At 73.1% G+C, this 53,693-nt stretch carries 61 protein-coding genes and 1 tRNA gene (1 of these 62 only partly in view); 29 read left to right on the top strand and 33 right to left on the bottom strand.

The features are described from left to right. From EIY87_RS33125 to EIY87_RS33090, 7 genes are all read left to right on the top strand, one after another. On the top strand, positions 1-212 hold the end of the coding sequence (locus EIY87_RS33125; RefSeq protein WP_125313847.1) for a response regulator transcription factor. 481 nt of this gene lie to the left of the window's left edge; the window shows 212 of its 693 coding nt (coding positions 482-693); its start codon lies off the left edge, out of view; its stop codon occupies positions 210-212. After that, positions 209-1,588: a HAMP domain-containing sensor histidine kinase gene (locus tag EIY87_RS33120; RefSeq protein ID WP_125313846.1), complete on the top strand. Its 1,380-nt coding sequence runs from the start codon at positions 209-211 to the stop codon at positions 1,586-1,588. The genes EIY87_RS33125 and EIY87_RS33120 overlap by 4 nt, the downstream gene beginning before the upstream one ends. A 43-nt stretch (positions 1,589-1,631) precedes the next feature. Continuing rightward, a complete protein-coding gene (locus tag EIY87_RS33115) occupies positions 1,632-3,014 on the top strand; it encodes a ferredoxin reductase family protein (protein ID WP_125313845.1) in 1,383 nt (460 codons plus the stop codon). A gap of 15 nt (positions 3,015-3,029) precedes the next feature. Beyond that, a complete protein-coding gene (locus tag EIY87_RS33110) occupies positions 3,030-3,488 on the top strand; it encodes an FMN-binding protein (RefSeq protein ID WP_125313844.1) in 459 nt (152 codons plus the stop codon). Continuing rightward, positions 3,485-4,222: an FAD:protein FMN transferase gene (locus EIY87_RS33105; RefSeq protein WP_225440180.1), complete on the top strand. Its 738-nt coding sequence runs from the start codon at positions 3,485-3,487 to the stop codon at positions 4,220-4,222. Before EIY87_RS33110 ends, EIY87_RS33105 begins: the two co-directional genes overlap by 4 nt. A gap of 43 nt (positions 4,223-4,265) precedes the next feature. Next, positions 4,266-4,772 (top strand): DUF2231 domain-containing protein, encoded by a 507-nt coding sequence (locus EIY87_RS33100; RefSeq protein ID WP_125313843.1) that lies wholly within the window; start codon positions 4,266-4,268, stop codon positions 4,770-4,772. A gap of 283 nt (positions 4,773-5,055) precedes the next feature. Continuing rightward, positions 5,056-5,325 carry a hypothetical protein gene (locus EIY87_RS33090; protein ID WP_125313842.1) on the top strand — a complete coding sequence of 90 codons (270 nt, stop codon included), beginning with the start codon at positions 5,056-5,058 and terminating at the stop codon, positions 5,323-5,325. On the opposite strand, the gene EIY87_RS33085 is transcribed toward EIY87_RS33090, so the two are convergent. Continuing rightward, positions 5,290-5,373 (bottom strand) — tRNA-Leu (locus tag EIY87_RS33085). The two genes, EIY87_RS33090 and EIY87_RS33085, sit on opposite strands and share 36 nt — an antisense overlap. Before the next feature lie 685 nt (positions 5,374-6,058). Continuing rightward, positions 6,059-6,538 carry an NmrA family NAD(P)-binding protein gene (locus EIY87_RS33080; protein WP_263855645.1) on the bottom strand — a complete coding sequence of 160 codons (480 nt, stop codon included), beginning with the start codon at positions 6,536-6,538 and terminating at the stop codon, positions 6,059-6,061. A 380-nt stretch (positions 6,539-6,918) separates the two neighbouring features. On the opposite strand from EIY87_RS33080, the gene EIY87_RS33075 reads away from it, so the two are divergent. Continuing rightward, entirely contained in the window at positions 6,919-7,680 is a 762-nt protein-coding gene (locus tag EIY87_RS33075; protein WP_125313841.1) for a cellulose-binding domain-containing protein, read from the top strand. On the opposite strand, the gene EIY87_RS33070 is transcribed toward EIY87_RS33075, so the two are convergent. From EIY87_RS33070 to EIY87_RS33065, 3 genes are all read right to left on the bottom strand, one after another. After that, the gene (locus EIY87_RS33070) at positions 7,652-8,704 is read right to left on the bottom strand and encodes a cytochrome P450 (protein ID WP_125313840.1); all 1,053 of its coding nucleotides are present in this window, start codon (positions 8,702-8,704) and stop codon (positions 7,652-7,654) included. The genes EIY87_RS33075 and EIY87_RS33070 overlap by 29 nt on opposite strands. A 58-nt stretch (positions 8,705-8,762) precedes the next feature. Further along, positions 8,763-8,840: a tryptorubin family RiPP precursor gene (locus EIY87_RS49340; protein WP_225440239.1), complete on the bottom strand. Its 78-nt coding sequence runs from the start codon at positions 8,838-8,840 to the stop codon at positions 8,763-8,765. Between the two features lie 133 nt (positions 8,841-8,973). After that, positions 8,974-9,864 (bottom strand): LysR family transcriptional regulator, encoded by an 891-nt coding sequence (locus EIY87_RS33065; protein ID WP_125313839.1) that lies wholly within the window; start codon positions 9,862-9,864, stop codon positions 8,974-8,976. 98 nt (positions 9,865-9,962) lie between these two features. Between EIY87_RS33065 and mdlC the strand changes: the two genes are divergently transcribed. Genes mdlC through EIY87_RS47830 form a run of 4 tightly spaced genes read left to right on the top strand, consistent with a single transcriptional unit; the run spans position 9,963 to position 14,381 of the window. Beyond that, a complete protein-coding gene (gene mdlC / locus EIY87_RS33060) occupies positions 9,963-11,537 on the top strand; it encodes a benzoylformate decarboxylase (RefSeq protein WP_125313838.1) in 1,575 nt (524 codons plus the stop codon). Positions 11,538-11,539: 2 nt separating this feature from the next. Next, positions 11,540-12,967: a benzaldehyde dehydrogenase gene (locus tag EIY87_RS33055; RefSeq protein ID WP_125313837.1), complete on the top strand. Its 1,428-nt coding sequence runs from the start codon at positions 11,540-11,542 to the stop codon at positions 12,965-12,967. 13 nt (positions 12,968-12,980) lie between these two features. Continuing rightward, positions 12,981-14,204 carry an MFS transporter gene (locus tag EIY87_RS33050; RefSeq protein WP_125313836.1) on the top strand — a complete coding sequence of 408 codons (1,224 nt, stop codon included), beginning with the start codon at positions 12,981-12,983 and terminating at the stop codon, positions 14,202-14,204. Between the two features lie 9 nt (positions 14,205-14,213). Further along, positions 14,214-14,381: a hypothetical protein gene (locus EIY87_RS47830; RefSeq protein WP_158641399.1), complete on the top strand. Its 168-nt coding sequence runs from the start codon at positions 14,214-14,216 to the stop codon at positions 14,379-14,381. Here the strand turns inward: EIY87_RS47830 and EIY87_RS48130 are convergent. The 3 genes from EIY87_RS48130 to EIY87_RS33040 all read right to left on the bottom strand — a co-directional run bounded on the left by EIY87_RS48130 (position 14,378) and on the right by EIY87_RS33040 (position 15,526). Beyond that, positions 14,378-14,548, bottom strand: a complete 171-nt coding sequence (locus tag EIY87_RS48130; RefSeq protein ID WP_191984361.1) for a hypothetical protein — start codon at positions 14,546-14,548, stop codon at positions 14,378-14,380. The genes EIY87_RS47830 and EIY87_RS48130 overlap by 4 nt on opposite strands. Before the next feature lie 29 nt (positions 14,549-14,577). Then, positions 14,578-14,814 (bottom strand): DUF6480 family protein, encoded by a 237-nt coding sequence (locus EIY87_RS33045; protein WP_125313835.1) that lies wholly within the window; start codon positions 14,812-14,814, stop codon positions 14,578-14,580. Between the two features lie 103 nt (positions 14,815-14,917). Continuing rightward, a complete protein-coding gene (locus EIY87_RS33040; protein WP_125313834.1) occupies positions 14,918-15,526 on the bottom strand; it encodes an HSP18 transcriptional regulator in 609 nt (202 codons plus the stop codon). Between the two features lie 96 nt (positions 15,527-15,622). Here EIY87_RS33040 and EIY87_RS33035 point away from each other — a divergent pair, with 96 nt between their 5' ends. Then, positions 15,623-16,402, top strand: coding sequence for a GAF and ANTAR domain-containing protein (locus EIY87_RS33035; RefSeq protein ID WP_191984360.1), 780 nt, complete (start codon positions 15,623-15,625; stop codon positions 16,400-16,402). Here the strand turns inward: EIY87_RS33035 and EIY87_RS33030 are convergent. The 3 genes from EIY87_RS33030 to EIY87_RS33025 all read right to left on the bottom strand — a co-directional run bounded on the left by EIY87_RS33030 (position 16,399) and on the right by EIY87_RS33025 (position 17,661). After that, on the bottom strand, positions 16,399-16,845 hold the full coding sequence (locus EIY87_RS33030; RefSeq protein WP_225440178.1) for a nitroreductase family deazaflavin-dependent oxidoreductase: 447 nt from the start codon (positions 16,843-16,845) through the stop codon (positions 16,399-16,401). The two genes, EIY87_RS33035 and EIY87_RS33030, sit on opposite strands and share 4 nt — an antisense overlap. Before the next feature lie 46 nt (positions 16,846-16,891). Then, the gene (locus tag EIY87_RS47825; RefSeq protein ID WP_158641398.1) at positions 16,892-17,044 is read right to left on the bottom strand and encodes a hypothetical protein; all 153 of its coding nucleotides are present in this window, start codon (positions 17,042-17,044) and stop codon (positions 16,892-16,894) included. A gap of 260 nt (positions 17,045-17,304) precedes the next feature. Then, a complete protein-coding gene (locus EIY87_RS33025) occupies positions 17,305-17,661 on the bottom strand; it encodes an ArsR/SmtB family transcription factor (protein ID WP_125313833.1) in 357 nt (118 codons plus the stop codon). Positions 17,662-17,715: 54 nt separating this feature from the next. On the opposite strand from EIY87_RS33025, the gene EIY87_RS33020 reads away from it, so the two are divergent. Further along, a complete protein-coding gene (locus EIY87_RS33020; RefSeq protein ID WP_125313832.1) occupies positions 17,716-18,690 on the top strand; it encodes a cation diffusion facilitator family transporter in 975 nt (324 codons plus the stop codon). On the opposite strand, the gene EIY87_RS33015 is transcribed toward EIY87_RS33020, so the two are convergent. Further along, positions 18,687-19,880, bottom strand: coding sequence for an MFS transporter (locus EIY87_RS33015; protein ID WP_125313831.1), 1,194 nt, complete (start codon positions 19,878-19,880; stop codon positions 18,687-18,689). The genes EIY87_RS33020 and EIY87_RS33015 overlap by 4 nt on opposite strands. Next, positions 19,877-20,659, bottom strand: coding sequence for a DeoR/GlpR family DNA-binding transcription regulator (locus tag EIY87_RS33010; RefSeq protein ID WP_191984359.1), 783 nt, complete (start codon positions 20,657-20,659; stop codon positions 19,877-19,879). The genes EIY87_RS33015 and EIY87_RS33010 overlap by 4 nt, the downstream gene beginning before the upstream one ends. 123 nt (positions 20,660-20,782) lie before the next feature. Between EIY87_RS33010 and EIY87_RS33005 the strand changes: the two genes are divergently transcribed. Continuing rightward, the gene (locus EIY87_RS33005) at positions 20,783-21,370 is read left to right on the top strand and encodes a TetR/AcrR family transcriptional regulator (protein WP_125313830.1); all 588 of its coding nucleotides are present in this window, start codon (positions 20,783-20,785) and stop codon (positions 21,368-21,370) included. Positions 21,371-21,555: 185 nt separating this feature from the next. On the opposite strand, the gene EIY87_RS33000 is transcribed toward EIY87_RS33005, so the two are convergent. Together EIY87_RS33000 and EIY87_RS32995 are read right to left on the bottom strand one after the other, a co-directional pair. After that, positions 21,556-22,656 carry a Gfo/Idh/MocA family protein gene (locus EIY87_RS33000; RefSeq protein ID WP_125313829.1) on the bottom strand — a complete coding sequence of 367 codons (1,101 nt, stop codon included), beginning with the start codon at positions 22,654-22,656 and terminating at the stop codon, positions 21,556-21,558. Further along, a complete protein-coding gene (locus EIY87_RS32995; protein ID WP_125313828.1) occupies positions 22,653-23,387 on the bottom strand; it encodes a sugar phosphate isomerase/epimerase family protein in 735 nt (244 codons plus the stop codon). Before EIY87_RS32995 ends, EIY87_RS33000 begins: the two co-directional genes overlap by 4 nt. Positions 23,388-23,585: 198 nt before the next feature. Here EIY87_RS32995 and EIY87_RS32990 point away from each other — a divergent pair, with 198 nt between their 5' ends. Both EIY87_RS32990 and EIY87_RS32985 read left to right on the top strand, forming a co-directional pair. Beyond that, complete coding sequence (locus EIY87_RS32990) at positions 23,586-23,780, top strand: hypothetical protein (RefSeq protein ID WP_125313827.1); 195 nt, start codon at positions 23,586-23,588, stop codon at positions 23,778-23,780. A 77-nt stretch (positions 23,781-23,857) separates the two neighbouring features. Then, positions 23,858-24,703 (top strand): SAM-dependent methyltransferase, encoded by an 846-nt coding sequence (locus EIY87_RS32985; protein WP_125313826.1) that lies wholly within the window; start codon positions 23,858-23,860, stop codon positions 24,701-24,703. A 392-nt stretch (positions 24,704-25,095) separates the two neighbouring features. Here the strand turns inward: EIY87_RS32985 and EIY87_RS32980 are convergent, their stop codons facing one another. The 3 genes from EIY87_RS32980 to EIY87_RS32970 form a co-directional block, all read right to left on the bottom strand. After that, positions 25,096-26,058 (bottom strand): ABC transporter permease, encoded by a 963-nt coding sequence (locus EIY87_RS32980; RefSeq protein ID WP_125313825.1) that lies wholly within the window; start codon positions 26,056-26,058, stop codon positions 25,096-25,098. Then, positions 26,046-26,900 carry an ABC transporter ATP-binding protein gene (locus tag EIY87_RS32975; RefSeq protein ID WP_125313824.1) on the bottom strand — a complete coding sequence of 285 codons (855 nt, stop codon included), beginning with the start codon at positions 26,898-26,900 and terminating at the stop codon, positions 26,046-26,048. Before EIY87_RS32975 ends, EIY87_RS32980 begins: the two co-directional genes overlap by 13 nt. A gap of 148 nt (positions 26,901-27,048) precedes the next feature. Then, positions 27,049-27,438 carry a GntR family transcriptional regulator gene (locus EIY87_RS32970; RefSeq protein ID WP_125313823.1) on the bottom strand — a complete coding sequence of 130 codons (390 nt, stop codon included), beginning with the start codon at positions 27,436-27,438 and terminating at the stop codon, positions 27,049-27,051. Between the two features lie 117 nt (positions 27,439-27,555). On the opposite strand from EIY87_RS32970, the gene EIY87_RS32965 reads away from it, so the two are divergent. The 3 genes from EIY87_RS32965 to EIY87_RS32955 all read left to right on the top strand — a co-directional run bounded on the left by EIY87_RS32965 (position 27,556) and on the right by EIY87_RS32955 (position 31,026). Continuing rightward, a complete protein-coding gene (locus tag EIY87_RS32965) occupies positions 27,556-28,329 on the top strand; it encodes a cyclase family protein (protein ID WP_125313822.1) in 774 nt (257 codons plus the stop codon). Continuing rightward, the gene (locus tag EIY87_RS32960) at positions 28,326-29,945 is read left to right on the top strand and encodes a thiamine pyrophosphate-binding protein (RefSeq protein ID WP_125313821.1); all 1,620 of its coding nucleotides are present in this window, start codon (positions 28,326-28,328) and stop codon (positions 29,943-29,945) included. Before EIY87_RS32965 ends, EIY87_RS32960 begins: the two co-directional genes overlap by 4 nt. Positions 29,946-30,036: 91 nt before the next feature. Then, complete coding sequence (locus EIY87_RS32955; protein WP_125313820.1) at positions 30,037-31,026, top strand: hypothetical protein; 990 nt, start codon at positions 30,037-30,039, stop codon at positions 31,024-31,026. Between the two features lie 34 nt (positions 31,027-31,060). Here the strand turns inward: EIY87_RS32955 and EIY87_RS32950 are convergent, their stop codons facing one another. Further along, entirely contained in the window at positions 31,061-31,807 is a 747-nt protein-coding gene (locus EIY87_RS32950) for a GNAT family protein (protein WP_125313819.1), read from the bottom strand. Between the two features lies 1 nt (position 31,808). Next, positions 31,809-32,255 carry an Lrp/AsnC family transcriptional regulator gene (locus EIY87_RS32945; protein WP_125313818.1) on the bottom strand — a complete coding sequence of 149 codons (447 nt, stop codon included), beginning with the start codon at positions 32,253-32,255 and terminating at the stop codon, positions 31,809-31,811. 151 nt (positions 32,256-32,406) lie between these two features. Here EIY87_RS32945 and EIY87_RS32940 point away from each other — a divergent pair, with 151 nt between their 5' ends. Beyond that, positions 32,407-35,799 carry an indolepyruvate ferredoxin oxidoreductase family protein gene (locus tag EIY87_RS32940; RefSeq protein WP_263855644.1) on the top strand — a complete coding sequence of 1,131 codons (3,393 nt, stop codon included), beginning with the start codon at positions 32,407-32,409 and terminating at the stop codon, positions 35,797-35,799. Here the strand turns inward: EIY87_RS32940 and EIY87_RS32935 are convergent. From EIY87_RS32935 to EIY87_RS32920, 4 genes are all read right to left on the bottom strand, one after another. Continuing rightward, positions 35,780-36,400 carry a response regulator gene (locus tag EIY87_RS32935; protein WP_125313816.1) on the bottom strand — a complete coding sequence of 207 codons (621 nt, stop codon included), beginning with the start codon at positions 36,398-36,400 and terminating at the stop codon, positions 35,780-35,782. The two genes, EIY87_RS32940 and EIY87_RS32935, sit on opposite strands and share 20 nt — an antisense overlap. A 57-nt stretch (positions 36,401-36,457) precedes the next feature. Then, positions 36,458-37,423 (bottom strand): GlxA family transcriptional regulator, encoded by a 966-nt coding sequence (locus EIY87_RS32930; protein ID WP_125313815.1) that lies wholly within the window; start codon positions 37,421-37,423, stop codon positions 36,458-36,460. Between the two features lies 1 nt (position 37,424). Then, complete coding sequence (locus EIY87_RS32925) at positions 37,425-37,931, bottom strand: ATP-binding protein (protein ID WP_125313814.1); 507 nt, start codon at positions 37,929-37,931, stop codon at positions 37,425-37,427. Between the two features lie 205 nt (positions 37,932-38,136). After that, positions 38,137-38,778: an FMN-dependent NADH-azoreductase gene (locus EIY87_RS32920; RefSeq protein ID WP_125314293.1), complete on the bottom strand. Its 642-nt coding sequence runs from the start codon at positions 38,776-38,778 to the stop codon at positions 38,137-38,139. Between the two features lie 82 nt (positions 38,779-38,860). Here EIY87_RS32920 and EIY87_RS32915 point away from each other — a divergent pair, with 82 nt between their 5' ends. Next, positions 38,861-39,334 carry a MarR family winged helix-turn-helix transcriptional regulator gene (locus tag EIY87_RS32915; RefSeq protein WP_125313813.1) on the top strand — a complete coding sequence of 158 codons (474 nt, stop codon included), beginning with the start codon at positions 38,861-38,863 and terminating at the stop codon, positions 39,332-39,334. A 3-nt stretch (positions 39,335-39,337) separates the two neighbouring features. On the opposite strand, the gene EIY87_RS32910 is transcribed toward EIY87_RS32915, so the two are convergent. The 5 genes from EIY87_RS32910 to EIY87_RS32890 form a co-directional block, all read right to left on the bottom strand. Continuing rightward, the gene (locus EIY87_RS32910) at positions 39,338-39,949 is read right to left on the bottom strand and encodes a SecDF P1 head subdomain-containing protein (RefSeq protein WP_225440177.1); all 612 of its coding nucleotides are present in this window, start codon (positions 39,947-39,949) and stop codon (positions 39,338-39,340) included. A 14-nt stretch (positions 39,950-39,963) separates the two neighbouring features. Then, the gene (locus EIY87_RS32905) at positions 39,964-41,745 is read right to left on the bottom strand and encodes a glycoside hydrolase family 76 protein (protein ID WP_125313811.1); all 1,782 of its coding nucleotides are present in this window, start codon (positions 41,743-41,745) and stop codon (positions 39,964-39,966) included. A 93-nt stretch (positions 41,746-41,838) separates the two neighbouring features. Continuing rightward, positions 41,839-42,417, bottom strand: a complete 579-nt coding sequence (locus tag EIY87_RS32900) for a CPBP family intramembrane glutamic endopeptidase (RefSeq protein WP_191984358.1) — start codon at positions 42,415-42,417, stop codon at positions 41,839-41,841. Further along, complete coding sequence (locus EIY87_RS32895) at positions 42,414-43,310, bottom strand: NAD(P)H-binding protein (RefSeq protein WP_125313810.1); 897 nt, start codon at positions 43,308-43,310, stop codon at positions 42,414-42,416. Before EIY87_RS32895 ends, EIY87_RS32900 begins: the two co-directional genes overlap by 4 nt. Before the next feature lie 10 nt (positions 43,311-43,320). Beyond that, positions 43,321-44,250 (bottom strand): DMT family transporter, encoded by a 930-nt coding sequence (locus tag EIY87_RS32890; protein ID WP_225440176.1) that lies wholly within the window; start codon positions 44,248-44,250, stop codon positions 43,321-43,323. 73 nt (positions 44,251-44,323) lie between these two features. Here EIY87_RS32890 and EIY87_RS32885 point away from each other — a divergent pair, with 73 nt between their 5' ends. Continuing rightward, positions 44,324-45,235 carry a LysR family transcriptional regulator gene (locus tag EIY87_RS32885; protein WP_125313808.1) on the top strand — a complete coding sequence of 304 codons (912 nt, stop codon included), beginning with the start codon at positions 44,324-44,326 and terminating at the stop codon, positions 45,233-45,235. 177 nt (positions 45,236-45,412) lie between these two features. Here the strand turns inward: EIY87_RS32885 and EIY87_RS32880 are convergent, their stop codons facing one another. Beyond that, entirely contained in the window at positions 45,413-46,348 is a 936-nt protein-coding gene (locus EIY87_RS32880) for a LysR family transcriptional regulator (protein WP_125313807.1), read from the bottom strand. An 85-nt stretch (positions 46,349-46,433) separates the two neighbouring features. Between EIY87_RS32880 and EIY87_RS32875 the strand changes: the two genes are divergently transcribed. Further along, on the top strand, positions 46,434-47,378 hold the full coding sequence (locus EIY87_RS32875; protein WP_125313806.1) for a threonine/serine dehydratase: 945 nt from the start codon (positions 46,434-46,436) through the stop codon (positions 47,376-47,378). On the opposite strand, the gene EIY87_RS32870 is transcribed toward EIY87_RS32875, so the two are convergent. Both EIY87_RS32870 and EIY87_RS32865 read right to left on the bottom strand, forming a co-directional pair. Further along, the gene (locus tag EIY87_RS32870; RefSeq protein WP_125313805.1) at positions 47,332-48,150 is read right to left on the bottom strand and encodes an LLM class flavin-dependent oxidoreductase; all 819 of its coding nucleotides are present in this window, start codon (positions 48,148-48,150) and stop codon (positions 47,332-47,334) included. The genes EIY87_RS32875 and EIY87_RS32870 overlap by 47 nt on opposite strands. Before the next feature lie 79 nt (positions 48,151-48,229). After that, the gene (locus tag EIY87_RS32865; protein WP_125313804.1) at positions 48,230-49,060 is read right to left on the bottom strand and encodes a peptidoglycan-binding domain-containing protein; all 831 of its coding nucleotides are present in this window, start codon (positions 49,058-49,060) and stop codon (positions 48,230-48,232) included. 417 nt (positions 49,061-49,477) lie between these two features. Between EIY87_RS32865 and EIY87_RS32860 the strand changes: the two genes are divergently transcribed. From EIY87_RS32860 to EIY87_RS32845, 4 genes are all read left to right on the top strand, one after another. Beyond that, complete coding sequence (locus EIY87_RS32860; protein ID WP_125313803.1) at positions 49,478-50,530, top strand: C40 family peptidase; 1,053 nt, start codon at positions 49,478-49,480, stop codon at positions 50,528-50,530. 67 nt (positions 50,531-50,597) lie between these two features. Next, positions 50,598-51,020, top strand: a complete 423-nt coding sequence (locus EIY87_RS32855) for a hypothetical protein (protein WP_125313802.1) — start codon at positions 50,598-50,600, stop codon at positions 51,018-51,020. Positions 51,021-51,088: 68 nt separating this feature from the next. After that, positions 51,089-51,289: a DUF3072 domain-containing protein gene (locus EIY87_RS32850; protein WP_125313801.1), complete on the top strand. Its 201-nt coding sequence runs from the start codon at positions 51,089-51,091 to the stop codon at positions 51,287-51,289. A gap of 90 nt (positions 51,290-51,379) precedes the next feature. Continuing rightward, on the top strand, positions 51,380-51,658 hold the full coding sequence (locus tag EIY87_RS32845; protein ID WP_125313800.1) for a hypothetical protein: 279 nt from the start codon (positions 51,380-51,382) through the stop codon (positions 51,656-51,658). 60 nt (positions 51,659-51,718) lie between these two features. On the opposite strand, the gene rho is transcribed toward EIY87_RS32845, so the two are convergent. Continuing rightward, on the bottom strand, positions 51,719-52,780 hold the full coding sequence (gene rho, locus EIY87_RS32840) for a transcription termination factor Rho (RefSeq protein WP_225440175.1): 1,062 nt from the start codon (positions 52,778-52,780) through the stop codon (positions 51,719-51,721). Between the two features lie 212 nt (positions 52,781-52,992). On the opposite strand from rho, the gene EIY87_RS32835 reads away from it, so the two are divergent. Continuing rightward, positions 52,993-53,508, top strand: coding sequence for an ATP-binding protein (locus EIY87_RS32835; protein ID WP_225440174.1), 516 nt, complete (start codon positions 52,993-52,995; stop codon positions 53,506-53,508). The last annotated feature ends 185 nt before the right edge of the window (positions 53,509-53,693 follow it).

The following is a 53,693-nucleotide window of genomic DNA, read 5'->3' as shown; positions in this document are numbered from 1 at the left end:
AGTTCGACCTGCTCGAACTGCTCGTGCGCAACGCGGGGATCGTGCTCGACCGCGCCACGATCTACCAGCGGATCTGGGGCTACGAATTCGGCGCGGACTCGAAGAACCTGGCCGTCTACATCGGCTACCTGCGCCGCAAGCTCGAGCAGGCCGGCGCGGCGGACCTGATCCACACCGTGCGCGGGGTCGGCTACTCGGTGCGGCCGGCATGAACCTGCGCAGCAAGCTCGCCATCGCCTTCGCCGGGGTCGGCGCGGCGGCCGCGATCCTCGTCGGGGTGCTGAGCTACCAGGCCGCTTCGGAACGGATCAACGCCGAACTCGACCGGTCGCTGCTCACGACGTCGGCGGAGGTCGCCGCCGGAGCGACGCAGATCCTCGCCCCGAGCCCGGTCACCCGCGGCCCGGACGACGACGACCACGACGAAGCCCAGCCGATGGTGGCGCAGGCGATCGCCCCGGACGGCACCGCCCGGCCCCTCGGCGGGCGGCCGGTACGCCTCGACGTCGGCGACGACGACCAGGCGCTCGCCGCCACGGGTTCCCTCGGCGACCACCGCTACACGAACTTCACCGCGGGCCGCGACGACTACCGGGTGATCACCGTGGCCCTCGGGCCCGGCCGCGGGGCGATCCAGCTCGGCATCGACGTCGACGAGTCCCGGCACGTGCTGAAGGGCCTGGCCGCCCGCATCACCGGGGTCAGCGCCCTCGTGCTGGCCGTCGCGGCGCTGGCCGGCTGGCTGCTCGCCCGGCAGATCACTCGCCGGCTGGTCCGGCTCACCGACGTCACCGAGCAGGTCAGCGACGGCCGGCTCGACGACGTCGCCGTCCCGACGGGCGGCCGCGACGAGGTCGGCAGGCTCGCGACGTCGTTCGACCGGATGCTCGGCCGGCTCGCCGACGCCCGCGCCGACCAGGAACGGCTCGTCCAGGACGCCGCCCACGAACTGCGCACCCCGCTGACCAGCCTCCGCACCAACGCCAGCGTCCTGCGCCGGTTCGCCGAGCTCACCCCGGACTCCCGCGCCCGCCTGCTCGACGACGTCGACGGCGAGACCCGCGAGCTGACCCACCTGGTCGACGAGCTCGTCGACCTGGCCACCCGCCGCTACGAGGCCGAGGAACCGGTGCCGGTCGAGCTGGGCGAGATCGCCGGCCGCGCCGCCGAACGCGTCCGCCGGCGGTCCGGACGCGCCATCACCGTCGAGGCAGACGCGTCCGCGCTGACCGGCCAGGCGAAGGCCCTGGAACGCGCGATCGCGAACCTGCTGGAAAACGCCGTGAAGTTCGCGCCCGAGGGCCCGATCGAGGCCGTGGTGCGCGACGGTCGCGTCGAGGTGCTCGACCGCGGCCCGGGCATCGGCGACGACGACGTGGCCCGCGTGTTCGACCGCTTCCACCGCGCCGACGGCGCCCGCGGCCTGCCCGGCTCCGGCCTCGGGCTGGCCATCGTGCGGGACATCGCGCTCGCCCACGGCGGGACCGTCTTCGCCGGGCCGCGGTCCGGTGGCGGCGCCGTGGTCGGGTTCACCGTCGGCGCGGATCTTCTCTTACCGAACTCTCACCCTCGTCACGCCGACGGCTAACCGGGCTTCGGAAGGGTGGATGGCGATCACCCCGAGGAGCCCGATGTCGACCACGCTGTCCGCCCGCCGCGTCGCGCGGCCCAGTGTCCGCGCCTGGTGGCGCGACGCCGCCGGGCTGACGGCCTGGTCGAGCGTGCTGTTCGTGGTCGCGCTCTGGGTGTCGGGCCGCGGCGTGCAGGACCTCGTCTCGGACTTCTTCACCTCGGCCGGGCGGCTCACGGGGTTGCTGTCGGCGGACCTCCTTCTGCTGCAGCTGCTGCTCATGGCGCGGATCCCGTGGGTCGAACGCAGCTACGGCCAAGACGAGCTGGCCCGGCGGCACCGGATCGCCGGCTTCACGTCCATCACGCTGCTGGCGGCGCACCTGGTGCTCATCACCCTCGGCTACGCCGCCACCGACCGCTCCGGAGTACTCGGCGAAGCCTGGACGCTGGTGACGACCTACCCGGGCATGCTCCTGGCCGCTGCCGGGACCGCGGCCCTGGGCATGGTCGCCGTGACGTCGGTGCGCGCGGCCCGGCGGCGGCTGCGCTACGAGTCCTGGCACCTGCTGCACCTCTACGCCTACCTCGGCGCCGGGCTCGCCCTGCCGCACCAGTTGTGGACCGGCGCCGACTTCACCGCTTCCCCGGTCGCGACGGCGTTCTGGTGGACCGCCTACGCCGCGGCGGCCGGCGCCGTGCTCGTCTTCCGCGTCGGGCGGCCGATCTGGCTCAACGCGCGGCACCGGCTCGTCGTCGAGCAGGTCGTGCCCGAAGGTCGCGGGGTCGTCTCGGTGTACCTGCGCGGCCGCGACCTCGACCGGCTGCCCGTCGCGGCGGGCCAGTTCTTCGTCTGGCGCTTCGCCGACGGACCCGGCTGGACGCGCGGCAAGCCGTTCTCGCTCTCGGCCGCCCCGGACGGGAGCCGGCTGCGGATCTCGGCGAAGGACCTGGGCCCGGGCAGCCGCCGCCTGGCCACCCTCCGCCCGGGCACGCGGGCGTTCTTCGAAGGCCCGTACGGCCGGCTGACCGCCACTGTCCGAAAAGGACGGAAGATCGCCCTGTTCGCGTCCGGGATCGGGATCACGCCGTTGCGCGCACTGCTGGAGGAGCTCCCCTACCGCCCTGGGGAAGCGGTGCTGTTCCAGCGCGCCGGCCACCAGGCGGACCTGTTGTTCCGGCGGGAGCTCGAAGACCTCGCCGCCCGCCGCGGTGTCCGCGTCCACTACCTGCTCGGCCGGCGTTCGCGGGACCGCACCTCGTGGCTGCCCGCCGGGTACGCCCCGGTGCCCGACGAGCAGGTGCTGCGCCACCTCGTACCGGACCTCGCCGCCCACGACGTCTACGTCTGCGGCCCCGACGCCTGGACCGGCGCCGTGCTCGGCAGCGCGCGCCGCGCCGGCGTCCCCGCCGACCGGATCCACTGCGAACGGTTCGCCTGGTAGGAAAGGAAACTCCCGATGCGCCGGATCGCCATCGCCGCCGCGGCGACCGTGTCCGTGGTCGTGCTGCTGTTCAGCTACCGCACGAGCACGGACGCCACGCCGGTCGCCGCGGGCCGAACGGCCGGCGGGACCCAGCCGTTCCGCACGGCGAGCCCGCTCACCACCAGTCCGCCGACGCCCAGCCGTTCGGCCGGCGGCGACGGGACGTTCACCGGTGACCCCGCCGACACCCGGTACGGTCCGGTCCAGGTCCGGATCACCGTCGTCGGCGGCCGGATCACCGCGGCGGACGCGATAGACTACCCGCAGGAGAGCGGCCGCGACGTCCGGATCAACTCCGCGGCCGTGCCGGCACTGAACCAGGAAGCCCTGCAGGCCCAGAGCGCGCAGATCGACACGGTCAGCGGCGCCACCTACACCTCCGAGGGCTACCAGCAATCCCTGCAGTCGGCGATCGACCAGGCCCACCGGTGACGACCGCACCCCGGCGGTCCTGGACGCGGCCCGTCATGGGCACCCAGGCCAGCCTGCACCTGCGCGGCCGGCGCATCGACTCCCATCCCGCCGTCGAACCGGCCGTGGCGGCGGTGTTCGGGCACCTGCGGTCGGTCGACGAGCTGTTCAGCACCTACCGGCCGGACAGCCAGGTCAGCGCCCTCCGCCGCGGCGAGCTCGCCCGCGGCGACCGGCACCCGTGGCTCAGCGAAGTCCTGGCGCTGTGCGACGAGGCACGAGAACGCACTGACGGCTACTTCGACGCTTGGCTGCCCGGCGGTTTCGACCCGTCCGGGCTCGTCAAGGGCTGGGCCACCGAGACGGCCACCGCGCACCTCGCCGGACTGTGCGGGTTCGACCACCATCTCAACGTCGGCGGCGACATCGCCGCCCGGGTCGGCGTGACGGCCGCGCCACCGTGGCGGGTCGCGATCGAAGACCCCGCGGAACCGGCGGCGTTTCTGACCATCCTCGACGTTCGCACCGGCGGCGTCGCCACGTCCGGAACAGCCGCCCGCGGCCGCCACATCGTCGACCCGCACACCGGCACCCACCCCGGTGGGTTGCTCGCGGTCACGGTCACCGGGCCGACGCTCCTGTGGGCCGACGTGTTCGCCACCGCCGCCTTCGCCCGCGGCGGCCAGGACGTCGAGCAATGGGTGGCCACCCGTGCCCCCGGTTACGAGGTCGCGGCACTCGCCCGGGCGCCATGAGGAAGTCCGCGCCCCGGCCCCACATCCCTCCACAAAGGACATCATGACCACCGTCAACGGCCTGCCCGCCCACATCCTGCTCGTGCACGCGATCGTCGTGCTGCTCCCGCTGTCCGCTCTGCTCCTGGTCCTCAGCGCGCTGTGGCCGGCCGCGCGAGCCAAGCTCGCCGGCCCGAACGCGATCCTGTCGGTTCTCGTCGTGGTCCTGGTCCCGATCACCACCGACGCCGGCGAATGGCTCGAACGGCGCGTCGCGCGGACCCCGCTGGTGCACACCCACACCGAGCTCGGCGACACGGCGATCTGGGTGGCGCTCCCGGTGGCGGTGCTGGCCCTGCTGGTGTGGTGGCGCCGCCGGGAGACCGGGCGCCCGGGCCGCACGTTCCTGGCCCCGGCTTCGACGGCGGTCACGGTGGTGGTCGCGGTGTTGTCCATCGCGGCCGCCGGCGCGGCGGTCTTCGACATCTACCGCATCGGCGACTCCGGCGCCCAGGCCACCTGGCAGGGCCAGTTCAGCAGCGCACCGGCGCCGGAAGGGCCCCGCGGCTGACCCTGTCGAGGCGCGGACGGCTCAGTGGATCCGGTAAGGCTGGACGACTTCGGTGCGCCACGTCCCGGGATCGGGCTGGGCCTCCGGAGACGTGAGGTAGACCTCCCACGCCGCACCGGCGAGTGCCGCACAGCCGGAGCTCGACGTCGATCCCGCCGCCGCAGCAGCCGAGAAACTCGTCGCCGAATGCGACCGCGCCCTGGAACGCCACCGCGCCGCACTCGAAGCCGGGGCCGACGGCCAGCTGGTCACCGGATGGATCACCGAGACCCAGGCGCGACGGGTGGAAGCGAAGGCGCGCGTGAGGGTGAAACCGAAGGCGGAGCGGCTGAGCAAGGACCAGATCCGCGACCTCGTCGAGCGGCTCGGCGACATCCGGAAGGTGCTGGCCGCGGCCGACCCCGTCCGCAAACGCGAGGTCTACCGCCAGCTACAGCTGCAGGCCACCTACCACCCCGGTAAACGACATGTGCGGATCGAGGCTAATCTCGATCCGCACATGTGGGGTTATGGTAAGTGTCCGAGGGGGGACTTGAACCCCCACGCCCGTTAAGGGCACTAGCACCTCAAGCTAGCGCGTCTGCCATTCCGCCACTCGGACCTGCTGAAGAAAGAGTATACGGCCACCCCGCCCCCTCGTTCAGGGGGGTGCACATCCGCTTCCCCACCCCCTCTGGCAAGATCGTCAAGTTTCACCCCACCTGCATCGATTCAGCCCGCCGGCCCAGGGCGAACATCAGCAACGGCCCCTCATACCGGTAACAGTTCGTGCCGAACGGCTCCAGCAGATGGACGTCCGCCAGGGACTCCAGCAAAACGGCAGCGTCAGCCAACGGCAGTTCCGAGACCGAGGCAGCCGTGGCGACCGAGAACGGGGTTGGGGAGGCCAGCAGGCTGAACGCCCTCGACTGGGCCGGGGTCAGCTGGGCCAGGGCCGACTCGTACGGCTTCTCGATCGCCCAGCACTCCGGGGGGTGTCACCGGCGCTCCTGGGGCCGGGCGGCCCAGGCGGGTCAGGGCCTCCGCCAGCGTCCACGCCGGGCGGGCCGTCAGTCTCGCTGCCACCGCCTGGATCACCTGGGGGAAGCCCGCCGTGCGGGTGGCCAGCGTCTGCGACGCCTGGGGGTCCTGGGCCACGCGGTCGCGGCCGATCAGGCGCACGAGCAGGGGCACCGAATCCGGTGGGGTCAGGCCGCCCAGCTTGGTCCAGTGGGCGTGTGGGAGGCCGTATAGGCGACGGCGGGCCGTGATGATCAAGGCCGGGCCCCCGAAGATCCCGAACTCCATCACAGCTCTCCGAACGCGTCGCGGTGGTCGGCGAGCCAGCCGGCGAAGTCCCGCAGCCGCGGGTTCAGCCGCCGCACGGCCTCGGGGTCGCGCGCGCCGGCGAACACGTTCTCGTGCTCGGCGTAGTAGAAGAACATGTTCGCGAGGTCGTCGGCGCCGGGAGCGCCCGAAGCACGCAGGTCTTCGACGGTCATCGGGCGGTAGACGACGTCGGTGCCGAGCTGCTTCGCGAACGCCGCCGCGTACTCCTCGCCGGTCAGGTTCTCGCCGGAGATGCTGATCGTCTCCCCCGCGAGTTCGGGCCCGCGGGCGAAGACGCCGAACGCGGTCCGGCCGATGTCCTCGGCCGCGATGCCCGGCAGCCGCCCGTCGGCCATCGGCAGGTGCAGCGCGAGGACGCCGTCGGCGTCGCGGACCGGGCGGAAGAAGTCCACGAAGGCCTCGAAGTAGAACGTCGTCGAGAGGAACGTCGTGGGCACGCCCACTTCGACGAAGAACGCCTCGGCCTCGGCCTTGCCGGGTGTCGGGCAGGGTCGACCAGATCACGTGCCGCAGCCCGGCCATCGCGCGGGCCTGCCGCTGTTCGCGCTCCACGGAGTTGTACTCCCAGAACGCGGTGACGAGGTAAGTGCCGCGCGCGGCCAGCCCGCCACCCTGCTGCCCGGTCGCGCCGACGACGGCGATGATCTTCTGCTCGGTCATCGGAAACCTCCTGGGATCCCGGCCGGGGTGATCCGGCCACGACCCCAGGGAACTCCCCCGCTGTCACCGTCTCGTGCACGCGGCGTGCACGCGGTTTACAAGGCCGCCGCGGGTTCCTAGGATTCGCCGGTCGGGCCGCAGAACGGGAGGTTTTCGGATGGGTCGGCGGCGGGACGACGACGCGATCTCGGTCGCCGAGCTGCTCCGGGAGACCGGGGCGACCCCGCGTTCGCTCGCCCGCGAGCCCGAAGCCGCGATCGTCCGCGAGGAAGACACCGGCGACGGCTACCGCGAACGCCTCGAGCAGCGGGCGCGCGAGGCCGCGGCGCACCAGCAGCGGGCCGGGCGGCGGATCCGGTGGGTCTCCGCGCTCGGCGGCGCCGTCGTGGTGCTCGGCAGCCTCGTGCTCATCGCGGTGACGTCCGAAAACCGGCCGGGGCGGCAGGCGACGGCCGCGGAGTCGCTCGCGCCCGCGACGACGACCCCGCGCTCGACGACGACGGCGCCCAAGCCGGCTCCGCCGCCGACGCCGATCCCCACCGTGCTGCGGCAGACGTCCTCGGCCAAAGCGGCGGCTCCGGCCGAAACCGCCGAGCCCGTGCGGTGCACCGTGCGCTACTCCGTGCCGGACCAGTGGAACGACGGCTTCACCGCGGGTGTCACCGTCGTCAACAACAGCGGCGAAACGCGTTCGCCGTGGACGCTCACCTGGACGTTCCCCGCCGGCCAGCGGGTCACCCACAGCTGGGACGGCGACTTCGCCCAGACCGGCGACCGGGTCACCATCACCGCCGCGTCCTACAACACCACCCTCGCCCCGGGTGCGAAGGTCAGCTTCGGCTTCAACGGCGCCTTCGACCACGGCAACCCGGCGCCCACCGCGTTCGCGCTCAACGGCGCCCGCTGCTCGGCGGCCTGACGACGCGCACGCCGGACGGCTCGAGCAGGCCGTCGAGTTCGACGCGGGCCCGGGTCCGGCGCGGGTCCGGGACCAGGCCTTCGGCGCGGACGACGTCGAGCAGCCCGCTCGCCAGCGGGAGCACCAGGTGCCGGCCCCAGCAGCGCTCGTTCGCGTGCCCGAACGGCAGGTAGCCGGGGTGGGTGTCCGGGTCGAGCCCGGCCCAGCGCCGGGGCCGGAACTCGTCGGGTGCCTCCCAGAGCTCCGGTGACCGGTGGCTCAGCAGCGGCAGCAGCAGGACGTCGTCCCCGGCGCCGATCCGCGGGTCGACGGCGGTGAACTCGGGCGAGCGGACGCGCAGGATGTTCCACGACGGCGGGAGCAGCCGCAGCGCCTCGTGGATGACGTGCTCGTTCGGGACGTCGTCGTCGAACGGCGCGCCGAGCCACACGGCGCTGGTGACCAGTGCGGCCACCGTGAAGCAGATCGGCGCGGCGACACGGCGGTAGAGGTACATCCGGAAGCGCCGCTCGGCGAGGCTGTCGGCGGCCACGACCTGCCGCGCGAGTGCGGAGAGCGGAGTGCCCGGAGCCGGCGGGCGGACGAGTGCCGCACCCGCGGTGACCGCCGACCACGTCAGCTTCGGCGTCAGCTCTAGGCGGCGGTCGACGAGCACGCGGAAGCGGCGCGTCTCGGGGCCGAAGACGAGCCGGCGCAGGTAGTCGTGCGGGACGTCCGGCCAGGTGCCGGTGAGATCGGGCCGGCCGGCGGGGCGCTTCAGCGCCGCCCGGACGTCGGCGCCCAGTGCCTGCATCAGCGCGGCGGACTCGGTGCGCGTGACGCGGCGGCCCAGCACCGGCTTGAAGGTGGGCCGTTCTTCGGCGTTGGCCGGACGCGCCCGGAGCACCGCGTCCATCGTTGGCGGGTCCGCGATTCCGATGGTGTCCGGCTCGAGCCGGAAAACGCCGTCGCCGCGGTGCTCCGCGAGCAGTTTTTCGAGACGAGGGGCGAAAACGACCGTGCGGGGCGCGCGGGCGATGACCACGTTCCGGGGCTCCTCAAGAAGAAGGGGCCGGTCCCGGTGAGCGGGACCGGCCGGGTGATCAGATCCAGCCGTACCAGGCGTACGCCTTCAGGCTCTTCTTGGGAAGCGCTTTCTTGACCAGCCGGACGAGCTTCACCGGATTCCTCCCTAGTTCGGTTCCAGGACCGTGATCGACACTAGGCAGCACTGGATCGGTTCCGCACCAAGCACTACACGTTCGGCCCAGATCTTTCGGCGGGAAAGGGGCGCGAAGAAAAATGTCTGTTAAATCAGCCGAGCACTTCGCGCATGAATGTCACCAGCCAGTGCTGGGCCGGGCTGCGGGCGTGGGTGTGCCGCGTGTACACCGACACCTGCGCCGGCTCGACGTCCATCGGGAGGTCGAACAGGCGGACCCGGTGCTCGGCCGCGAACACCTCCGCCACCAGGCGCGGGACCATCGCCACCAGCTCGCCGTCCTGGACCAGGTACGGCAAGGCGGCGAAGCGGGTCACCTCCAGCACCACCCGGTCGAGCAGGCCGTGGGCCTCCAGCGCGCGGCGCGGGCCGTCGTGGCCGGTCGGGCCGAACACCGTCACGTGGCGCTCGGCCGCCAGCGCGGCGAAGTCGACCCGGGAACCGAGCCGCGGGTGGTCGAACGCGACCATCCCCAGGTAGCCCTCGGAGAACAGCGGGACGCGCGCCACGCGCTGGGAGCTGATCAGCGGGGACGCGATGAACGCGTCGATCTCGCCGCGGCCGAGCTGGTCGGCGGCGCGGTCGACGTCGAGGGGGCGGACGGTCAGCGTCACACCGGGCGCGCGCGAGGGCAGCGCGGCGATCAGGCGCGGCAGCAGGGAGATCTCCCCCAGGTCGGACAGGCACAGCGTGAAGGCCGCCCGTGCGGTCGACGGGTCGAACGACCAGGCGCCGCTGACCGCCGTCTCGATCCCGGACAGCGCGCTGTGCAGGGGCTCGTAGAGCGCACGGGCGGTCGTCGTGGGCACCAGGCCGCTGCCGGTGCGGCGGAACAGCTCGTCGGAGAACCGGCGCCGCAGCTTCTGCAGGCTGTAGCTGATCGTCGGCTGCGTGACGTGCAGGGACTCCGCCGTGGCGGTCACGCTGCGGGTCTCGTAGAGCAGCACGAACGTCCGGACCAGGTTGAGGTCGAAGTCCCGCATCATCGATCCCATCTATGAACGACCACGGCAACATTTATTGGAGCACAGCCCGGTGGGCTCCCTAGGGTCTGGTCCAACCCGCCCGAGAGGACCCGCGCATGCCCACCGCCCGCCGGCTCGCCCACGAGTTCCTGGACCGCCGTGGCCTGACCACGATCTTCGGCAACCCCGGCTCCAACGAGCTGCCGTTCCTGGCCGAGCTGCCGTCGCACTTCCGGTACGTGCTCGGCCTGCACGAAGGCGCCGTCGTCGGGATGGCCGACGGCTACGCCCAGGCGACCGGCCGCCCGGTGCTGGTCAACCTGCACGCCGCCGCCGGGTCGGGCAACGCGATGGGCGCGCTGACCAACGCCGTCTACTCGCGCTCGCCCCTGGTGCTGACCGCCGGCCAGCAGGTCCGGTCGGCCATCGGGCTCGAGGCGATGCTCGCCAACGTCGAGGCCACGCAGCTGATGCGGCCGCTGGTCGGCTGGGCAGGCGAGCCGAGCTGCGCGGAGGACGTCCCGCGCTCGCTCGCGCAGGCGGTGTTCGAGGCCGAGCTGCACCGGCGCCCGACCTACCTGTCGGTCCCCTACGACGACTGGGCCGCCGAACTGCCCGCGAACGCCGCCGCGACGCTGCACCGGAACGTCCAAAGAGGACTGACACCCGACGCGGCCCAGCTCGACGAGCTCGCCGCGGCGGTGGCCGGGGCCGAGAACCCCGCACTGGTGCTGGGCGGCGACATCGACGCCACCGGCCTGTTCGACCGCGCCGTCGCCCTGGCCGAGCACCTCGGCCTGCCGACCTGGGTGGCGCCGTCGCCGCACCGGCTGCCCTTCCCCAACCGGCACCCGCTGTTCCGCGGCGTGCTGCCCGCCGGCATCGCGCCGATCTCGGCCGCGTTCACCGGGCACGACCTCGTACTGGTGCTCGGCGCGCCGGTGTTCCGCTACCACCAGCACGTGCCCGGCGCGTACCTGCCGGAGGGCACGCGGCTGATCCAGGTGACCGACGACTTCGGCGCCGCGGCCCGCGCCCCGATGGGCGAAGCGCTCGTGGCCGACCCGGCGCCGGTCATCGAGGCCCTGCTCGCGAAGGTGCCCGCGCGGACCTCGGGCGGCGGGTTCGCCGTGGACCCGGAGCCCAAGACCGGCGCGAAAGCCCTGCACCCGGAACAGGTTTTCGCCGCGCTGCGCGAGACCCAGACCGACGACACCCGGTACGTCGTCGAATCGACGTCGACGAACTCGGCGTGGTGGCGGCAAATGGATCTGCGCCGCGAAGGTTCGTACTTCTTCCCGGCCGCCGGCGGGCTCGGGTTCGGCCTGCCCGCCGCGGTCGGCGTCGCCATGGGCAGCCCGGACCGGCCGGTCGTCGGCGTCATCGGCGACGGCTCGGCCAACTACGGCATCACGGCGTTGTGGAGCGCGGCGCACTACCGCGTCCCGGTCACGTTCGTGATCCTGCGCAACGGCGTCTACGGCGCCCTGCGGTGGTTCGGCGAGCTGCTCGGGACGCCGGACGTGCCGGGCACGGAAATCCCCGGACTGGACTTCACCGCGATCGCCGCCGGCTACGGCGTGCCCGCCACCACCGTCACCGATCTCGGCGACCTGCACGACCAGCTCAAGTCGACCCCGGACGGCCCGCGGCTGATCCAGGTCGACACCGAACCGACCACACCGGAGTGATCATGACCTTGCTGGACAACGAGTTCACGCGCGGCAGCGGCGGGACCCACCCGGTCGTCGAACCGGCCACCGGGGAAACCCTGGGCGGCGTGGGCATCGCGACGCCGGACGACGTCGCCGAAGCGGCGGCTGCGGCCGCGAAGGCCCAGCGCGACTGGGCACGGCGCAAGCCCGCCGAGCGCGCCGCGGTGCTGCGCCGGGCCGGTGAGCTGTGGGAGGCGCACGCCGCCGAGGTGCAGGACTGGATCGTCCGCGAGGCCGGTTCGACGCGCCCGAAAGCCGGGATCGAGACGGAGATGGCGGCCGGGATCTGCTTCGAGGCCGCGGCCCTGCCCACGCACCCGCTCGGCGAAGTGCTGAGCACCGGTGAGCCCCGCTGGTCGCTGGCGCGGCGACAGCCGTGCGGTGTGGTCTCGGTGATCTCGCCGTTCAACTTCCCGCTGATCCTGGCGATCCGCTCGGTCGCGCCCGCGCTGGCGCTCGGCAACGCCGTGCTGCTCAAGCCCGATCTGCGGACCGCGGTGTCCGGCGGCGTGACGATCCTGCGGATCTTCGAGGAAGCCGGGCTCCCGGACGGGCTGCTGCACCTGCTGCCCGGCGACGCCGCCGTCGGGGCCGCGGTGGTCGACGCGCCCGAGGTGTCGGTCGTGTCGTTCACCGGGTCCACCGCCGCCGGGCGCAAGGTCGGCGAGGCCGCCGCGCGCTCGCTCAAGCGCGTGCACCTGGAACTCGGCGGGAACAACGCGCTCGTCGTGCTGCCGGGCGCCGACGTCGCCAAGGCCGCGTCCGCCGGCGCGTTCGGCTCGTTCCTGCACCAGGGCCAGATCTGCATGACCACCGGGCGGCACCTGGTCCACGAGTCCCAAGTGGACGAATACGTCGAGGCCCTCGCGGAGAAGGCGCGGCGGCTGCCGGTCGGGAACCCGGCCACCGGGGACGTCGCGCTCGGCCCGATCATCGACGACCGGCAGCTCGCGCACGTCACCGACGTCGTCGACCGGAGTGTCGCGGCGGGTGCCCGCGTGCTGGCCGGCGGCAAGCCGGACGCGCCGTTCTACCCGCCGACCGTCCTTTTCGGACTCTCCGACGACACCCCGGCGTGGCGCGAAGAGATCTTCGGCCCGGTCGCGCCGGTGCGCGCCTACCGCGACCTCGACGAGGCCGCGCGGCTGGTCAACGCTTCCGAGTACGGCCTGTCGGTCGGCATCCTGGGCGACGTCGGCACCGCGATGACGCTGGCCGACGAGGTCCGCTCGGGCAAGGTGCACATCAACGAGCAGACCGTCGGCGACGAGCCCACCGCCCCCTTCGGCGGCGTCGGCGACTCCGGCAACGGCTCCCGCTTCGGCGGGGCGAAGGCCAACATCGAAGCCTTCACCGAAACGCAGTGGCTGACCGTCCGCGCGGACATCGCGGGTTACCCCTTCTAGAAGGAGAACGGCAATGACGACGTCTCCCGTCCGTCCCGTGTGGACGGCGGTCCTCTGCTGGCTGACCGTCCTGCTCGAGGGCTACGACCTGGTCGCGCTCGGCGCCACCATCCCGACGCTGCTCAAGAGCGGCTACCTCGGCTTCACCGCGGCCGGCGCGACGCTGGTCGCGACGGTCTCGCTGATCGGCGTCGCCGTCGGCGCGGCCTTCCTCGGCCCGCTCACCGACCGGTTCGGCCGCCGCGGCATGCTCATCGGCTCGGTCCTGCTGTTCTCCCTGTTCACGCTGCTGACGCCGGTGGCGCCGAACGTCGCGACGTTCGGCGTGTTCCGGTTCGTCGCCGGGCTCGGCCTCGGCGCGTGCATGCCGGTGGCGCTGACGGTGATGTCGGAGAACCTGCCCGCCCGGCGGCGCGCCAGCGCGAGCACGTTCACGATGACCGGCTACCACGTCGGCGCGGTGCTGACGTCGGTCCTCGCGCTGTATGCCAAGGAAGACTGGCACCTGCTGTTCTACGGCGGCGGGATCGTCGGCCTGCTGGCCGTGCCGCTGATGTGGTGGAAGCTGCCGGAGTCCGCGGCCTACCTGGCGGCGAAGGAGGAGCCGGAGACCGAGCGCGTCAGCCTGCGCGACCTGCTCGGCAGCCGGTTCCGGCGGGTCAGCATCGCGGTGTGGACCGGGTCGTTCATGGGACTGCTGCTGGTCTACGGGCTCAACACGTGGCTGCCGCAGCTGATGCGGACCGCCGGGTACCCGATCTCGACGTCGATCACGCTGCTGCTCGTGCTGAACATCGGCGCGGTGCTCGGGCTGGTGCTGGCGGGCACGATCGCCGACCGCTTCGGCATCCGGCCGATCGCCCGGATCTGGTTCGGTGCCGGCGCGGTGCTGCTGGCGGCGCTGAGCCTGCGCATCGGGAACGCGTTCCTGCTGAACACGGTCGTGCTGCTGACCGGCGTGTTCGTGTTCTCCGCGCAGGTGCTGATCTACGGGTACGTCGCCCAGGTGTTCCCGGCCAGGCTGCGCGGCACGGCGCTGGGGCTGACCTCGGCGGTCGGGCGGCTCGGCTCGATCCTGGGCCCGTTCGTGACCGGCGCGCTGGTCACCGCGGGCGTCGCCTACCCGTGGGGCTTCTACTTCTTCGCCGTCGTGGCCGCGCTCGGCCTGGGCGCGGTGCTGGCGCTGCGCGGGGAGTCACCCGCGCCGGAACGGTTGGCACCGGTGTCCGCGGGGTAGCCGCCGGGCATGTCGGAACCCCACCACGAAGTCGGCGAAGAGGATTCGAGCGGTAACCGGCCCGAGCCCGAGCCCGAGCCCCGCCGCGGTGAACCGGACGGGCCGCTGGAAGACGAGGACGCGAAGGCCCGGCCGGGCCACCCCGGGTCGGCGGAGAACTTCCGCGGCGGTGACTAGGCCGTCTCTTCGGGACGGCGCCGCATGGTGGGTTCCGGGTGCTCGGTCCGCCGGTCGGAGTCGCGCAGCACCTCGCGGGCCTGGCCTTCGGGATCCTCGCTGTCCACGGCCTGCTCCTCGGGCAGCAGCTCGGCGCGGGTTTCCGTGCGGTCGGGTGTGTCGTCCATGCGTCGCTGGTACCCGCTCGGGCGCGGTCTCAGACGCCGCCCAGCCAGCCGATGGCCAGCGAGACGATCAGCGCGGCGACCATCAGCACGAGGATGCCGGTGAGGACGAGCCAGAGCACCGGGGTGGTCTTCGAGGGCATCGGCTGGGGGTGGGACAGGCCGGACGTCTGGGCCGAGTCGGGCGGCGTGCTGCCCGGGGCGACCCCGCCGCCGGGTTCGAGGTCGGGGGTGCGGCGGGGGTCCGGGTCCGGGGGTGTGGCGGTCATGGGGCGTCCTTCCGTCGCTCCGTCGGCGGGTGCCCGGAGGGCGGTCGGACAAACCCGGCACGGTGCGACGGCTTCGCCGGTGCCTGGCACAAGCATTCGGCCGTCAGTCGCGGGCCCGGCGGAGGTCGGCGGCGTCGCGGCGCAGCCGGGCCGTGTGCTGCGCGATCTCCCCCACCCGCTCCGCCAGCCCGGCGTGCTCGCCGGTCAGGTGGGGCTGGGCCGCGGCCAGGGGCGGGAGCAGCGTCGCCGGGTCGTCGTCGCCGAGGGCGGCGCCGATGCGGTCCGCGCTTTCCTGGGCCGCCGGGCCCAGGCCGTTCAGGGCGCTGACCTGGCCCGCCAGGCGGCGCAGGTCGGCCGAGTTGCGGCGGGCCCAGTCGGCGACCGCCCGGTCGCCCGCGCGGCGGTCGCGTTCCGCGCCGACCCGCCCTTCGCCGGTTCGCTCGCCGGTGTCCGACGGCTGCAGGCGCAGGTAGCGCCGTTCCGCGGCCTGGCGGCTCGCGACCCCCAGTGCCGGAGCCAGCGCCACCCAGCTCGCGCCCGCTCCCCTGGCCGCTGTGATCAGCTCCGGCTCCCAGCCGGTCAGTTCCTCGCGCAGCAGGCGCAGATCCGCCAGCGCGGCCAGCAGCCGGCTCTGGTCCGCGGTGCCGGAGCGGGCGGCCGCGACCACGTCGTGGATCCGGCGTACCGCCTCGGCGGGATCGGTCGCGTCCATACTCGTCATCCTTTCGACGACCCTCTTCTTGTCGTCACTACGACGACATGCTAGAACAGAGTCCAGCAAGGTTCGACCCCTTCACGGAGGGTAACGTTGCGTCCCCGAACGACGACGGGCGAGCCGGTCCGGGTGACCGCTCTGCTCGAAGAGCTGCTGGAACGGATCGCCGCCGACGTGCCGGGCGCGCTCGGCGCGGCGGTGTCGGTGCACCGCGACGGCGACCTCCCGCGGGTGGCCGCCACCCACGGGCTGTCGGCCGTCTTCGTGCCCGCGCAGCTGAACGGGTTCGGCGGCCCGGTCGCCACCGCCGGGCGCACCGGCCGACCGGTCGTGACCGCCGACGTCTACACCGACGAACGCTGGCCGTCGCTCACGCTGAGCGGGCTCATCGAGCACCACCCCGGCTCGGCCGCGGACTGGCCGCGCGTGCGCGGGGTCGCGGCACTACCCGTGGCCTGGGAGGGCGAGGGCACTCTGGTGCTGTCCACGGCGCTCGACCGCCCGGCCACCGAGCAGACGCTCGACGTCCTGCGCCGCCACGAACGGCTCGCCGCGGTGGCGTTCGTCGTCACCGAAGCCGCCCACCCGGACCGGGTGAACCAGATGCTGGACCTCCTGCAGTCGCGGGCCGCGCTGGAGGAGGCCAAGGGGATCGTCATCGCCCTGCGGCGCTGCGACCCCGAGGAAGCCTGGACCACGCTGCGGCGGGCGAGCCAGGAGTCCAACGTCAAGGTGCGCGAACTCGCCGTCGCGCTGGTGGAGCTGCTCGCCGGTGCGCCGGCGACGCAGCCGGACGGCGAGCGCACGATCCGCCCGGGAGCGGCCGCGCGTGCCGCCGCCGAGCGGCTGCTGCGCGTCCTCGAACGCGGTTAAGCGGCTTCGACGCGGAAGACCGCGATGCGGTCCGCGGCCGCGGCAACCCCGTCCGGTGTGGACTCTTCGGCGAGCCCGGTCGTCACGAACCGCTTGCCCACGCTCGGCGGGCTCGTTTCGACCAGCTTCCGCAGGACCGGCCGCCGCTCCTCGACGGGCAGCTCGGCGAGCCGCGCGGTCGACGTCCGGCGGCCCCGGGTGAGCGTGACCGCCGCCGCGGCCCGGACGTTCGCCACCCAGGCCGCCTTCGGGTAGGCCTGGAAGATGTAGCGGTGCCCGTCGATGGGGAGCACCGCGACGGGGAACGTGCGCGGGACGCCGGTGCGCCGCCCGGGCACGGTGAGCAGCTGCATCGGCCCGAAGGCGACGCCGAGCCGCTGGAGCCCGACCACGATCTTGTTGCCGGCGTTGACCATCCGGCGGTAGCTCTGCGCTGTTGTCATGCCTCGACCGTACACCAAGTCATACGAGTTTCATATGATCTGGTTTTCATTCTCGCTCGGGACCCGGCTCCACCTCGGGCGGCACGGGCTCCGGCACCGGCACGCCGGGCTCCGGATCGGGCAGCACCGGCTCGGGCTGATCGGGGTCGGGCCGGACCGGCTCGGGCGTCACCGGGGGCGCGGTCGCCGAGATCGGCATCGGATGTCTCCCTCCACCAGGCACCGCCCGCGGCTCGGACGGCGATCACCTGCCAACTACCCCGAACCGTTGACCCTGACACCGTGTCAGGTCCACCGAGGTGGCCGCCGGCCTTCGACGTGGCGTGGTCCTCGACGACCCGGCCTGCCCCGGTGACCGCCGACGTCGGCAAGGCCCGGCCTCGCCTCGGCGGGGGCGCGGCGGGAGCCGCACCTGGACTGCCCGGCGGGCTGGGCGACGGAACCGCAGGAGCCGGTCGGCTAGGCCGGGTGGTGGGCGTGGTCGCCCGCCGGGATCTCGCGGTCCACGTGTTCCGCGTGGTGCAACGCCTGCGCCAAGAGGCCGCGGACGTGGTTGTCCGCTGCCGAGTAGTAGACGAACGTGCCCTCGCGGCGGCCCTTCACCAGGCCCGCCAGCCTCAGCTTCGCCAGGTGCTGGCTCACCGCCGTCGGGGCCGCGCCCGCCAGTTCGGCCAGGCAGGCCACCGAGGACTCGCCCTGCAGCAGTGCCCACAGCACCTTGATGCGGGTCGGGTCGGCGAGCAGGCGGAACGACTCCGCGGCCAGGTGGACCTGCTCTTCGGTGGGCATGTCGAACTCCGGCAGCGACGCGTGCATGGCGGTAACCCTACTACTTGCGTATCTGCGTGCCTGCGCAGATAGACTGCCACCATGACCGGACATGGCCACGGCCACCGCCATTCGCGGTGGCGCCCGCACAGCCACGACAGCACCGACCGCCTCGACCACGCCCTCGAGACGAGCCGGCGCGGGGTGCGGACGCTCGTGTGGTCCTTCGCCGCGCTGTTCGTCACCGCCGTCGCGCAGCTCGGGCTCGTGCTGGTCACCGGGTCGGTCGCGCTGCTGGGCGACACCATCCACAACTTCGCCGACGCGCTGACCGCCGTGCCGCTCGGGATCGCGTTCCTGCTCGGCCGCCGGGCCGCGACCCGGCGCTACACCTACGGCCTCGGGCGGTCCGAGGACCTCGCCGGGGTGGTCGTCGTGCTGGTCGTCGCGGCTTCGGCGGCCATCGCCGGGTACGAATCCGTGGTGCGGCTGCTGCACCCCGAGCCGGTCGGGCACCCGTGGGTGGTCGCCGCGGCCGGGGTGATCGGGTTCGCGGGCAACGAGCTCGTCGCGCGCTACCGGATCAACGTCGGCCGCGAGATCGGCTCGGCCGCGCTGGTCGCCGACGGGCTGCACGCGCGCACGGACGGCTTCACCTCGCTCGCGGTCGTCGCGGGCGCGGCCGGGGTCGCGCTCGGGTTCCCGATCGCGGACCCGATCGTCGGGCTCGGCATCACCGTCGCGATCCTGTTCGTCCTGCGCGACGCGGCGAAGGAGGTCTTCCGGCGCCTCCTGGACGCCGTCGACCCCGCCTCCGTCGAGCTGGCCGAACGCGCCGCCCGCGACGTCGAGGGCGTGCTCGGCACCCGGGACCTGCGGATGCGGTGGATCGGGCACCAGCTGCGGGCCGAGCTGGCGGTGACGGTCGCGGCGGACCTGACCGTCGAAGCCGCCCACGCGCTGGCGCACGACGTCGAACACCGGCTGGTGCACACGATCCCGCGGCTGACCGCGGTGGTGGTCCACACCGAACCGAGCACGGGCGCGGACCGGGCGCACGAGGCCGTCCACCACTAACCGACGGGCTGCTCCACCGGGTCCGGCTTCGGGCTCAGCACCCCGGCGGACAGCGCCGCCAGCACGCACAGGACCACCGGCAGCGCGAACGTGACGTTCAGCGGCAGCCAGTGCGTCAGGCCGCCGATCACCGCCGGGCCGGCCAGCAGGCCGACGTAGCCGAGGCCGACCACCCGGGCCATCAGCGCGCCGGACGCGCGGGTGTCCAGGTTGCCCGCCGCCGTGAACAGCTGCGGGACGCCGCCCGAGAGGCCGAGGCCGAACAGCGCCCAGCCGACCAGGGAGACCGGGACCCACGGCGCCGCCGCGGCGATCGTCAGGCCGACCGCGGCGAGCGCGGCGCCGTAGCGGACGATCGCCGCCGGGCCCGCCCAGGCCGCGACGCGGTCGGTGAGGAAGCGGCCGGTCGTCATGGCCACGGCGAAGGCGCCGTACGCGAACGCCGCCGTCGAGGCCGACGTGCCGAGCACCTTTTCCATGTGCAGCGCGGCCCAGTCGTTCGCGACGCCTTCGGACAGCATCAGCGCGAGCGCCAGCAGGCCGAGCAGCCAGACCACGCGACCCGGGGTGCGGCGGCGGGCCGGCGCGGCGTCCGGCTCCTCCGCGACGGCGGCTGGCGCCTCGGACGGTTCCATCAGGAACCGCGCGGACACCAGGGAAAGCACGACGCACAGCACGCCGGTGGCGGTGAGCGTGACGCCGGTGGGCACGCCCGCGCCGAGCGTCGCGGCGCCGATGACCGCGGCGATCGCGCCGCCGATGGACCACATCGCGTGGAAGGCCGCCATGATCGGGCGCGGGTAGGCCCGCTCGACGACGACCGCGTGCGCGTTCATCCCGACGTCGATGGCGCCGTTGCCGAAGCCGAACAGCGCGAGGGCGATGCCCAGCGTCCACCAGGAATCCGCGAACCCGGGCGCGCACAGCGCCAGGCCGAGGAACACCCCCGCGGCGGGCACGAGCCGCCGGTGGCCGAGCTTGTCGACGAGCGGGCCGGACACCTGCATGCCGGCGAAGGCGGCGCCGCCGAGCACGAGCAGCAGCGCGCCCAGCGTGCTGTGCGAAATGCCGGTCGCGCGCTCGACGTTCGGGATGTGCACCACCCACATGCCCATCCCGAACCCGTTGAGGCCGAAGAACATGAAGGTCGCGAACCGGGCGGCGCGCGGGCGGGGCGGGGCGGTCGTCATCGGCTCTCCGTGGTCGTGGGGACGGCGACGTGCACCAGCACGCCGCGTTCGGTCAGCGCCGCGCGCTGGTCTTCGGGGGCGCCCGGGTCGGTGACCACGACGTCCGGGCGCTCGGCGGGGCAGACGTGGGCGAGCGCGGCGCGGCCCCACTTGGCGCTGTCGGCGAGCACGATCGACCGCGCCGACACCGCCAGCGCCTGCCGCTTGACCTCCGCGTCGTCGAGGTCGAACGCCGTCAGGCCTTCCTCGACGCCGAACGCGCACGGGCTCAGCACCGCCACGTCGAACCGCAGCGCGCGCAGCGACGCCAGCGTCAGCGGGCCGACCAGGGCCTGCTCCCCCGGCCGCGGTTCGCCGCCGGGCAGCAGCAGGCGGACTTCGGGCGCGTCGGCCAGCTCGCGGACCGCGTGCAGGGACAACGGCAGCACCGTCACCGGCCGGTCGCGCAGCAGGCGCGCGAGTTCCAGCGCCGTCGTGCCGCTGTCGAGGACGATCGTCTCGCCGTCGCGGATCAGCTCGGCCGCCGCGGCCGCGATGGCCCGCTTCGCCTCGACGGCCGCCGTGGCCCGGGCCGCGAACGGGGGTTCGACGCCGGATGGGAACGCCGGAACCGCACCGCCGTGCACCCGCCGCAGCACGCCGCGCGAAGCCAGGTTGTCCAGGTCGCGGCGGACTGTCATCTCCGACGCGCCGGTGGCCGCGGCCAGCTCGGCGACGCCCACTTGGTCGGCGTCGCGAAGCCGCTCCACGATCACCCGGTGCCGTTCCGCGCTCTTCACCCCGTGATGCTCGCAAGCCCTGCCCGTTCGCACAACTGATTTGTTCGGACACTCACGTCGTTTGTGCGAAAGACCGCTGCGGCATGATGGTGCCGTGCACGCCGCCGAGACCACCGCGACCCCGTGACCGGGGGCTACCTGAAGGGCCGCATCCGCCGCGAGGACATCATCACGGCGGCCGCCGCGGCGTACGGCGAACTCGGCTACCACGGCTCGTCGCTGCGCGAGATCGCCAAGCGCGTCGGCATTTCGCACGCCGGCCTCCTCTACCACTTCCCCACCAAGGAAGCGCTGCTCGCCGCGGTGCTCGAACGCCGGGACGCCGACGACTCCGAGCGCGAGCAGCTGGGAGTCGAGGCCGGGCTGGAGGTCCTGCGCCACTTCGTCGCCCTCGCCGAGCACAACGTCCGCCACCCCGGGATCGTCGACCTCTACTCGCGGCTGGCCGCCGAGGCGGTCGCGCCGGACCACCCCGCGCACGACTACTTCCAGCGCCACTACCGCGCCGCCCGCGAAGGCGTGCACGAGTCGTTCGAGGTGCTGGCGGCGCGCGGCCAGCTGCGGGCGGGTGTCGACCCCGGGCTGGCCGCGCTGACGTTCATCGCGCTGATGGACGGCCTCCAGGTGCAGTGGCTGACCGTGCCCGGCGAGGTGGACCTGGTCGGCTCGCTGCGCTTCTACCTGCAGAACCTGCTCACCGTCCCGTTCTAGCGTCCAGCATCGAGCGCCCCAAGGTGGCCTTGGTTGCGTCTTGCGCACCGAAGGCCGCCTTGGGTGCGTTGATTCAGCATTGCGGCGCGAAGCGCCTCCATTGAGGGTGGCGGTAGGGGCATGGGCGGAGCACCGAAGGCCGCCTTGGGGCGCTTGGTCGCGGCATCCGCTGCAACGGCGCGACGCTAGAGGGTCTTCGCGTACGGGTCCCAGCCCGGCGGCAGCGGCGGCGGGACCTCGACGGTGCTCTCGACCTCCACGCTCTGCCCGCGGGTCATCGACTCGTCGATGGCCAGCATCGTGTCGAGCACGTGGTAGGCCAGCTCGCCGGACGCGCGTTCGGGCACCCCGGCCCGGATCGCCCGCGCCAGCTCCAGCGCGCCGGTGCCGCGGGACGCCGGGTGCCCGGCCGCCGCCAGCTCTTCCGGCTCCTCGTGCCCGAGCAGGTGCAGCCGGGTCGGCTCGTCGAACCGGTTGGGGTCGGGCAGGACGGCCGTGCCGAGCGTGCCGGTCAGCTCGACCAGCCCGGCCCGCTTGAGCGCCGAGTCGAAGCTCAGCACCAGCTGGGCGGACCCGCGCTCGAACTCCACGAGCGCGGTGACCGTGGTCGGCACCAGCACCGGGAACTCCGTCCCCGCCCGCGGCCCGGACCCGACGACGCGGGTGTCGCGCGCCCGGCCGCCGGCCCCGGTGACGCGCCGGACCGGGCCGAGCAGGTGCACCAGCGCCGTCAGGTAGTACGGGCCCATGTCGAGCAGCGGCCCGCCGCCCGGCTGGTAGTAGAACTCCGGCGCCGGGTGCCACACTTCCGGGCCGGGTACCTGGAACAGCGCCAGCGCGGTCAGGGGACGGCCGATCCGGCCGCCGTCGACGGCCCGGCGCGCGGTCTGCAGCGCGGCGCCGAGGACCGTGTCGGGCGCGCTGGCGACGCGCAGGTTCTTCTCCCGTGCCCGATCGAGGAGCTTGCGCCCGGTCTGGCGGTCGAGGGCGAGGGGCTTCTCCGCCCAGACGTGCTTGCCCGCTTCGAGGGCGGCGAGCCCGACCTCGACGTGCGCGACCGGGACGGTCAGGTTGACCACCAGCTCGACGTCCGGGTCGGCGAGCAGCTCGGCCACCGTGCCCGACCGCGGCACGCCGTACTCGGCCGCGCGCGCCGCCGCGCGCCCGGTGTCGAGGTCAGCGATCCGCAGCACGCGGACGTCCGGGAAGCTCGTGAGGTTCTCGAGGTAGGTACCGCTGATGACGCCGGCGCCGACGAACCCGACGCCGACCGGGCCGCCGGTCACCGGCCCGCGCCGGTCAGGAAGGCGTGGCTGGCGGCGACGGCGGCGAACAGGTCGCCGTCGTAGGCGTCGAATTCGATCACGCGCAGCGCGTCCGGCGCGGCGGCCAGCACGTCGGCGATCGGCACCCGGCCCTGGCCGGCTGGGACCTGGCCGGTGGCATCGGTGGCGAGGCCGCCGTCCTTGACGTGGATCGCGCGGACCCGGTCGCCGAGCCGCCGCAGCAGGGCGGGCGCGTCCTCCCCGCCTGCGGTGGCCCAGTAGGTGTCGACCTCCAGCGCGACGGCCGGGTCGAGCTGGTCGGCGAGGACCTCGAACGCGCTGCGGCCGCCGATCCGGGACTCGAGCTCCCACCAGTGGTTGTGGTAGCCCACGCGCACGCCGTGCTCGGCGGCGAGCTTGGCCGCGGCGTTGAGCGCGTCCGCCGTCGCCGCGATGTCGGCCGGGTCCTGCCACTGCTCGGGCTTCACCAGCGGGTCGATGACCAGGCCGATGCCCAGCTCGGCGGCCGCGGCGAAGACCGCGGCCTGGTCGGCGCCCAGCAGGCGCGCGTGCGCGGTCGGCGCGGTCAGGCCGTTGGCGGGCAGCCCGGCTCGCAGGGCTTCGGCGTTTTCGACTACTCCGTACGGCTCCACCTGCGTGAAGCCGATCGCGGCGAGCCGCCGCAGGGTGTCGGCGGGATCGGCCGCGAAGGCGTCGCGGACCGAGTACAGCTGCACGGAAAGGTCGCTCATCCCCAGCTCCTCCAGGTCACGGTGGACTCTGCAGAATTTCTACCACCTGGTCAGAATTGGCACCAGGAAATCCGCGCGCGGTCCACCGGACGGCGGCACACGTGCCCGACGTCACCACCGCCGGTGTTTTGACCGGCCTCCGTTGGGGCAGTAACGCCGGTGAGCGGGCGGACCGAACGGACGCGGGAGGTACCGGAAGTGGACAGGGCAGGGGACGAAGTGGACACGGGGGCGATCGGCCACCCGTGGTCCCGTCGCGACCTGACGGAACTGTCCGAGGCCGCGCGCGACCTCGACCGCCGGATCGAGCAGCACCTCGAACGGCTGCGCCGCGAACGCGCCGAGCGCACCCGCGACGACATCCCGGACCAGCGGCTGCGCCCGAGCGGCTGACCTCGCCTTCACCCCCCGGACGCGACCTACTACGCTGGGTGGCGCACCGCCGCCCGCCGAAGTCCTGCGAGGTCGCCATGTCCGAGACCCTGTCCCCGAGCCAGAAGCCGGTGGGAGTCGATCCCGACCGGCCGAGCATCGCGCGGATCTACGACGGGTTCCTCGGCGGCAACAACTACTACGAGGTCGACCGCGTGGTGATGGAGAAGATCCGCACCGCGGTCCCGGAAGCGGTCGACATCGCCCGCGGCAACCGCGGTTTCCACAACCGCGCGCTGCGGATGCTGGCCGCGCAGACCGGCATCCGGCAGTACCTCGACTGCGGCTCCGGCCTGCCGACGGCGGAGAACACCCACCAGATCGTCCAGCGCATCGACAAGGACCACACGGTCGTCTACGTCGACAACGACCCGGTGGTCCTCGCGCACGGCCGCGCGCTGCTCGTCGAGAACGACTTCACGCACATGGTCGACGCGGACATCTTCAAGCCGGAGGCGGTGCTCGGGAACGACGACGTGCGGCGGCACATCGACTTCTCCGAGCCGGTCGCCCTGCTGCACGTCGGCACGATGCACCACTTCGAGGGCGACGGCGCCGTCGACGTCATGCGCGAGTACATCGACGCGCTCGCCCCGGGCTCGTACGTGGTCCTTTCGCACTTCTTCGACCCCGAGGTGCCGGAGCTGACCGAGATCGCCAAGCGCATCGAGCAGATCCTGGTCCAGGGCCCGCTCGGCGCCGGCCGGTTCCGCACCCGCGCCGAGATCGAAGCGATGCTGCCGGGCCTCGAGCTGGTCCAGCCCAACGCCACATCCGAGCCGGGCCTGGCCGTGTGCGACGAATGGTGGCCGGACGGGCCCCGCCTCACCCCGCTGTCCGACTCGGCGAAGTGCGTGGCGGGGATCGTCGGCGTCAAGCGCTAGCGGAGCCGCCAGAGGTGGTCGGCGGTCCGGTGCCGCCGAACTGCACCATGCGCGCACTGTCCGCAGTGGACATCTCCCCGAGTTCTCACCCGGTCGGTGCAACGTTGCAAAACCGCCGTTCGCCGCTGGCCAAGCGCCCCGATGAGGTTTCTCGGTAGCGGCTGGGTGAGCGCGGTCGAGCCGGTGGTCTGGTCGGCTGCGGCTGCGCTCGCGTCTTGAATGAGTCATTCAGGACCTCCGAAGACCTGAATGAGTCATTCAAGACATCACCACCCACCGCGATGCCGCCGATGGGAGCGACCGGTCCCGAGGCAACGCGGGCCCGACCGGACCTCAACGAGGCAATCAGCGCGGCTACTGAGAAACCCCAATGTGGCCTTGGGGCGCTGGGTTCAGGCGATGGTGCGGACGCGGCGGATCGCGAAATAGACCAGCGCCGCCGTCAGTACCGCGAAGATGCCGGCTTCGATGCCCTGGAACGTCCAGAACCGGTCCCCCGGCTGGAATTCCAGCCAGTTGGTGGTGCCCGGGTCGGTCGCGCACTGCCCGGGCGGGCACGGGCCGATCTGGGCTTTCGGAAGGACCACCTGCCCGGCCCCGTCGCGGACGCTCTGGGTCAGGACCCAGTCGCCTGAGGCAGGATTCGGGGTCTGCGTGCCGTCCGGCGAGAACGTCCGCACCTGCGCGGGCAGGTAGTGGGGCCGGGCGAGGACCTCGACCGCGATCCGGACGACGGCGTACCCGGCCAGCGCGAGCGCCATCGCCGGCACCACGCGCCGCCAGTACGTGCCCGCGAAGATCCCCAGCGCGAGCGCGAAGAGCGTGTACGCGACCGGCACGATCCCCTGGACGTCGAACGCGAGGAACGCGAGCCGGCCGGTGCTCGCGGTGACCAGCGGCTCGAACCACCACGACACGCCCAGTGCGTACCCGGCCGCCAGCACTGCCGTGAGGGCGCCGGTCAGGCCGAACGTCGTGAGCGCCCACCGCAGCCGGCTCACGCCCTGGGTCCAGACCAGGCGGTGGGTGCCCTGCTCGACCTCGCGGGCCACCAGCGGCGCGCCGAAGAGGACACCGATCAGCGCCGGGAGGACCACGAACAGGACGGCGGCGAACTGGAGGTTCCCGAACTCCCGTTGGAACTGGTGGCCGAGGCTGTCGCACCGTGCCACCGCTTCGGTCTGCGTGACCATCGACGCGGTGCCCAGCGCCGCGCGGCACGCCCCGAGGCCGTAGCCGTCGAACTTTTCGCGCATCGCCAGCCCGGTGGGCACGACGACCGCGGCGAGCAGGCCGAGCACCGCGAGCGCGAACAGCGCGGGCTTGCGGTGCCGTCGCCAGGTCAGCCAGAGCACGCGGGCACCTCCGCCGCGCCGAGGTGCCCGAGCACCAGGTCTTCCAGGCCGACTTCGTGTTCTGTCCACAGTGGATCGATCGGCCCCGCGCGGCGCACCAGCAGCGTCGCCTGCCGCGCGGAGTGGTGGGCGCGGATGACCTGCGCGACGCCGTCGATGTCGTCGCTGCCCGCCCGCGGGCCGACGACCGTGCGGTGCGCGTCGAGCAGTTCGTCGACCGGCCCGGCCAGCCGGACGCGGGCGTCCTGGAGCACGATCAGGTGATCGCAGGTGCGTTCGAGGTCGGTCAGCAGGTGCGACGACAGCAGCACGGTGGTGCCGTCGTCGGCCACCGCGCCCATGAGCGTCCGCAGGAACTCGCGGCGGGCCAGCGGGTCCAGGCTCGCGATGGGCTCGTCGAGCAGGAGCAGCCGCGGCCGCTTGGCCAGCGCGAGCGCCAGCGCGACCTGCGCGCGCTGCCCGCCGGAGAGCTTGCCGGCCGGCCGGTCCAGCGGCACCCGGCCGAGCCGCGCCCGCGCCGCCGCGGCGTCCCAGCGGTGGTTCAGCTTGCCACCCATGGTGATCAGCTCGGCGGCGGTGAAGTCGCGGTAGAGCGGGGTGTCCTGGGCGACGAACCCGATTTCGGGGAGCGCGGCCGCGGGCGGGTGGCCGAACACGCGCACCTCGCCGGAGTCCGGCCGCAGGAGTCCGGCTGCGAGGTGGAGGAGGGTGGTCTTGCCCGCGCCGTTCGGGCCGACGAGCGCGACGATCCGTCCGGCGGGGACGGTCAGGTCGCAGTCGCGCAGAGCCCAGGTGCGACGGTACCGCTTGCCCAGTCCGCGGGTTTCGACCGCCAGCTCCATCTTCAGCCCCCTAGCCTGCGTGGTGGTGCCGGGTCGCGGTGGATGTCATGAAAGGGGCGTTCATGTCGTCTGGCGAGGTGAACGACCCTTTCATGACGTCGCGGAGGTGGATCTGCCGCGCTGACCGTCCAGTCCATCCCGATTCCCACTACGCGCGCGGCGCCGCAGTCCCGCGCATCGTCGTCTCGATCAGCGCCGCGATGTCGTCCGGCGTCATCCCCCCCGCTTCCGCTCGCTCCAGCCACGTGACCAGCTCGTCCCGCAGTTGCGCCTGCGCCCCCAGCGACGGGCCCGCCAGGTCGCCCGTGACGAACGTGCCCACCCCCGGCCGTCCGTCGGCCAGGCCTTCCAGGACCAGCTCGCGATAGGCCTTGAGCACCGTGTTCGGGTTGATCGCCAGCTCCTGGGCCACGTCGCGCACCTTCGGCAGCTGGTCGCCGGGGCGCAGCAGGCCGACCCGCAGTGCCTGCTTCACCTGCACGACGAGCTGCATGTACGTGGCGACCCGCGAACGGCCGTCCAGGACGAACTCGATCACCCGGGCCTCCTACTGTCCTACGGCAGTAAGACAACACCGGGGAACACGGCGCTGTCAAGGCGGCCGTCGCGGGCATAGGGTCTCGATCGAGAGGCACACCGGCACCGGGAGGCAGGCATGTCGTTGTTGGACGGGCTCGGCAAGGCGATCACCTCGGGGGCGGTCGAGATCGTCGACCTCACCGCTCCCTTGAGCTCGAGCACGCCGATCCTGCAGCTACCGGAGCCCTTCGCCAACACCATCCCGTTCCGGCTCGAAGAGATCAGCCGCTACGACGAGCGCGGGCCGCGCTGGTACTGGAACGACATCCACACCGGCGAGCACACCGGCACGCACCTCGACGTCCCGGTGCACTGGGTGTCCGGAAAGGACGGTCACGACGTCTCGCAGGTGCCGCTGAAGACGCTCGTCGCGCCCGCGGTCGTCCTCGACTTCTCGGCGCGGGCGGCGGAGGACCCGGACTTCCTGCTCTCGATCGACGACGTCCGCGCGTGGACGGCCGAGCACGGGCCGCTGCCCGACGGCGGCTGGCTGCTCTACCGCACCGGCTGGGACGCGCGCAGCGCCGACCAGGAAGAGTTCCTCAACGCCGACGAGACCGGGTCGCACTCCCCCGGTGTCTCACCCGAGTGCGCGCGGTGGCTCGCCGAGGAAACGCCGATCACCGGGCTCGGGGTCGAAACCGTCGGGACCGACGCGGGACAGGCGCCCGCGCTCGAGCCGATGTTCCCCTGCCACGAACTCCTGCTGGGCGCCGGGAAGCACGGCCTGACGCAGCTGCGGAACCTCGCCTCGCTGCCGCCGACCGGGACGCTGCTGGTGGTCTCGCCGCTGCCGATCGTCGGCGGCTCCGGCAGTCCGGCGCGCGTGCTGGCGCTGGTGGAGCGGTGAACGTCGCCGAACTCGTCGGCCGCACCCTCGCGGACCTCGGCGCCGGCACCGCGTTCGGCGTGGTGGGCAGCGGCAACTTCGAGGTGACCAACGCGCTGCGCACGGGCGGCGTCCGGTTCGTCGCCGCCCGCCACGAGGGCGGCGCGGCGAGCATGGCCGACGCCTACGCGCGGATGAGCGGGCAGGTGTCGGTGCTGTCGCTGCACCAGGGCTGCGGGCTGACCAACGCCGTCACCGGGATCACCGAGGCCGCCAAGAGCCGGACGCCGATGATCGTGCTGACCGCCGACTCCGCCGGGGCGTCGGTGCTGTCGAACTTCCGCGTCGACCAGGACGGCCTGGCCGCGGCGGTCGGCGCGGTGCCGGAGCGCGTGCACTCGGCCGCGAGCGCGGTCGCCGACACCGTGCGGGCGTTCCGGACCGCGCGGCAGCAGCGCCGGACCGTCGTGCTGAACCTCCCGCTCGACGTCCAGGCCGAGCCCGCGCCTTCGCCGTCGCCGCTGCCGGAGATCCCGGGCCCCGCGGCGGTGCGGCCGGACGCCGCTTCGGTGGCCGCGCTCGCGGACCTCCTCGCGGCCGCCGAACGGCCGGTGTTCATCGCCGGCCGCGGCGCGCGCGACAGCCGGGAACCGTTGCGGGAACTGGCTTCGCGGTGCGGTGCGCTGCTGGCGACGTCCGCCGTCGCGCACGGGCTCTTCCACGGCGACGAGTTCGCGCTGGGCATCTCGGGCGGGTTCGCGTCGCCGGCCACCGCCGAGCTGATCCTGGGCGCCGACCTCGTCGTCGGCTGGGGCTGCGCGCTGAACATGTGGACGACCCGGCACGGCAAGCTGCTCAGCCCGCACGCGAAGCTCGTCCAGGTCGACGTCGAGCAGGCGGCCCTCGGCGCGCACCGGCCGGTCGACCTCGGCGTCGTCGGTGACGTCGCGGCCACCGCGGTGGAGGTGCTGGCCGTGGCGAAGGAGCGCCAGGGCTACCGCACCGGCGACGTCGCCGGCCGGATCGCGACCGGGCGCTGGAACGACGTCGAGCACGAGGACCTCTCGGGCGACGGGCGCATCGATCCGCGGACGTTGAGCAAGCTCCTCGACGAGCTGCTGCCGGCGGAGCGGATCGTCTCGATCGACTCGGGCAACTTCATGGGCTACCCGAGCGCCTACCTTTCGGTGCCCGACGAGCGGGGATTCTGCTTCACGCAAGCGTTCCAGAGCATCGGGCTGGGCCTGGGCACCGCGATCGGCGCGGCGCTCGCCCGCCCGGACCGCCTGCCGGTGCTCGGCACCGGCGACGGCGGGTTCCACATGGCACTGTCCGAACTGGACACCGCGGTCCGGCTGGGGCTGCCGCTGGTGGTCGTCGTCTACAACGACGCGGCCTACGGCGCGGAGATCCACCACTTCGGCGACGCCGACATGACGACGGTCCGCTTCCCCGACTCCGACCTCGCCGCGATCGGCCGCGGCTTCGGCTGCGCGGGCGTGACGGTCCGGTCGGCCGGCGACCTGTCCGCGGTGCGCGAGTGGCTGGCCGGACCGCGGACCGCACCCCTGGTGATCGACGCGAAGATCGCCGACGACGGCGGGTCGTGGTGGCTCGCGGAGGCGTTCCGGCACTGATCCGGCCTTGACAAGCGTCCCCGCCGGGCTGAATGCTGGCCTCGTTGTCTTATAGTCGTAAGACAGTGGGGGAACTAGTCATGGAGCCTCGATGCGACTCTTCCTGGCCGTCTTGGCGGCCGTCACCCTGTTCGCCGCACCGGCGGACGCGGGCCAGTCCCGGCCGCCCGCCGACGCCGCGGGCGCCTTCCTCGCCGCGTTCGACGACCACGCGATCGTCGCGAAGTCCAGCCCGGACGTCGGGACGTTCCTGGTCGACCTCGTCCGCGACCCGCGCTTCCCCGGCCGCGTCAACGACATCGCGGTGGAATGCGGCAACTCGCTGCTGCAGCCGATGCTCGACCGCTACATCGCAGGCGACGACGTCCCGGACATCAGCCGCGTGTGGCGCGACACGACGCAGCCGAGCTGCGGGTTCTCGACGTTCTACGAGCAGCTCTTCGCGCTGGTGCGGCAGGTCAACACGACGCTGCCCGCCGCGCGGAAGATCCGCGTGCTGGCGTGCGACCCGCCGGTCGACTGGAGCCGCGTCCAGGCGCCGGCCGACCTGGAGCCGTTCCTCGACCGCGACGCGACCATCGCCTCGGTGGTGGAAACCCAGGTGCTGCAGCGGAACCGGAAGGTCCTCATGCTGTTCGGCCTCGGGCACCTGACGCACGACGGCGGCAGCGGCGCGGTCGCCCGGCTGGAGCGCGCGCACCCCGGTGCGGCGTACGTCGTCGCGGACCACCGCGGGTTCACCGCGGACAACACCCGGCTCGAACAGCGGCTGGGGTCGTGGCCCGCGCTGGTGCCGCTGCGGACTTCCTGGCTGGGCGGGCTCGAGTCGACGTACTTCCCGCTGAACCGGGACTACCCGCCGGGCACCAAGGGCTACCCGGGTGTGGACGCCTACCTGTACGAAGGACCGGCGGACACGCTGCTGCGCGAGCCGTTGTCGGCCCGGGCGATCCTGGACACGGCCTACCTGGACGAACTCCGGCGGCGGGCGACGGCGATCCAGGCGCCGCCGGACGGGCTGGAGTGGCCGGAGTTCTTCTTCGACCGGGAACGCACGTCCGGAGTACTGCTGCGCGGCTAGTCTCGCGCGGGGGTCGTGAGTGTTCAGTCGGGTTCTAACCCGACTGAACACTCACGACCGGGTGCGAGACCCAGACGTTCGGCTCGACGTAGACCGCGAAGTCCTGGGCCACCGAGACGAACACCGGGGCGAGCGCGCCCGGGACCGGCACGACGCCGTCGCGGTCGAAGGGCAGGCCGGTCCAGCGCCGCCAGTCCTCGAGCGGCGCCTGGACCGTCGCCGAACAGGGGGCGACGCCTTCGACGCGGCCGCCCGCGCGGACGTGGGTGCGCAGCCAGCGGTCGGCAGGCAGCCCGTCCGCGCGGGTCTCGGCGGCGTACTCGCGCATCGGCTGCGACGGCACCGCCGCTTTGTCCGGCGGCCGGACCGGGATCACCAGCGACCCCAGTCCGGCCGCCGCGGCGGCTTCCCGCATCGCGACGAGCACCGTGCGGGAGTGGCCACGGCCCTGGTGCTCCGGGTGGACGGCGATCTCCAGCGCGCCCGCGGTGTCCGGCACGACGTCGTCGAGCGCGTCCTCCGCGGCCCACACCGCCACCTCGTCCCAGCCGCGGGCGGGCAGCGAACCGCGGCCGCGGAAGGGCACCATGATCCCGCGTGCGATCGGCTGATCGCCGTCGAGCAGCGCGACGACGAGGTGCGGCCAGCGGCGGGCCACCCGGCGGCCGCGCACCAGCAGGCTCGCGAGGCTGCCCGCCATGAACGCCGGCGAGCCCGGCGGGTACGGGATGGCGTAGACGGCTTCGGCGAGGTCCGGCCGCCGCGCCAGCGTCACGAGCACGTCAGCTCCCCCGCGACCACGATTCCAGCGCGATCAGCGTCTTCGTCCCGGTCACCTGGTGGTGCCGCCGGATCTCGTCGATCGTCTTCTGCAGGTGGGCCATGTCGCGCACCCGCAGCCAGACCAGCGCGTCCGGGTCGCCCGCGATCGTGAACACCGCCTGGGCCTCCGGCATGCGGGTCGTCGTGCGCAGGATCTCCGCGACCTTCGTGTTGCCGACGAAGCGCAGCTCGGTGAACGCCTCGATCCCCCAGCCCAGCTTCGCGTGGTCGACCTGGACCGTGAAGCCGGTGATCACGCCGGTCTCGCGCAGCCGGTCGATGCGGCGCTTGACCGCGGCCGTGGAGAGCGTGACGCGGCCGGCGATGTCGGACAGCGTGCGGCGGGCGTCCTCGCGCAGCAGGCCGAGGATCTCGTGGTCGGTCGCGTCGAGCAGCTCTTCGGGCATGCGCAGGAGCGTAACTCCGCGCAAAAATCCGAGCCAGCCGGCGCGTGGAGGCCTCGAAGTTTGCGTATAGAGTCCCGGAACGCCCACGCCTGTTGCGTCGCTGTGGCCGGCGTCGCACTGTGCCCGGAAGCACATCGAGAGGAGCCGCGCCGTGGAGACGTTCACGCTCGAAGACCGCTATCTGCGGGAGGCGGGAACCGTGCACCTGACCGGGGTGCAGGCCCTGGTCCGGCTGCTGTTCGACCGCGTCCGGCACGACCGCGCCCACGGCGGCGACCCCGCCGTCTTCGTCTCGGGCTACGAGGGCTCCCCGCTGGCCGGGTACGACCTCGAGCTCGGCCGCCGGTCGACGCTGCTGGAGAAGCACGACGTCGTGCACCGGCCCGGGCTCAACGAGGAGCTGGCCGCGACCTCGGTGATGGGCAGCCAGCTCGTCGCGGGCGCCGGCGGGCAGCGCGGCGTCACCGGGTTCTGGTACGGCAAGGCCCCCGGCCTCGACCGCGCCTCGGACGCCCTCCGCCACGCCAACCTGGCCGGCACCGACCCGCGCGGCGGCGCCGTCGCCCTCGTCGGCGACGACCCGAACGCGAAGTCCTCGACCGTCCCCTGCGCGTCCGAGCTCGCCCTCGCCGACCTGGCGATCCCGATCCTCTACCCGGCCGATTCCCAGGACGTCCTCGACCTCGGCATGCACGCGGTCGAGCTGTCCCGCGCGGCCGGCGTCTGGACGTCGCTGAAGGTCGTCGCGAACGTCGCCGACGCGTCCGGCACGGCGATCGTCGATCCACAGTGGACCGCGCCGCGGCTGGAGAAGGGCTACCGGCACACGCCGACGTCGCGGCTGCTCGGCACCAGCCTCGCCGAGCTGGAGCGCAGCCTCTTCACCGTCCGGCTCCCGCTGGTCACCGAATACTTGCGTGCGAGCGGCGTCAACCGGATCACCGCGCGCGGGCCCGCCGACCGGGTCGGCATCGTCGCCGCCGGCAAGTCCTACCTGGACCTCCAGCAGGCGCTGCGCACGCTCGGTCTCGACGCGGAAGCATTGGCGAAGTACGGCATCCGCGTGCTCAAGCTCGGCGCGATCCACCCGCTGGAGCCCGCGATCGTCCGCGAATTCGCCGCCGGGCTCGAGGAAATCGTCGTCGTCGAGGAGAAGCGCTCGTTCGTCGAGACCGCCCTCAAGGAGGTCCTCTACGGCGTTCCGGGCGCCCCCGCGGTCACCGGCAAGAAGGACCGCGACGGCCGGACGCTGTTCACCGAGCTCGGCGAGCTGGACCCGGACGGCATCGCGGCCGGGCTGGCCCGGCGCCTGCCCGAGGGCATCCCGTCGGTCGAGGCGTACCGGGGCCGCCGCCGTCGCGAGCGCATCTCGGTGCCGCTGCTCGCGCGGACGCCGTACTTCTGCTCCGGCTGCCCGCACAACTCCTCGACGAAGGTCCCGGAGGGCACGCTCGTCGGCGGTGGCATCGGCTGCCACACCATGGCGCTGTTCATGGAACCCGACCAGGTCGGCACCGTCCTCGGCGTGACGCAGATGGGCGGCGAGGGCACGCAGTGGATCGGCATGGCACCGTTCGTCGAGGCCGAGCACTTCGTGCAGAACATCGGCGACGGCACCTTCACCCACTCCGGCAGCCTCGCGGTGCGCGCGGCGGTCGCGGCCGGCGTCAACATCACCTACAAGCTGCTCTACAACTCCGCCGTGGCGATGACCGGCGGCCAGGACGCGGTCGGCGGGCTGCCGGTCGAGAAGGTCGCCGAGCTGCTGCTCGTCGAAGGCGCGAAGCGGGTCGTGATCACCAGCGACGCGCCCGCGAAGCTGCGGCGCCGCAAGCTCCCCGCCGGCGTCGAGGTGCGCGACCGCGCGGAACTGCTGGCCACGCAAGAAGAACTGGCCGCCGTCAAGGGCGTCACCGTGCTGATCCACGAGCAGGAGTGCGCGGCCGAGAAGCGCCGGAAGCGCCGCCGCGGCAAGCAGACCACGCCGGCGACCCGCGTGGTCATCAACGAGCGCGTCTGCGAAGGCTGCGGCGACTGCGGGACGAAGTCGAACTGCCTGTCCGTGCAGCCGGTGGCGACCGAGTTCGGCCGCAAGACCGCGATCCACCAGTCGTCGTGCAACGTCGACTACTCCTGCCTGGCCGGGGACTGCCCGTCGTTCGTCACCGTCGTGCCGACCGGGAAGAAGCAGCGGCGCAAGCTGACCGAGCTGGCCGCCGACGCCGTTCCCGCGCCCCCGGTGTCCACAACGGACTTCACCGTGCGGATCACCGGCATCGGCGGCACCGGCGTGGTCACCGTGACGCAGATCCTCGCGACGGCCGCGGTGCTCGACGGGCGGCACGTCCGCACGCTCGACCAGACCGGGCTGGCGCAGAAGGGCGGCGCCGTCGTCTCCGACCTCAAGGTGACGGCGGAACCGGTGGAGCAGGCCCCGAAGCTCGCCGCCGGCGAGTGCGACCTCTACCTGGCGTGCGACGCGCTGGTCGGGGCGGACGCGGCGAACCTGGCCGTGGCCGACGCCGAACGGACCACCGCGGTCGTCTCGACCACCGAGGTCCCGACCGGGCGGATGGTCGTCGACACGACGGTGTCCTTCCCCTCCCCCGGCAGTGTCCTCGCGCCGCTGGAAGCCGCCGCGGCGCGCACGGTCTCGCTCGACGCCCGCGGCCTCGCCGAGGAGCTGTTCGACGACGACCAGTTCGCCAACGTGCTCCAGCTCGGCGCCGCCTACCAGACCGGCGCGATCCCGCTGCCGGCGTCGGTGATCGAGCGCGCGATCGAGCTGAACGGCACCGCGGTGAAGGCGAACCTGCAGGCGTTCCGCCGCGGCCGCCAGCTCGTCGCCGAACCCGAGGCCCTCGCGACGGCCCCGGCGAAGGCGCGCCCGGTCGCGCAGCCGGCCGCGCGCAAGCTGGTGCACGCCGAGCCCGGCTCGGAGCTGGCGCGGCTGCTGGACGTCCGGATCCCGGACCTGGTCGCCTACCAGGACAAGCGGTACGCCCGCGCGTACGCCGAGTTCGTCGAGCGGGTGCGGGTGCTGGAGGACGGGCCGACGGAGATCACCGAGGCCGTCGCGAAGCACCTGTACAAGCTGATGGCGTACAAGGACGAGTACGAGGTAGCCCGGCTGTCGCTCGACCCGGCGTTCACCGACGGGCTGGCCGAGCAGTTCGGCGAGGGCACCAAGTACGCCTACCGGCTGCACCCGCCTGTGCTGCGCGCGCTCGGCGTGAAGCGCAAGATCAGCCTGGGCCCGTGGTTCCGCCCGGCGTTCCGGCTGCTGCACGCGCTGCGCAAGCTGCGCGGCACCCGGCTCGACCCGTTCGGCCGTGCCGAGGTGCGGCGGGTGGAGCGCGAGCTGGTCGAGGACTACCGCGCCATGATCCTGACCGCGTTCCGCGCGTCCGATGTGGACCGGGCACGGGTGCTCGCACTGGCCGAGCTGCCCGACCTGGTGCGGGGCTACGAAGACGTCAAGCTGGCCAACGTGGCCCGCTACCGGGAGAAGCAGGCGGAGCTGCTCACGCTCGTAGGTAGCTGAGCATCGCGGTGCCGGGGACGCGCAGCTTCGCGCTGACGTCCCCGGCGTGCTGCCGGGCGGCGGCGGTGCCGATGCCGAGCAGCCGCCCGATCGTCGGCACCGAATGCCCTTCGGCCAGCAGCGCGACGACTTCGCACTCGCGGTCGGTCAGCGCGGCCACCGGGTCGCCGGGGCGGCGCCGCGCCAGCTGGACCGCCACGACGTCCCGGTCCAGCACCGTGCCGCCGGCCGCGACGCGCCGCAGGGCGTCGAGGAACTCGTCGGGCCGGCCGACGCGCTCCTTGAGCAGGTACCCGGCGCCGCCCCCGCCGGCGGCCAGGAGGTCGCCCGCGTAGCCGTCTTCGACGAAGGCGGACAGGGCGAGGATCGCCAGCCCTGGCACCCGGCGCCGCGCTTCGAGGGCGGCGCGGAGCCCTTCGTCGGTGAACGTCGGCGGCAGGCGGACGTCGACGACGGCCAGGTCCGGCGCCGCCGCCACGACCGACGCCACCAGGTCGCCCGGGTGGTCGACGGCCTCGACCACCTCGAACCCCTCGCTGCGCAGGAGCAGCACGAGCCCCTCCCGCAGCAGGGCGTCGTCCTCCGCGATCACGATGCGCACGGCGGCAGCCTCCTCGTCATCCCTTGTCTTGGTGTACGGATGCGCGGCCGGAAGCGTTCAGGCGATGCCGGTGGTCCGGAAGCGGGCCCGGTAGTCGCTCGGCGTGACCCCGAGGTGCCGGGCGAAGGCGCGCCGCAGCGTCTCCGCGGTCCGGAACCCCGCCCGCCGCGCCACCACGTCGAGCGGGTCGGTGGTGCGCTCCAGCTGCTGCTGGGCGGCCTCCAGCCGGACCTGCTCGACGAACCGCGCCGGCGTGCGGCCGAGCTCTTCGCGGAACAGGCGCGTGAGGTGCCTGGTGCTGACACCGGCGCGCCCGGCGAGGTCGTCGAGGGTGTGCGGGGCCGCCGGATCGGCCGTGACGGCGTCCAGCACGCCGCGCAGCAGCTCCGTGCGCGGGCGGCCGGTCTCCAGGCGGACGCTGAACTGCGACTGGCCGCCCGGGCGTTGCAGGAAGACGACCAGGTGCTTGGCCACCAGCCGGGCCACCTCGGCGCCGAGGTCGTCCTCGACGAGCGCCAGTGCGAGGTCGATGCCGGAGGTGACGCCGGCCGAGGTGATGACCGGGCCGTCCTTGACGAAGATGGCGTCGCCGTCGACGTCGATCCGCGGGAAGCGCCGGGCGAGCCGGCCGGTGAGGTCCCAGTGCGTGGTGGCACGCCGTCCGTCGAGGACACCGGCCGCGGCCAGCGCGAACGCGCCCGCGCACACCGACGCCGTCCGGGCGGCGCCGTCGGCGAGCCGGCGGATCTGGGCGATCAGCTCGGCGTCGGCGATCGTGCGGGCCCACTCCGGGCCGCCGGGCACCAGCACGGTCGCCCCGCGCGGATCCGCCGCCGCGAGGTCGAGGTCGGCGCCCAGCCGCGTGCCGGTGTTGGTGCGGACGTCGGTGCCGCCGGGCGACGCCGTCCGCAGCACGTAGTGGCCGCCGTGCTCGTTGGCTTCGGCGAAGACTTCCAGCGGGCCCGAGACGTCGAGCAGCCGGACGCCGTCGTAGAGCACGACGAGGACGGGCCGGGTGCGCACGTCAGCCGTCGGCGGACCAGCCGCTCAGCCGGGTCAGCAGGCGCTCCAGCACCTGCGGGTCCGCGGCCACCGGGTCGCCGGAGACGGGCTCGTCGACCAGGGTCCGGCGGTCCTGCCGCCGCGGCAGGCGCACCTGCCGCGCGTTCATCCCGCCGGGGAGCGCCAGCTCGCACCAGGTCGTGCGCGCGCCACCGACACCGTGCTCGACGCCGACGCGTTCGCCGGGGCCCGCCTTCGGTTCCGGCAGGCCCGGGACGTCGTCGTCGACCTCGACCAGCAGCACCTCGGCGCTCAGCCGCAGCCGCAGCGTCACAAAGGGCGGCGCCTTCGGGTTGCCGGCCTCGATCACGGCCTCGACCAGCCGTCTGGCGGCGGCGGTGGTCTGCTCCAGCATGGGACGCAGGGACCAGTCGGTGAGAATCAGGCGGACGAACAGCTCGGTGACCGGCAGCGCGCTCGGCTGCGCGACGAGCCGGATGTCGTCCATCTGCGAGGTGTGCGCGCTCAACCCTGACCTTCCTCACCCAGGTGCGGCCTCCGCGGGGTGCCGCAACTGCCAACCCGCCCGCGGCGGCACGGTACCGCCCACGTCGAGCGCGACCACCGCCGGGTCCCCAGGTGAGCGCCCCAATGTGGCGTTCGGTGCGTCCAACGCACCCAATGTGGCGTTCGGTGCGTCTGACGCAACCAACGCCACATTGGGGCGCTTGGGGTCAGACGCGGGCGGGGAGCCAGAGCTCGTCGATCGTGCGCTCCGCCGTCGCCAGGCTCGCGTCGGCCAGCGGGATGAGCTCCGCCATCGCCGGGTTGACGTGGGCCAGCGTCAGCTCCGCGGTGATGAAACGCGGCTCCAGGCCGGTCAGCGAGACGCCGTGCGGGAGCCACTGCTCGGCGTGGTCCCAGCCTTCGCGGGGCGTGCCCTCGCCGTACCCGCCGCCGCGCGACGCCAGCACGATGAACTCGCGGCCACCCAGCAGACCCGTCTGGGTCTCGTGGTCGACCGAGAGGCCGGGGGCGATGAGGTGGTCGACCCAGGTCTTGACGCTGCTCGGCGCGCCGAAGTTGTACAGCGGCAGGCCCAGCAGGACGGTGTCGGCCGCCTTGACCTCGCCGACCAGCTCGGCGGTCCGCGCCCACGCCGCCGCCTGCTCGGGCGTGTGCTGCTCCGGCGGCACCATGCCGGCCAGGCCGCTCGCGGAGTCGATGTGGGGCAGCGGGTGCGCGCCCAGGTCGCGGTAGGTGACCGTGCCGTCCGGGTGCGCGGCGCGCCACGCCGTCGCGGCCCGCGCGCTGAGCCGGCGGCTCACCGAACGCTCGCCCTGGATGCTCGAGTCGATGTGGAGGAGGTGCGCCATGTCGTTAGCCATCCGTAGATCGTTGGTGTAAGACAAACCATTAATAGCACACCGACTGTTGAGCCGCCCATATACTGGGCAGATGACGTCGCTGCCGGTCGTGAACCAGCCGCCCCACCGCTGCGGGGCGCTGCTCGGCCAGCTGACGCGGCGGCTGCAGACCCGCAGCGATTCCGTGCTCAAGCCCCTCGGCCTGCGGCCGCGCCACCTGATCGCCCTGACCGTCCTGCGCGACCTGGGCGGCAGCTCGCAGCAGGACCTGGCGAAGACCCTGGAAATGGACAGCACGAACGTCGTCGGGCTGCTCAACGACCTCGAAGCCGAGAACCTGATCGAGCGGCGCCGCTCCCCCGTCGACCGGCGGCGGCACGTCGTCGAGCTCACCGACGTCGGCGCGAAGCTGCTCGCCCGTGCCGAGTTCGCGCTCGCCGCGGTCGAGGACGAGGTGTTCCACGCGCTGAGCGCCGACCAGCGTGAACAGCTCTACGAACTGCTCCACCAGGCGACGAACAAGTCCGAGACGCAGGCCTGCACCGAGGGCATCGCGGAGTGCTGAAGCTCAGCCGCCGGCGATGTCCTTCGCCAGCTGCTTGGCTTCGGGCAAGGTGAACTTCCCGCTGATCCGGGTTTCCCCGCCGGTGATCGCGGACTGGACGACCGGCGCGGTCAGGACGCGGCTCTTGAGCACCATCGCGACCTGCTTGCCGATGTTCCGGGCCGTCCAGTCGGCCCAGGTCTGCGCGCCCTTGGCGGTGAAGCTGAGGTTGATGACCGAGCTGCCCGTCTGCGGGTCGAGCGCGGCGTCCACCCGGCTCACGTCGGCGCCGCTGAGGAAGCCGGGGCCGAGGACGTACTTCGTGCCCTGCGCGCGGTCGCAGCTGACCAGCGGCAACGCCGGGTCGTCGCGGCCGTCCAGGGGATCCGGCTTGCCCTGGGCGCAGTCGAACCCCTGCACGGCGGCCTGCTGCGCGGCGGGATCGGTGCTCTGCCGCTCGGCCGCGGGACCGGCCGCCGGCCCCGGTGGCGCCTCGACCAGGACCGGGCGGAACCGCAGCACCGTCCCGTCCTTGACGACGAAGCCGGTGGGCGCGGCGTGCCCGGCGACCTCGGCCGAGCACCCGGTGGCGAGCACGGCGACGGCCGCGAGCAGGAGGATCCGCACGCCGCCCATTCTCGCGTGCCTGCCTACCCGGCCGCCAGCACCGCTTCCAGGCCGGACGCCTGCGTGCGCCAGTCGGCCGCGTTCGGGGTGGCGCCGGTCCAGCGCAGCCCGATCCGGTTCAGCGGGTCCCGGTCGCCCGCCCACAGCGCGTCCGCCTGCTGCTGCGCGAACGCGCGGTAGGCCGCCGAGCCCGTCGCCGCGGCGAGGTCGCCGAAGTAGCGCATGAAGATGCCCTTGAACTGCTTCTGGTTGTCGTCGCAGGAAGCCGCTTCGCAGGACTCGACGAGTACGCCACCCGACGTCAGCCGGGCCATCGCCGCGTCCGCGAGCCGCTTCGCCGCGTCCAAATAGGACTGGACGCCGGTGCCGCGCCACAGCTCCAGCAGCCCGCCGATCCCGAGGCCCTGGTTGTAGGTCCAGACCGTCTGGCCGTTGTTGGCGCACGACGCCGTCAAGCCGTCGTTCACCAGGCCGGAGCCGTTGACCAGGCCGCTGCCGAGGTACCACTCGCCCGCGGTGCGAGCCCGCTGCCCCCACAGCGTGTCCCCGGCGATCCGCCGGTGCAGGGACGCGGTCAGCCGCAGGTACAGCCCCGCGGTGACGGCGTTCTTGTACGTCCGCTCGCGGTCCCACCAGACCCCGCCGCCGCAGGTGCCGGTGTCCCAGAACCCGTGGACGTAGTCCGCGATCGTCGTCGCCTCGGTGAGGTACCGCGGGTCGTGGGTGCGGTCGTAGACGGCGAGCCAGGCCAGGCCCCACCACGCGCTGTCGTCGATCGCCCGGCTGACGAAGTGCCCGTCGATCGGGTCGGAACTGCGCACCCCGGCGGGGAAAGCGGCCCGGTTGACGTCGAAGGTGCGCGCCAGCGCGGCGTCGAACCCGCCGGCATCGGCCACCGCCGTCACCGCGACCGCGGAGTTCCACCAGCTCGACGGCCACCACGCGGTGTAGGGGTCGTAGGACCACATCAAGGCGTCGAGCGCGCCGGCGGCGCGGGTCGTCGCCGGGCGCGCCCACGCCGTGCAGCTGCCTTGGGCGTGCGTGGCTTCCCGGCCGCACGCCCGGACCGCGCCGCCGTAGAGCCGGCCGCGGGGATCGCGCGTGGCGAAGGCCGCCGTGTGCGTGCCGGCCGCGCCCGCGGGGGTGCTGGTGCGGCCCAGCGACGAGCCGTCCGGCCAGCTCGCGCCGGCGTCCCACGAGCGGTCGAGCCAGATCTCGTCGCCGGCGCCGCCCGCTTCGATCCCGGCCCACGCCAGCCCGCGGCCGTCGAAGTGCAGCCGGATCGTGCGGCCGAAGAGCGTCGTCGGCGCGACCGGCTGGCTGTCCCCGGCAGCCGGGGCGCTCCGATCGCACGCGCTGTCGCAGACGTCCGGGTAGATCCACGCGGTGCAGCCGACGCCGTGCGCGTCACCGCAGGCGCGGACCCGGCCGCGGCGGTGGTGCGCGGGATCGGTGAGGTTGTACATCAGGGTGCGGGTACCGGTCCACGAACCGGGGATGCTCGCCTTGCCCAGCAGGCCTTCCCAGGTGGCGCCGCCGTCCCAGGAGCGGTCGAGCCAGACGGCGTCGCCGGGCACGCCGTTGTCGATGCTCGCCCAGGCCATGCCGTCCGGGTCGGACGCGTGCAGCCGCAGCACCCGCCCGTTGATCACCTTGTCCGGCAAGGGAAAGCTCTCGCGCGCGGCCCGCGACGGGTCGAGGGTGTCGCACGAGGTGACGCACACCGCGGCGGCCGTCGTCGCCGCGGTCGCGGGGATCGGGGTCAGGGAACCGAACACGAGCAGCAGCACGAGCAATGTCCGCATCGACATCCCTCTCCACGCACCGGGGTTCGTTCCAGGATAAGAACACCGGGCCGGATCGGCGAAGGATTCTGTCCGGTTCCGGACAACGGTGGTCTAGTCCTCCGGCGGGAACAGCCGCGGCATCGCCGCGAGCATCAGCGCCGACCAGGCCACGTGGGTCAGCACCGGGGACTGCACGCCACCCGCGCGGTGGCGCTGCACGGCGAAGAGCGTCCCCATCACCGCGGAAGCCAGCACCAGCGCGGGGTTCCGCGTCGCCGTCGTCGACAGGACGTACGCCGCGGTGGCGCCACGCGCCCCGAAAGCGTCGTAGAGCGCACCACGGAAGAAGGCTTCCTCGGCCACGCCGGTGACCAGCGCCGTCACCGCCACCGACGGCGTCGAACCGCGGTGGGCGTGGTCGAGGACCCCGGTGATCGCGCGCCGCAGCGGCGGGATGTGCCGGGCCACCAGCGCGCAGCCGTAGAACACGCCGAACGCGCCCGCGCCCACCACCAGCGGCTGGACGACGTCCGGGCGGCCGCGCGGCACCCGGCCCGCCCCGGCGAACCAGGTCGCCGCGACCGACGCCGTCAGCACGTGGAAGCGGCGCGAACCGGGGCGGCTGGCCAGTGACGCGCCGAGCAGCCCGGACCCGGCGGCCGTGACGGCGGCCAGCAACCGCCGTCTCACGCGGTCCGCCTGCTCTTCGCCCGCTCGCCCAGCGCTTGCAGCACGGCCTCGTCGTAGCCGAGCGGCTCGAACTCGACGATCCGGCGGATGGCGTCGTCGCGGACGACGACCTCGTTGGTCATCGAGTCGATCAGCGCCCGCCCGGTGGTCACGTCGATGTCGGTGACCAGTGAAAGCCAGTACGACGACAGGCGCGGGGACAGCAGCGGCACCGGCAGGATCAGCAGCGGCCTGCCTTCGATGGCGGCGACGCGCTGCAGCATGTCCCGGTAGGCCAGCACTTCCGGCCCGCCGATCTCGAACGTCTTCCCCTCGGCTTCCGGGTGCTCGAGGACGCCGGCGAGGTAGCGGACGACGTCGGCGATCGCGATCGGCTGGGTGCGCGTGTCGACCCAGCGCGGGGTGACCATCGCCGGCAGGTGCTCGACCAGCTGGCGGGTCAGCTCCCACGACGTCCCGCCGTGGCCGATCACGATCCCGGCGCGCAGCACGGTGACCGGCACCCCGGCCTCCCCCAGCAGCCGTTCGACCTCGCGGCGGCTGGCCAGGTGCTCCGAAAGCGCGTCATCGTCGTCCCCGAGGCCACCGAGGTAGACGATCCGGCGAACCCCCGCGTCACCCGCGGCACGGGCGAACGCGCGGGCGGCGTCGGCGTCGCGGCGCTTGAAGTCCGTGCTGTCGAGGGAATGCACCAGGTAGTAGGCCGCTTCGACGCTCTTGAGCGCGTCTCGCAGTGAACCGACGTCGGCGACGTCGCCGCGCACGGCTTTCCCGGCGCCGCGGTACTTCGCGGGGTGGCGGGTCATCGCGAGCACCTCGTGCCCGGCCGCTTCCAGCGCCGGGCACAGCTTGCCGCCGACGAAACCGGACGCCCCGGCCACCAGTACCCGCATGCTCGCGACGTTAGCCGGGACGCCGTTCGCACGCAGATCGTCCACCACCGGCGAAGCACACCGCCGCGACCACGCCGGCGCAGCCGATCAGCTGCAGCACGCTCGGGGCTTCGCCCAGCAGGACGATGCCCAGCAGCACCGCCCCGACCGGCTGGAGCAGCATCAGCGTCGCGCCGAGGGTGGCCGACATCCGGGGCAGCGCGGCGGAGATCAGGATCCACCCGATCAGCTGGCCGACGACGGCGAGCGCGACCAGCCAGCCGAACGCCGCGGGGGTCGGCGTCAGGTCGAGCGTGCCGGTCGGGAGCCCGGCCACGAAGGCCACCAGGCCCGCGGAAATCGTCGCCAAGGCGAGGGAGTGAGCCTGGGTGCCCTGGCCGCCGCTGAGCCGGATCAGGAACAGGTAGACCGCGTAGCCCGCGCCGGCCAGCAGCGCGAAGACCGCGCCGGTCACCGGGTCCGGGCCGAACGAGCCGGTCCCGGCGAACCCGCCGGCCAGCACCACGCCGGCCAGCAGGACCGGCGCCACGACGAGGAAGCGCTTCGACGGCCGTTCGCGCAGGAAGACCAGCGCCAGCAGCGGCACGAAGACCACCTGGACGGCCAGCAGCACGGTGGCGATGCCGGCGCCGACCCGCGGGATCGCCTCGCCCCACAGCACGAAGTCGAGGCCGAGCCCGGTGCCGGCCAGCAGCGGCAGGAGCACGCGGCGCCGCGCCGGGCCGGCCTTCCGCCACTCCCGCGCGGCGAGCACGAGCAGCACCGGCAGGGCCAGCAGGCAGCGCCAGAACGCGCTCGTGCTGCCGCTGGTGTGCGAGACCTTGATGAAGACCGACGACAGCGAGATGCAGAAGCTGCCGAGCGCGGCCAGCAGCCGCGGGTCGAACCGGCTGGTGAACACCGGTGCGGTCGTCGTGGGGCGGGACTCGGTCGTGGTCACCCCTCCAGCCTGGTGGCCATGACTGTCAAGGACAAGCGAATGTTCCTTCGCGGAATCCGGTAGCATCGCTACCGTGTTCGGACTCGAGCGGATGCGGGCGCTGCACGCCGTCGCGACTCAGGGCTCGGTCGCCGCGGCGGCCGCCACGCTGCACGTCACACCCTCCGGCGTGTCGCAGCAGCTGGCGAAGCTGGAGCGGGAGGCGGGCCAGACCCTGCTGGAACCCCAAGGTCGCGGCGTCCGGCTGACGAAGGCGGGACAGGTGCTGGCCGGGCACGCCGAGCGAATCCTCGCGCAGGTCGCCGAGGCGAAGGCGGACCTGGAGCTGCTGCGCGAGGACGTCTTCGGGCCGCTGCGGATCGGCGCGATCCCGACGACCGTGCACGCGTTGCTGCCGCCCGCGCTGACCACGCTCTCCACCCAGCACCCGGGGCTCGTGGTGACGCTGCACGAAGGCGAGGCGGAGCAGACCATCCCGCGGGTGGTGTCCGGCGACCTCGACGTCGCCGTGGTGGAGAGCTGGGCCGACCGCCCGACCGAGATCCCGCCGTCGGCGACCGCCCTCCCGCTGTTCGCCGACGTCGCCGACCTCGCGCTGCCGGCCGGGCACCGGCTGGCTCACCGCAAGGCCGTCGATCTGGGCGAGCTGGACGACGTGGCGTGGATCGCCTGGAGTGCCGGGTCCGGCTGTTACGAGTGGCTGACGCAGGTGCTGCGCGCCCAGCACCTGGAGCCCCGGATCAGCTGCACGGTCGGCAGCTACCCGACCCAGCTGGCCCTGGTGGCGGGCGGCATCGGCGCGGCACTGGTCCCCCGCCTCGCCCGCGACCGGCTCCCGGACGGCGTGCGCATCCTGACCACGCGCCCGGCGCTGGACCGGACGATCTACGCGGTCTGCCGCGCGGGCGAGGAGGACCGCGGCGCGGTGCGGGCGTGTTTGGACGCGCTGCGGGCAGCGTCGGCGCGCTTCGAACCGGCACGCTAGCGACCGAGCAGCGCCCGAGACGTGCCCAGGGCCCCGGCAAAGTCGGGCAGCACGGCCGATCCGCCCCTCCGCGATGTCATGAAAGAGTCGTTCATCTCGCCAGACGACATGAACGACCCTTTCACGACATCCCCGCGACGCCGGGCAGACCACGCCTCCAGGCGACTCCGCGGCCGGTCACCCGCTCGCCGGCGCGACTTCGCCGGGACCCTGACGTTCCTGCCCGGGGTCGCGGCCGAGCAGCGCCACCATCTCCGCCACCAGCGGACCCGGCCGCCGGTGGTGCACCAGGAAGATCTCCCGCGCCGGCCGCGCATCGACGGCGTCGCGCACCTCGATCCGCGCCGGGCCCAGCCGGCCGAGCACGCCCTCCGGCACGAACGCGATCCCTAGCCCGGCCTCCACCAGCGCCAGGACGACCTGGTAGTCGCGCGTCTCGTAAGCCACCCGCAGCGCGACCCCGGCGGCGTCGGCCAGCTGCTCCAGGCAAACCCGGTTGGGCACGCCGGGGCCACCGGAAATCCAGTCCTCGCCGGCCAGCGCGCGCAGGGTGAGCCGGCGGGCCCGCGCCTTCGGGTGGCCCGCCGGGAGGATCAGGCGGAACCGCTCCGAGCGCAGCAGCGTCCGCGTGAGCCCGCGCGGGTCGGGCAGCGGCGTCCCCGGGTAGCGGTGGGTGATCAGCAGGTCGAGGTCGCGCGAGCTGACCAGCCCGTACCCGTCGGGCGGCTCGAGGTCCAGCAGCCGCAGCGCCACCGCGGGGTGGTCGCGGCGGAAGTCCGCGAGCGCGGCGGGCACGAGCGTGCTGCCCGCGCTCGCGAACGTGCCCACGGCGAGCTGCGCGGGCTGCTCGTCGAGCAGGGCGCGGACCGTCCGCTCGGCGGTGCGCAGCTCGCCGACGATCGTCTCCGCGTGGCCGAGCAGCGCCTCCCCGACCGGCGTCAGCGTCACGCCGCGGGCGTGCCGGTGCAGCAGGCGCGCCCCGACGTCGCGTTCGAGCTTCGCCAGCTGCTGCGAAACGGCCGACGGCGTGAAGGAGAGCCGCTGGGCGGCCCCGGCGATCGAGCCGGCGTGCGCGACCTCGGCCAGCACGGCCAGGCGATGGGCGTCGAGCAACGCGACCTCCAGCCATCAGCTCCGCTAACGCCAGCATAGGAGACGTCGCTGGTGCTTACGGCCGGCCGGCGCGCATGCTGGAGCCGTGATCAGCACTGCGGATGTCGAATTGGCGGCCGGGCGGATCCGGGGCCGGGTACGCCGGACGCCGGTTCTCGCCGACGACGGCGTGTGGTTCAAGCTGGAGCAGCTGCAGCACACCGGGTCGTTCAAGGCGCGCGGCGCCTTCAACCGGATCATCGCGGCCGGCGAGCTCTCGGCGGCCGGCGTCGTGGCCGCTTCGGGCGGCAACGCCGGGCTCGCCGTCACCCACGCCGCGCGCGAATTCGGCGTGGCGGCCCGGGTTTACGTCCCGGCGAACGCGCCCGCGGTGAAGGTGGCGAAGCTGCGGGCGCTGGGCGCGGCCGTCGAACTGGTCGGCGACAAGTACGCCGACGCCTACGACGCCGCCGTGAAGCACGCGGCGGACTCCGGCGCGCTCTTCTGCCACGCCTACGACCAGCCGGAGATCTGCGCCGGGCAGGGCACGATCGGCCTGGAGCTGCTGGACCAGGTCGACGGCCTGGACACGATCCTGGTGGCGGTCGGCGGCGGCGGGCTGCTGGCGGGCATCGCCGCCGCGGTCGAGGGCCGGGCGCGGGTGGTCGGCGTCGAACCGCGGACGGCACCGACGCTGAACGCGGCGCTCGCCGCGGGCGAACCGGTGCCGGTCGAGGTGTCCGGGGTCGCGGCCGATTCCCTGGGCGCTTCGCGGCTCGGCGACATCGCGTTCGCGGTCGCCACCCGCACCGGCGTGGGCTCGGTGCTGGTCGACGACGCCGCGATCCTCGACGCCCGCGCGGCGCTGTGGGACCGCTACCGCCTCGCCGTCGAACCCGGCGGGGCGACGGCCTTCGCCGCCCTGCGCACCGGGGCCTACCGGCCGGCGCCGGGCGAGCGGGTCGCCGTCCTGCTCTGCGGGGCCAACACCGACCCCGCGACGCTCACTTCCCCGCCAGCCGCGCCACCAGCGGCGCGAACTCCTCGATGAAGGCGCCGTTGACGCTGAAGTAGGAGACGCCGAGCTCCTCGCGACGCCGTTCAAGCTCGGCGGCCATCTCGTCGACGCTGCCGCGGAGCATGGCGAGCGAGTCGTGCGCGATCAGCGTTTCGGCGTCGACCCCGATGAACCCGCGGATCCACGGCGGCACCTGCTCGCCGACGACCCAGATGTTCATCGCGAACTCGACGTCGCGCCCGCCGGCCGCCGCGCGGATTTCCCCGAGCTGGCCGGCGGTCTCCTCGCGGGTGGTCAGCGGACCGCCGGCGAGCGTGACGATGTCGGCCTTCTTCCCGGCGAGCACCCGCGCCTTGGGCCCGCCCGCGGCGATCATCACCGGCGTGTGCGCGTCCCCGTCGAGCCGCCGCACGTGGTCGACGGTCTCGGAGATCGAGTCGAGCCGCTCCTGCCCCGAGCCGTAGGGCAGGCCCAGTTCTTCGGCCTGCTGCCGCATCGACGGGAGCCCGGTGCCGAGGCCGAGTTCGAACCGGCCTTCGGTGATGGCGGTGAGGCTGTGCGCCTCCCAGGCCGCCGCCCTCGCGGTGCGCAACGGGCTGGCCAGCACGAACGACCCGACGCGCAGGTCGGTCGTCACCGCCGCGGCGGCCGCGAGCGCCGCGGTCGGGGTCGGCAGGGTGAGGTTGTCCGGTGAGAGCAGCGTCGAGTAGCCGAGCGCTTCGGCGCGCAACGCCGTCTCGCGCCACTTCGCACCGCCCTCGCCCGCCGCCGCGACCACGCCGAACCGGAACGCCTTGCCCGCCATCGGAACACCCCCTGAGTCGATGCTTCGATCAAACCACCGGTGCGCCCGGCCGTGCCACCACGACCGGGCGCGCCCGGCGTCAGCCGCGCTGGTACTCCTCCCACGTCACCTTCGTGACCGCCGGGCCGTCGTCCGCGCCGCGGCCGGCGAGGCCGTTCAGGCCCAGGTAGTAGTCGCCGGTCTGGTGCTGGGCGCCCGAGGACAGGTCCGGGTCGGAGATCGCCATCGCGTGGATGTGGTAGGCGAAGCCCTGCGCCGGGGTGCGCAGCCAGGCCGCGAACCCGACCTTGCGCAGCGCCTTCAGCAGGTTCGTCCGGCTCGTCGACGACAGGTTGGACACCGAGATGTCCATCGCGCCGCCGCCGTCGTGCGTCCCGGCCGAAGCGTCGACGCCACCCGGGTTGTACGAGCCCTGCGTCAGGCTGACCGACGAGCCGAAGATCCCTTCGGCGGCCACGAGCATCGCCTTGGTGCGGGTGTTGAGCGTGACGCCGTGGTAGGTGACGTGGCTGCCCGCCGAGATCGGGTTGGTGACCGTGTACCGGCCTTCGCCCAGCGTCTCCAGCGACGTCTTGCCCGGCAGGCCGGACGCGTCGATCCCGGTGTAGCCCAGCGACTTCTGGTACTGCGAGTACGCCGCGATCGTGGTGGTGCCGAAGTAGCCGTCGACGTAGGTGCTCGCCAGGAGCCCCTTCGCCTGCAGTGCCTGCTCGACGAGCAGGACGCTGTCGTGCGCGCCCGGCGTCTGGGTGTCGTCGGCCCGGCGCGGGTCGATCTGGGCCGCCTTGAGCACGGCCTCCATGTTCGCCGTGGGCAGCGCCGTCGTGACCGCGGTTTCGGCCTGAGCCGGTGCGGCCACGGCGAACGCCGCGGCGGTGAGCGCCGTCAACACGGCGGCCTTCGTGAACATCCCTGTCCTCCACTGGTCGGTATCTCTTCGGCCAGGAGGATCACCGCAGCCGGTACAAGGGACGTACAAATCGGGCGCATACCCTTGGGGGGTAGGGTAATTTTGGACGATGACGACGTGTAATCCCCGCCACATCCGGGCCCATCACCACTGGTCCAGCCGTGTTTCAGATCGTCACGGAGAGTTTTGAGGGGGTCCCCCTGGACGTTGCCGTGCTCCTTTCGTAACCTGTTCGAGATCTCGCGGCCCCCGGTCGTCGATGGACGGCGACGCGAGATCGCCGCCGATACCCCCCTGCCGGGTACCGGACACCCCCAGCGCGCTCTTCCTGTTGCGGTGGAGCGCGCCCGGGCGAGGCCCCCGACTCGCCCGTCCGGACCCGACGGCGGCCGAACAGCAAAGGAGACCCGCGCGAGAATGCGTACGCATCCCGTAAAGCGCGTGGTGTCAGGTGCCCTCGCCGCGGCCTCGGTGATCACCGTCGTCACCATGGCCCAGCCCCCGGCCACCGCCGCCCCGATCCCCGTCCTCCAGGCCCCGCCCGCCGGCTCGGACGCGCTGGCCAAGTACCGCGAACTCGCGGGACAGGCCGAGAAGCTCAACGAGGACCTGCTCAAGGCCCAGGACGACCTGACCGCCAAGCAGGGCCAGCTCGACAAGGCCAACGCCGACGTCACGGCCGCGAAGGACGCCGGCGCCCAGGCGATCGAGGCCAAGCAGAAGTACCAGACGCAGGTCGACAAGTTCGCCGGCGCGTCGTTCACCAGCGGTGCCCAGATGAACAAGCTGTCGGCGCTGCTGGCCGGCACGTCCACCCAGGACTTCCTCGACCGCTCGGCCGCGCTCGAGGTCATCGCGACCGACAAGAACGCCGCGATGAACAACCTCAGCGGCGCGGCGGAGAAGGCCACGGCGGCCGAGAAGGCGGCGACCGACGCGGCGAAGCGCGCCCAGGACGCCCGTGACGCCGCCGCCAAGCTGGCGTCGGACATCGAGGGCAAGAAGAAGAACCTCCAGGCGCAGATCGACCAGATCGAGGCGCAGAGCCGGACCCTGAGCAGCGCCGACAAGGCCGCGCAGAAGGACACCGGCGGCTCGGCCCCCAACGTCAAGGCCCCCACCGCGGCGGCGCAGACCGCGGTCAACGCGGCGCTGAGCAAGCTCGGCAGCGCGTACGTCTGGGGCGCCACCGGGCCGAGCACGTTCGACTGCTCGGGCCTGATGCAGTGGGCCTACAAGCAGGCCGGGATCAGCCTGCCCCGGACGTCCTCGGCGCAGGCGGGCTTCGGCGCTCCGGTGTCGCGCAGCCAGCTGCAGCCGGGCGACCTGGTCGCGTACTACTCCCCGGTGTCCCACATCGGGATGTACATCGGCGACGGCAAGATGGTGCACGCCCCGACGAGCGGTGACGTCGTCAAGATCTCGCCGCTGATGAGCCAGTACGCGGGGGCCACGCGCCCGACCGCCTGAGTTTCGGATCGACGGGGTGCCCCGTTCCGGGAAGTGTAGAAATCCCGGAACGGGGCACTTTCGCGTCATGGTCGAGAACCCTGACGCCGCCACCGTCGAAGCCGTCGGCAAGGTCACCGAAGCGCTCGAGACGATCGAGCGCGCCCGCGGGCACCTCTATTCGTTCCACCAGCTGACCGGCAGCGCGGACCTGGCCCTCGGCGATGCCGTGAAGCTGCTCGAAGAGGCGGGCCACGGGGACTGGGCGCGGCGGATCTCCGAGGAGCTCATCGGGCTCAACGTGTTACCCGATCGGTGGACTTTCCAGGTCGTCGAGGAGTACGACGACGGCTACTACAAAGCGTGCCGCGACCTCGAGCGCGCACTGCTGCAGTCGCTCACCGGAGGCCGCCGCCACCTGCACGAACAGCAGATGAAGGACGACCGGCGGACCCACGGCAGGGCGGGTCACGAAGCGGGTGCCCCGAGCACCCCGCCGGCCGCCCCGTGAGCGGCGATTGTCGGACCCCCGCGCTACAGTCGAACCCGAGGCGAACAAGTGTTCGAAACGGAGGAGTCATGACGGACCAGGTCGAGCCCAATCCGGAGAAGGACCCGAGCGACTGGACGACGGGCGACGAGCCGATGACCGGGCCGCAGAAGTCGTACCTGCAGACGCTGGCCCAGGAAGCGGGGGAAGAGGTGCCGGACAACCTGACGAAGGCGGAGGCTTCGGCGCGGATCGACGCGTTGCAGCAGGCGACGGGCCGGGGCGGCTGAGGCTTCGTGTGCCCGAGGACACGGCGTGCCGTCGCCCTTCGCGGGTAATTCTCCTGGAGATGCCCGACTACCCCGAAGGAGGACATCCCCGTGTACGTCGTCGTGTCGCTCGTCGCGCTGGCCGGGCTGCTCGTGCTCGGTGGGGCGGCGGTCCGCGAACTGCCGAAGGCGTATCCCCTGACCGCGAAACGCACCCTCGTCGCGGCGTGGCTGGTGGCCGCCGCCGGGATCGGGTGGTGGTTCGCCGCGCCGGGGTCCGCGGCGCTCGTCGTGACCGTCGTCGGGTTCGGCTTTCTCGTCGCCACGCTCAACCGCGGGCCCGAGCAGCCGTCCTACCCGCAGGCGACGCCGTACCAGCCACCTCGATGAGCGGGGTTCACCCCGGCCCGGCGGGCGATGATCTGCGGGAGCGGCGCGAAAGCTGAGCGGTCAGGCCGCTTTGGGTGCCGCCGCACCCGTCACGCGGAGCAGGAACTCGGCGTTGGAGCCCGTCTTGCGGAGCTGGTCCAGCAGTTGCTCGAGGGCGTGCTGGCCGGACAGCACCCGGCGGACTTCGTGCATCGCGGCGAGTTCGCCGGGGGTGACGAGGAGTTCTTCGCGCCGGGTGCCGGACGCGGGGATGTCGACGGCCGGGAAAACCCGGCGTTCGGCGGCCTTGCGGTCGAGCCGGAGTTCGGCGTTGCCGGTGCTCTTGAGCTCCTCGAAGAACACCGTGTCGGCCAGCGAACCGGTTTCCACCAAGGCGGTCGCGATGATGGTGAGGGAGCCGCCGCCTTCGACGTTGCGGGCGGCGCCGAGGAGGCGCTTCATCGGCTGCAACGCGGCCGCGTCGACGCCGCCGGAAAGCGTGCGGCCGGAGGGCCGTGCCGCGAGGTTGTACGCGCGGCCGAGGCGGGTGAGGGAGTCGAGCAGCAGCACGACGTCTTCGCCGCGCTCCACCAGGCGTTTGGCGCGCTCGACGGTGAGTTCGGCGACCGCGACGTGCTCGGCGGGCGGCCGGTCGAAGGTGGAGGCGATCACTTCGCCGCGCACGGTCCGGCTCAGCTCGGTGACCTCCTCCGGGCGTTCGTCGGCGAGCAGCACGAGCAGCCGGCAGTCCGGGTGATTGGTCGCGATGCCGTGGCCGATCTCTTGCAGCACAGTGGTTTTCCCGGCTTTCGGCGGCGAAACGACGAGCGCGCGCTGCCCCTTGCCGAGCGGGGTGACGAGGTCGATGACGCGCGGCAGCAGCCGCGACGGCGTGGTTTCGAGCAGCAGCCGCTCGTCCGGGTGCAGCGGAACCAGGTCGGCGAAGTGCGGCCGCGGCTCGTCCGGGCCGGCGCCGTCGACGCTGACGATCTCGTCGGCGGTCCCGGTGATTTCGTCCCCGGCGCGCAGCTTGTGCTTGCGCACCAAGGAAAGCGGGACGGCGACGTCGTCAGGCGCCCGGCCGTGGCCGCGCCGGACGTACGGGGTTTTGCCGGACAGGTCGAGGATTCCGTGAAAAGGCATGGTTGTCTCCTGATGAGTGCTGGGCCGACGTGGGCCCGGGAAGGAAGGAAAGAGAGCTGCCTCCGGGCGGCCTTGGGCCGGCATCCGTGAGGAGCGCCTTCACTGTAGCGAGACATTTCACGAAGCACAACGGGTAAGACTCCGTCGCCGCGGGTAGCTCAAGGGAGAAGCCCGCCGACACGGGGGAACGCGGCTGACGATGGGAGCGAATCGTGTATCGACACACTCCGGACACCGGCGTCGATACCGGCGAGAGCACCGACGCCGACCAAACCGGGACCACGGCTCGGGCCCGAGGAAGCGCCGGAGCCGTGGTCTTCTCGCCGTTCGAAGAGCTGGCGCCGGCCTACCCGAACGAGATGGCCGACCTGCGCCGCAAGCTGACCCGCTGGCTGGGCGAGTTCCCGCTCGACCCGGAAAGCACGCACGACATCACCCTGGCCACGTACGAAGCCCTGGCGAACGTCGCCGCCCACGCCTACCCGGACGGCCACGGCTGGGCCCGCCTGCAGGCCACCCGCACGGGCGACACGCTGACGGTGACAGTCACCGACACGGGCTGCGGAATCCCGGCAACCCGCCCCCGCACCGCAGGTCTGCGCACCTCCGGCGGCCGCGGTCTGGTGCTGATCGAGAAGGTGACGGACCAGTCCGACATCGACACGGGCGACACCGGAACAACGGTCCGGATGACGTGGCGCCCGCCTTCGCTGCGCGACGCGAGCTGAGCCGGAGCAAGCCCGACGCTCATCGCCGGCTCGCCGAGGGACGGGAGAGACCCCGATCACCGAGGCGGGCCGGCGGGCTCGTGTCCAGACGGGACCGACCCGGCTGCTGGCGCACACACGCTCGAGAGGCAATCGGACTTCCACCCGGCAGGGCGGCCCGCCGGCTCGGCACCGCAACCCAGCTC

Origin of the sequence: Amycolatopsis eburnea, assembly GCF_003937945.1 — a bacterium.
Lineage (GTDB): Bacteria > Actinomycetota > Actinomycetes > Mycobacteriales > Pseudonocardiaceae > Amycolatopsis > Amycolatopsis eburnea.
This window is presented reverse-complemented; position numbering and strand designations above follow the sequence as displayed.

What these genes read in the sequence shown, in the direction of transcription:
- EIY87_RS33120 (WP_125313846.1), top strand. Translation starts at nt 209, where the DNA reads ATGAACCTGCGCAGCAAGCTCGCCATCGCCTTCGCCGGGGTCGGCGCG.
- EIY87_RS33115 (WP_125313845.1), top strand. Translation starts at nt 1,632, where the DNA reads ATGTCGACCACGCTGTCCGCCCGCCGCGTCGCGCGGCCCAGTGTCCGC.
- EIY87_RS33110 (WP_125313844.1), top strand. Translation starts at nt 3,030, where the DNA reads ATGCGCCGGATCGCCATCGCCGCCGCGGCGACCGTGTCCGTGGTCGTG.
- EIY87_RS33100 (WP_125313843.1), top strand. Translation starts at nt 4,266, where the DNA reads ATGACCACCGTCAACGGCCTGCCCGCCCACATCCTGCTCGTGCACGCG.
- EIY87_RS33075 (WP_125313841.1), top strand. Translation starts at nt 6,919, where the DNA reads ATGGGTCGGCGGCGGGACGACGACGCGATCTCGGTCGCCGAGCTGCTC.
- EIY87_RS33065 (WP_125313839.1), bottom strand. Translation starts at nt 9,864, where the DNA reads ATGCGGGACTTCGACCTCAACCTGGTCCGGACGTTCGTGCTGCTCTAC.
- mdlC (WP_125313838.1), top strand. Translation starts at nt 9,963, where the DNA reads ATGCCCACCGCCCGCCGGCTCGCCCACGAGTTCCTGGACCGCCGTGGC.
- EIY87_RS33055 (WP_125313837.1), top strand. Translation starts at nt 11,540, where the DNA reads ATGACCTTGCTGGACAACGAGTTCACGCGCGGCAGCGGCGGGACCCAC.
- EIY87_RS33050 (WP_125313836.1), top strand. Translation starts at nt 12,981, where the DNA reads ATGACGACGTCTCCCGTCCGTCCCGTGTGGACGGCGGTCCTCTGCTGG.
- EIY87_RS47830 (WP_158641399.1), top strand. Translation starts at nt 14,214, where the DNA reads ATGTCGGAACCCCACCACGAAGTCGGCGAAGAGGATTCGAGCGGTAAC.
- EIY87_RS48130 (WP_191984361.1), bottom strand. Translation starts at nt 14,548, where the DNA reads ATGGACGACACACCCGACCGCACGGAAACCCGCGCCGAGCTGCTGCCC.
- EIY87_RS33045 (WP_125313835.1), bottom strand. Translation starts at nt 14,814, where the DNA reads ATGACCGCCACACCCCCGGACCCGGACCCCCGCCGCACCCCCGACCTC.
- EIY87_RS33040 (WP_125313834.1), bottom strand. Translation starts at nt 15,526, where the DNA reads ATGGACGCGACCGATCCCGCCGAGGCGGTACGCCGGATCCACGACGTG.
- EIY87_RS33030 (WP_225440178.1), bottom strand. Translation starts at nt 16,845, where the DNA reads ATGACAACAGCGCAGAGCTACCGCCGGATGGTCAACGCCGGCAACAAG.
- EIY87_RS47825 (WP_158641398.1), bottom strand. Translation starts at nt 17,044, where the DNA reads ATGCCGATCTCGGCGACCGCGCCCCCGGTGACGCCCGAGCCGGTCCGG.
- EIY87_RS33025 (WP_125313833.1), bottom strand. Translation starts at nt 17,661, where the DNA reads ATGCACGCGTCGCTGCCGGAGTTCGACATGCCCACCGAAGAGCAGGTC.
- EIY87_RS33020 (WP_125313832.1), top strand. Translation starts at nt 17,716, where the DNA reads ATGACCGGACATGGCCACGGCCACCGCCATTCGCGGTGGCGCCCGCAC.
- EIY87_RS33015 (WP_125313831.1), bottom strand. Translation starts at nt 19,880, where the DNA reads ATGACGACCGCCCCGCCCCGCCCGCGCGCCGCCCGGTTCGCGACCTTC.
- EIY87_RS32995 (WP_125313828.1), bottom strand. Translation starts at nt 23,387, where the DNA reads ATGAGCGACCTTTCCGTGCAGCTGTACTCGGTCCGCGACGCCTTCGCG.
- EIY87_RS32985 (WP_125313826.1), top strand. Translation starts at nt 23,858, where the DNA reads ATGTCCGAGACCCTGTCCCCGAGCCAGAAGCCGGTGGGAGTCGATCCC.
- EIY87_RS32975 (WP_125313824.1), bottom strand. Translation starts at nt 26,900, where the DNA reads ATGGAGCTGGCGGTCGAAACCCGCGGACTGGGCAAGCGGTACCGTCGC.
- EIY87_RS32965 (WP_125313822.1), top strand. Translation starts at nt 27,556, where the DNA reads ATGTCGTTGTTGGACGGGCTCGGCAAGGCGATCACCTCGGGGGCGGTC.
- EIY87_RS32955 (WP_125313820.1), top strand. Translation starts at nt 30,037, where the DNA reads ATGCGACTCTTCCTGGCCGTCTTGGCGGCCGTCACCCTGTTCGCCGCA.
- EIY87_RS32945 (WP_125313818.1), bottom strand. Translation starts at nt 32,255, where the DNA reads ATGCCCGAAGAGCTGCTCGACGCGACCGACCACGAGATCCTCGGCCTG.
- EIY87_RS32920 (WP_125314293.1), bottom strand. Translation starts at nt 38,778, where the DNA reads ATGGCGCACCTCCTCCACATCGACTCGAGCATCCAGGGCGAGCGTTCG.
- EIY87_RS32915 (WP_125313813.1), top strand. Translation starts at nt 38,861, where the DNA reads ATGACGTCGCTGCCGGTCGTGAACCAGCCGCCCCACCGCTGCGGGGCG.
- EIY87_RS32910 (WP_225440177.1), bottom strand. Translation starts at nt 39,949, where the DNA reads ATGGGCGGCGTGCGGATCCTCCTGCTCGCGGCCGTCGCCGTGCTCGCC.
- EIY87_RS32905 (WP_125313811.1), bottom strand. Translation starts at nt 41,745, where the DNA reads ATGCGGACATTGCTCGTGCTGCTGCTCGTGTTCGGTTCCCTGACCCCG.
- EIY87_RS32895 (WP_125313810.1), bottom strand. Translation starts at nt 43,310, where the DNA reads ATGCGGGTACTGGTGGCCGGGGCGTCCGGTTTCGTCGGCGGCAAGCTG.
- EIY87_RS32870 (WP_125313805.1), bottom strand. Translation starts at nt 48,150, where the DNA reads ATGGCGGGCAAGGCGTTCCGGTTCGGCGTGGTCGCGGCGGCGGGCGAG.
- EIY87_RS32865 (WP_125313804.1), bottom strand. Translation starts at nt 49,060, where the DNA reads ATGTTCACGAAGGCCGCCGTGTTGACGGCGCTCACCGCCGCGGCGTTC.
- EIY87_RS32860 (WP_125313803.1), top strand. Translation starts at nt 49,478, where the DNA reads ATGCGTACGCATCCCGTAAAGCGCGTGGTGTCAGGTGCCCTCGCCGCG.
- EIY87_RS32855 (WP_125313802.1), top strand. Translation starts at nt 50,598, where the DNA reads ATGGTCGAGAACCCTGACGCCGCCACCGTCGAAGCCGTCGGCAAGGTC.
- EIY87_RS32850 (WP_125313801.1), top strand. Translation starts at nt 51,089, where the DNA reads ATGACGGACCAGGTCGAGCCCAATCCGGAGAAGGACCCGAGCGACTGG.
- rho (WP_225440175.1), bottom strand. Translation starts at nt 52,780, where the DNA reads ATGCCTTTTCACGGAATCCTCGACCTGTCCGGCAAAACCCCGTACGTC.